This is a genomic window from Helicobacter ailurogastricus (genome assembly GCF_001282945.1).
Classification (GTDB): domain Bacteria; phylum Campylobacterota; class Campylobacteria; order Campylobacterales; family Helicobacteraceae; genus Helicobacter; species Helicobacter ailurogastricus.
The window spans coordinates 3,102-59,899 of the sequence record NZ_CDMG01000004.1 but is presented as its reverse complement, the minus strand read 5'-3'; the positions used below and the strand labels follow the sequence as shown (position 1 = coordinate 59,899).

Sequence of the window (56,798 nt, the reverse complement as noted above, 5' to 3'; positions counted from 1 at the left end):
AGGAGATTTTATGGCTTTGTTTGAAGATGTACAGGCGGTGATTGTAGAGCAGTTAAATGTGAGTGCATCGCAGGTTACTGAGGAGGCGGATTTTATCAAGGATTTAAACGCGGATTCGCTTGATGTGGTGGAGCTCATCATGGCTCTTGAGGAAAAATTTGGGATTGAGATCCCCGATGAGCAAGCTGAAAAGATTAAAACAGTGGGTGATGCGCTCCGCTTCATTCAAGACAATAAACTCGCTTAGTCCTTATTCCTTGTAAGTGAGGAGTTCTTTTGCGTAGGGTTGTGGTAACGGGCATGGGGATGGTCAATGCCCTAGGACTGAATAAAGAAGATGCTTTTAGTGCCATTGTGGGGGGCAAGTGTGGGGTGAAAAAGATCACCAGCTTTGACACCACCGGCTTTCCCGTGCAAATCGCTGCGGAAATCACGGATTTTGACCCCGCTTTGGTGATGAATCTAAAAGATGTCAAAAAGGCCGGGCGTTTCATACAGCTGGCCCTTTTAGCAGCCAAAGAGGCGATCTTTGAGAGCCAAATTTTGCAAGAGGGCAAGTGCCCGCAAGAGTTCGCAGAGCGCATGGGCATCAGCTCGGCTTCGGGCATCGGCGGGCTTGGCAACATCGAGGCGAACTCCATTTATTGCTTTGATAAGGGGCCACGCAAGGTCAATCCCTTTTTCATCACTTCCGCTTTGGTGAATATGATCGGGGGCTTTGTGTCGATTGAATACGGCATTAAAGGCCCCAACATCTCTAGTGTAACCGCCTGCGCTGCCGGCACGCATGCGATCATCGAGTCTTATAAGACAATCGTTTTAGAGGGGGCAGATCGCATGCTCGTGGTGGGGGCAGAATCGACCATTTGCCCCGTGGGCATCGGGGGCTTTGCGTCCATCCGCGCGCTCTCTAACCGCAATGATGAGCCTTTAAAAGCCTCTAGGCCCTTTGACAAAGAACGCAATGGCTTTGTGATGGGCGAGGGCGCTGGGGCGTTGGTTTTAGAGGAGTATGAGAGCGCTAAAAAGCGGGGCGCGCCCATTTTTGCCGAGCTTGTGGGCTATGGTGAAAGCGGAGATGCCAGCCACATCACCGCCCCCGCCCCCGATGGTGAAGGGGCTTACCGCGCGATGAAACAAGCCTTAAACATGGCCAGCAAAGTGGGGGCGAGAGTGGGCTATGTCAATGCGCACGGCACGAGCACCAGCTACAACGACCTTTATGAGACCATCGCGCTGAAAAATGTCTTTGGCGGGCGGGACGCAGTCCCACCCGTGAGCTCCACTAAGGGGCAGATTGGGCATTGTTTGGGCGCGGCCGGAGCGATCGAGGCGGTGGTGTCTATCATGGCGATGCAAGAGGGCGTGTTGCCTCCCACGATTAACCAAGAGAGCCCCGATCCGGGTTGCGATTTAGACTACATCCCCAATGAGGCCAGAAGCGCCAAACTAGAGGCGGTCATGAGCAATTCCTTTGGGTTTGGCGGGACTAATGGCGTGGTGATCTTCAAAGCTTTGTAGTTTTAGAGATCGCAGTGGCTGTCTATTTAGATTTTGAGAACCGCATTAAGGGGTTGCAAGAGGACATTGAGATGGCGACTATTCGGGGGGATTTAGACGCTAAAGAGATTTTAGAAAAACGCTTGGTTAAAGAAACCGATACGATTTACTCTAATCTGACCGACTACCAACGCCTGCAACTCGCGCGCCACCCTGATCGCCCCTACGCGATGGATTACATTGAGCTGATTTTAAAAGATAAATACGAGTTATTTGGCGACCGACATTTTAGCGATGACAAAGCCATTGTGTGTTTTGTGGGCAAAATCGAGGGCGTGAGCGTGGTTGTGATTGCAGAGGAAAAGGGGCGGGGCACAAAAAACAAACTCATGCGCAACTTTGGCATGCCAAACCCTGAGGGTTACCGCAAAGCCTTAAAGAGCGCAAAATTTGCCGAAAAATTTAATTTGCCTATCTTAATGTTGGTCGATACAGCCGGGGCTTATCCCGGGCTTGGAGCCGAAGAGCGCGGGCAAAGCGAGGCGATTGCCAAGAATTTACAGGAGTTTGCCACGCTCAAAGTCCCCACCATCTCTATCATCATCGGCGAGGGGGGCAGCGGCGGGGCGTTGGCCATTGCGGTGGCAGACAGATTGGCCATGCTAGAGTACGCCATTTTTAGCGTGATCTCACCTGAAGGCTGTGCGGCGATTTTATGGAATGACCCGAGCAAAATCGAAGTTGCGGTCAAGGCCATGAAAATCACCCCCTTTGATCTCAAAAAAGCCAATTTGATAGACGACATCATTTTAGAGCCTGAAAGGGGCGCACACCGCGACAAACTCCAAGCCAGCCAATCCATTAAAAACTACTTTCTACAACAGCTCCCCCTAATCCAGCAAACCGACTTCTTAAGCTTGCGTTACCAAAAACTCATGTCCTTTGGGGCTTTTGCTTAAAAACCCTTAGCCAAGATTATTGATGAGTGGGGTTGTTTTAGACAAGCGGTTTTTTCTGTGCTGGGGGGTGTTTGTTTCAGCCGCCTTTTTCTCTCCCGATGCACACATGGGCTATGTGGCTAAATTTGTCTTAAAAGTGTCCTTTTATAGCGCAGCATTTTTTTACGGGGTCTATGTCCTTTTAGCCCTTTTGCCCCCAAGAGTTGAGGAGTGGGTTAAAAATTTGTTATTAGCCTTGAGCCTTGCTTGTGCCTTTGTGCGCTTTTTTGTGGGCTATGCCTTTAACATGGATGTGAATCAAGTCCTTTTGCAAACCTTATACAACACCAACACCGCCGAAGCCCTAGCCTTTTTAAAAACCCAAACCTCCCACCTTGCGCTCATCTTAGCTCTTGTCTTGGGTTGTGTGCTATTTTTATGGGCGGGGAGGTTTAAGTGGGTGGTTTCTAGGCGTTTAAATTTAATCTTGCTTGGTTTGGTAGGGCTTGGAGTAGGAGTGCATGTGGGGCGCACAGCGTATTTGTCCGCCCAAATGGGAAGTCTTAGGCTAGCTCCGCCAGAAGTGCTAGACACCTTGCCCCTCATCAAAGAAGCGAGAGCAATTTATGGCAGCTTACAAGCGGGAGCCAGTGTGGCGCAAAACGCCCTAGGCAGACCCTACCACAAAGATTACTTGAGCGTGGATAAAAACAACGTGCCCAATGTGGTGCTGATTGTGGGGGAGAGCGCGTCTAGAGATTTTATGGGGGTTTATGGTTATGTTGTGCCTAATACCCCTAATTTAAATGCGCTAGTAAATGGGGGGGGGGGGGGGGGNNGGGGGGGGGGGGGGGGGGGGACTTGCCCAATCTCTTTGTCTTTGACAATGTGATCTCTTCCTTTGGCAACACGGAGGAAAATTTTGAAGTCTTGTTAAATTACGCGGACACAGAGACACAGCCCACCCCGTGGTATAACCAAAGAGATTTGGGCGATATTTTTAATCTAGCGGGCTATTCTACCTTTTGGCTAGACAATCAATACCCCGCAAGAGACAACAGTGCAACCGAGCTTTTGCCCCGCCGTTTTAAGGTAGTCTTACGCACTTCTTCTTTTAACACCGATGATTTGGACTTGGTGGATTTGTTTAATGCCAAAGTGCGTCCAAAAATGGGGAATAAAAATTTCATCGCCTTCCATTTAATAGGTAATCATTTAATCTACACAGAACGCTTCCCTAAGTCTTACACCAAATTCACCCCTAAAGACATTGACTATAAAAATCTCAAAGTCAAAAACGACAAGGATAAACAAATTGTGGCAGATTATGTCAATTCTCTTTACTACACCGACCATGTTTTAAGCGAAATTTTTAAGCTTTTTAAAGACAAGGACACCATCATCTTTTATTTGTCGGATCACGCCCAAGACATTTTTCAAAGTGGCAACACCTACGGGCATAAGTGTTCTCAATATGGGGTAGAGATTCCCTTTATGGTCTATGTTACCGACACCTTTAAACAAAAACACCCTGAAAAAGTAAAATTAATTGCTAAGGCCGTGCATAAACCCTTTATGAGCGATGATCTCATCCACACACTTTTACCTATCGTGGGGATACACACCAAAGACAATTTAGAGAGCAAGGATTTATTTAGCCCCAAGTTTGATACACATAGAAAAAGGGTTTATTGCGGCCATTTGGAGTACCACGCACCTTAAGCAATTTTGTGTAAAACTACCATCTTTGGTTAAAGGGGTAGCGTGCAAATTTTAGCTTTTATTTTGATGCTCTTTGGGGTTTTTATGCTTTTAAAGCCCACAACCCCTCCCATTAATTTTACAAAAACCCCCGCGCTCACGAAAACCCTCCCTTTTTTTAGCCCCTCCACTCTACTGCCCCCCCCGCCCGTTAAAAGCGTGCATGCAGCCAGCCTAACTGCCCTAAACGGCCATACAATGCTTGCTGCCTACTTTGGAGGGAGCAAGGAAGCGCAAAGTGATGTGAGTATTTGGGGCAATCTTTATACAGATCAAACCAAGCGGTGGGGAGAGGCTTTTAAACTCTTATCCGCGAGCGATTTGAGCCGCCAAGCCCACGAATTTGTAAAAATTCTAGGCAACCCTGTGCTCTACACACACAAAGACAAGCTGTATTTATTTGTGGTGGGGGCGAGCTTAGGCGGGTGGGCAACTTCTAAAATCTATGTGCTGCGCGCGCCCTTGACAAACCCTAAAGATTTGCACTTTGAACAAATTTTGCATTTGAGCCCCTTTTTAAACATCAGCCACTTGGTCCGCAACCCCCCAACTCCAACCACAGACGGGGGCTTTATTTTGCCCATTTACCACGAATTGGCCAAAAAATCCCCGGTGTTTTTGAAGTTTAGCCCACAAGTCAACTTGCAATTTTTGCTCAAACCAAATTCTTTAAAACAGCAATTGCAACCTAGCCTAGTCCCCTACCAAAATTGTGCCTTTGTGGTTTTTAGAAGCTACAAGACCGAGCGTTTTTACACCCAAAGCTGTTTAGACTTTTGGCACTGGCGCAAACCCGTTTTAAGCAATTTAAACAACTACGACAGCGCAAACGCCCTTTTTAACGCGGATGGGGTGTTGTATTTGATTTACAACCAAGCCCTGCCCCATAACCCGAGCGCAAGAAGCGCCTTGCGTTTAGCCCGCTTTAATCCTAAAAGCGGGGCTTTTGTACCCTTAAAAGTCTTAGACACCAGTCTTAAAGGTGAAGTGAGTTACCCCTGCGTTTTGATCTTTCACGACCAAGTCCATATCCTTTACACCAAAGAGCGCAAAGGCATAGCGCACATGGTTTTTAATCTCGCATATTTAAAGAGTCTATGATGGATGCGCTGTTTTTAGCCTTTTGTGCGGGGGTGTGGGTGTTTGTTCTCTCTAACGCCTCTTGGGGGATTTTGTGCTTTGGGCTTTTAAGCGCGCCTTTTTTAGGGCTCACCCTTAGTGGGGTGCTTGTGGGGTTGTTTGGGGGTGTGAGCACCTTTAGCTTGCTTTTAAGCGTGGGGGGGTTGCTTGCTAAAATCAGCCACAACCTTTTTTTATCCCCAAAGGCCTGTGGCTTTCTAGCCCTTTTTACTCTATTTGTTTTTAGCGACACTTTGGGGCTCTTGCCTTTTAGTTTTGTCTATAGTAGCTTGGCCTTGCCTAGTCTATGCGTCTTTGCTCTTGTGGCATTTTGGCTAGATAGGGTTTTGGGGTGGTTGTTTTTAAGTGCACTCGCTTTGCAAGCCCTCTTAAAAGAGCCCATTTTGTATGTAGGCATGGCAGACATTTATCTACTCTTGGGGGCCTGTGTGGGGCTTTTTAAAGGCTGTTTAGCACGGCAGACGCGCTCTTAAAGGGCAAGTTAAAGGCTTTAGAAATCCCCTCTTGGGCAAGATAGCCATCGTAGGCACTCAAAGCCCCTAGGGTGTTGGCCACTTCTTTTGTGTTTGCGCTTAAAAAGCCCTTGAGCCCGTGTTTTAAAAAATAGCGCAAATAGGGCAAACTCGCTTGGCTGTAAGCGATGGAGCTTGTTTTTGCCACCACCCCGGGCATGTTAGGCACGCCATAGTGTAAAAGCCCCTCTTGCAAATACACGGGGTGCGAGTGGCTTGTTTGCTTAATCGTTTCCACACACCCGCCCAAATCGCAAGCCACATCGACCACCACCCCGCCTCGTTGCATGAGGGCTAAATGGCGTTTTAAAATGACTTTGGGCGTGCTTGTGGCTGTCACCAAAACCGCTCCCACAAGCCCCACCGCCCCACTCAAAGCGCATTGAATGTTTTCCTCATGCACGGCTAGGATTTCTAAGTGATAAAGTTGCTTGTAGGGGTGCTCTTGTAGTTTCAAGGGGTCTAACTCTAAGACAACCACCCGCGCGCCCGCTAGGCTTAAAAATTTTGCCGCCTCTAGGCCCACCACGCCCCCGCCCACGACCACGACTTTAGCCTTCGCCTGTCCGCTCAAACCGCCTAAAAGCAACCCAAGTCCAAAGACATTGGGCAAATGCTCTAAACCCAGCAGATAATGCTGCATAAAGTGGGCGGCAAGTTGCCCCGCCACCACGCTCATGGGGGCGAGCACGGGGTAGTTGTTTTTAGGTCCGGCTAAAGTCTCGGTGCAAAGGGATAAAATCTTTTTATCTACAAACATCTGCGCTAGGGGTTTGTTGTAAGCCAAGTCCAAATAGCTAAAGAGTGTCGCCCCCTCTTGCAATAAAGCGTATTCGTGCTCTAAGGGCTCTTTGCACTTGATCACGACACTTTGCGCCCACGCCTCAGCCCGTCCCACAATTTTGGCCCCTGCTTGCGCGTAAGCCTCATCGCTATATCCGCTCATAAGCCCAGCCCCCTTCTCCACCACTACATGAAAATGTGGGGTGAGCTGCGCCACATCGTGGGGGACCAACCCCACTCTAAACTCAAAATCCATGCTCTCTTTGACAAGACCTAACATTTTTCCCTCATTTCTAAAACGACATCTTCTAAAAGCCCCCAAATGACTTCCTCATCGGGGTTAGTCCCATCCCACAGCTCAGGGTTATACTCGGTGAGCTCCACACCCACTAACCGCTCTTGAAACGCCCTTAAAAGCTTGTTAAAAAGCTCTTTTAATTCATCAGGGTGTAGGCCGTTGTTTTCTCTAACCCCCGTTGAGCTAAAAATCTTGCCATCCAAGACATCAATGTCTAGACTCAAATACACCAAATCCACACCCTCTAAGTATTTGACACTTTGTGCCACCACATTGGAGATATTTTCTCTAATCTCTTGCACGCTAAAAAGCGGGATGACACAATCTTTGATCATCTTGCGCTCGCTAGCCTCTGTGCTCCTCACTCCAAAATAGATTAAATGCTTGGGGTTAAACTCGAGCGCGTCTCTAGGTAAATCCAAAGCGCATAGCCTCTCCCAATATTCGATCTCTTGCGGATTTAGGGAGTTTTGCCCCGAGTGTACTCTGTTTAAAACCATGCCAAGGGGCATGCCGTGCAAATTGCCAGAGTCGCTGTCATAAGCGGTGTGTAAGTCGGCATGTGCGTCTATGTATAAAATGCCTATTTTTTTGTTTGGATGCACGGAGCGCAAGGCCTGCACGATGCCAAAAGCTCCCGAGTGCTCGGCACTCAAAACAATGGGAAACCCCCCCTTTTTAAACACCGCCCGCATGCTGGGGATCAAGCTGTCCTTGCAAAAGAAGTAATAATCTTCAAAGTTTTTGGCAAATCTAAAAAAATCCTCCAAAAAACATTGCTTTTGGCGGATTAAAACCATGTGTTCGCTGATCTCGGGGTGCTTTGCAACGAGTCTTTCTTTCAGTTTTTGCACCCCCACACTGCTCCCGTGTTTGCTCGCCCCAATTTCGGCGGTTAAGCTCACTAAAATCATAAAAACCTCCTTGTGTCCGCTAGGACTCAAAAACCCTCTATGTCCCTGGGTTTTATCGCATTTACAAATGACAAAGATTGGGGCAAAAGTCAAGGGTATAAAAAAATAGGGCGAGGCGCTTTAGATAAAAGAGCGTGCATATGCCCTAAATTGCCAACTATGAAATTGTGGTTAGAAATCCAACACACCACCTCCCACTGGGCGCAGGGCCACAAAAGCCCCAAATCCAGCGCTTGCCTTTTTACGCATTGCTCCTTTGTTATTTTAAGCATGTTAGCTAGATTAAAGGAGCGCAAACCCCAGCTGCGCCCCTTAAAGCTATTGGAGTTGCCGGGTTTGGGGGGTTTAGTAACGCTTGAAGGGCTTGGGGTTTATTTTAAATTCACAAACTTTGAGCGTTGATGTTTGCATGCCATACTTCTAGCATCTTGCAAAGGAGCCACATGAAAACAGAGATCGATTTAAACAGCGATATGGGCGAGTGTTTTGGGCCTTGGGTCATTGGCGATGGCGTGGATGATGCGATCATGAAACTGATCAGCAGTTGCAACATCGCAGCAGGCTTTCACGCCAGCGACCCAAATATCATGCGCCACTCTGTACAAAATGCCCTAGAGCAGGGCGTGCAAATCGGGGTACATCCGAGCTTTAGGGATTTGGTGGGCTTTGGCCGTAGGCACATTGTGGCTAATCCTGTGGAGCTTACCAATGATTGTCTCTATCAAATGGGGGCTTTGCAAGCCTTTTTACACCTGCTAGGCGGGCGCTTGCACCACTTTAAACCGCACGGGAGCTTGTATATACACGCGAGCAAAGATCGGGCGTTTTCTTATGAATTGATCAACACCTTGCATGCATACGATCCCAACCTGCCTATTTATTGCATGGAAAACACAGAAACACACGCTGTGGCTAAAGAGTTAAAACACCCCTTTGTGCGGGAGTTTTATGGGGATCGCGATTATGGCGATGATGGGCAACTTGTGATGGTGCGCCGTGCTAGAGCCTACACCCCTGAGGAGGTTGCCCAAAAAGTTTTGCAAGCGTGCCAACAAGGGAGCGTTGAGAGCGTGAGCGGCAAGGTGATACCTGTGGATTTTGACTCGGTTTGTATCCACAGCGACACGCCCGGAGCACTGGCTTTAATCCAAGCCACAAAAGAGCTTTTAGAGGAAAATGGCATAAAAATCCAAAAACCCAAAATCCACAAAGATTAAAGGAGAATCCATGCACGAAGTCATTAGCCCCATCCCCGGGACATTTTATCGAAAGCCTAACCCCGATGCCGCCCCCTTTGTAGAAGTGGGCCAAGAAGTTCAGCCCGACACCACCTTATGCCTTGTTGAGGTGATGAAAACCTTTAACGAGATCAAAGCCGGAGTGGCGGGCAAGATCGTAGAGATCAAGGCTGAGAACGAACAATTCGTCAACCCCGGCGATGTGCTCTTTGTGGTGGAATGAATGGCTTACACTCCACGCAAGATATTTAAGGTGTTGGTCGCCAATCGGGGCGAGATTGCAGTGCGCATCATCCAAGCCGCCCATGAGTTGAACATGCAAGCGGTGGCGATTTACACCGATGCTGACGCAGGCAACTTGGCATGCCAGCTAGCCGATGAGGCTTATAGAGTGGGGGAGAATTTAGCCTATAAAAGCTACTTAAATATAGAAAATGTGCTAAAGATTGCCAAAGAGGCGAAGGTCGATGCGATCCATCCGGGCTATGGGTTTTTGAGCGAAAACGCCCTTTTTGCGCAAAAAGTCGAGGAGGCAGGGATCATTTTTGTCGGTCCTTCCAGCGCGACCATCGCTACAATGGGGGATAAAGCCAAAGCCCTAGAGCAAGCCAAAAAAAGCCAAGTGCCTACCATGCCTAGCACGCCCGTTTTGCAAGATTTAAAACAAGCCTTGGAGCAGGCCCAACACATCGGCTATCCTCTACTCATTAAAGCCATAGCCGGAGGCGGGGGCAAGGGGATTCGCTTTGTCGAAAATGAAAAGGCGTTGAAAGAGCAATTTAGCGTGGCGGTGGCGGAGGCCACGAGTGCCTTTGGCAATGGAGGGGTGTATTTAGAAAAGTATTTAGACAACGCCAAGCATATAGAAGTACAGGTTTTAGGAGACGGGGAGAATGTGATCCACCTTTACGATCGCGAGTGCTCGATGCAAAGGCGTAGGCAAAAGGTGCTAGAAGAGGCCCCAAGCCCGAGTTTAGACGACCAAACAAGGGAGGCTTTATGTGCGTGCGCCGTGCGCATGGCTAAACAGGTGGGCTATAAGGGGGCAGGGACTTTAGAGTTTTTATACGACTCTAAAACTAAAGGCTTTTATTTCTTGGAGATGAACACCCGCATACAAGTCGAGCACGCCATTACAGAGATGGTTACGGGCGTGGATTTGGTGCGCCAAATGCTAAGGATTGCCGATGGTGAGCCTTTGGGTTATCAGCAAGAGGACATTTCTTTAAGGGGGCATTCTATTGAAGTGCGTATCAATGCCGAAGACCCACAAAATAACTTCTTCCCAAGCCCGGGGCAAATCAGTAAATTGCAATGCCCCACAGGCTCGGGCATCCGCTTAGATAGCATGCTCTTTAGTGGGCGCACCATCCCGCCCTTTTACGACTCGCTTGTGGCTAAACTCATTGTTTATGACCAAACCCGCCCCTTTGCGCTAAGTAAGCTCAAAAGGGCTTTGGGCGAATTTAAAATCGAGGGGGTGAAGACCACCATTGGGCTCTTTAAAGAGCTCATCAAGCACGAGCGGGTGCAAAAAGGCGATTACAGCATACATTTTTTAGAGGACTACATAGGAGGCAAGCATGGCGTTTAGATACAGCTTTGGCGGGGATACCTTTTTGTTTGTGGAGGTGAGCGAGGATGGCATGTCCTTAGAGGCGTTTTTTTTGGCGATGGCGATTTGTAAAAAACTAAGAGAAATGCAAGTTGAGGGGATCAGCGAGATTTGCCCGGCGAATGCGTCTTATATGATCGCCTTTAATCCAGACATTTTGCCACACGAGCAAGCCCTAGAGCTCTTAAAATCCCTAGAAAAAGAAGTTGTGGGGGCGCAAACCACGATCCAAACCCGCCTCATAGAAATGCCCGTTTTTTACAACGACCCTTACACCCACGAGTGTTTGATGGGGTTTCGTAATAACCACCAATGCAGAGAACCGGGCGCAAACCTAGACCCAAACATGACAGACATAGAATACGCTCGCCAAATGAATGGCTATGAGAGTGTAGAGGCGTTCATCAAAGCGCACGCTGAAAGCCCGTGGTTTGTGAGCATGATAGGCTTTGTGGCGGGCTTGCCTTGGCTTTACCAACTTGTGGAGCGCAAAAAGCAAATACAAGTGCCTAAATACCCCATCGCGCGCATCGACACCCCGGCTTTAACCATAGGGCATGGCGGGTGCTTTGGGTGCATTTATGCGGTTAGAGGCGGGGGGGGCTATCAAATGATGGGCATCACCCCAGCACCTGTGTGGGATCCGGCGCAAAGACTGCCCTATTTTAAAGAGGGCATGGTTTTTTTAAACCCGGGGGACATCATTAAATTCAGCCCTTGCACCCAAGAACAATACAATGCCCATGTTAAGCAAGTGGAGGCAGGGACTTTTGATTTAAAAATCTGCCCAACCTCCTTTTCCTTGCAAGAGTGGCAAGCCAACCCCACGGGCTATAACCAAAAGATCTTAAAGGCTTTGGCATGAATACTTTTAAAGTCATCAGTCCGGGGATTGCAACTTTCGTGGAAGATTTAGGGCGTTATGGCTACTACCATTTAGGAATCCCCCCGGGCGGGGCACTCGATCAAGCCTCTTTTATCGTGGCTAACGCTTTAGTAGGCAACGATCAAAACATGGCGGGGCTAGAAATGGCGCTGATGCCGGCAAAATTGGAGTTTGAAAAGGAAGCCATTGTTGCCGTGTGTGGGGCGCACACCACGCCCAAAATCAACGGGCAAGAAATGCCTAGCTACACGGCGTTAAAAGTGCCCGCTGGGGGTGTTTTGGAGTTTAGCTACTTTAAAAAGGGGGCTCGGGCGTATTTGGCAATTGCCGGGGGCGTGGATGTCCCCCTTGTGATGGGCTCTCGTTCCACCTATCCGCTAGGCGGCATTGGAGGCTTTAAGGGGCGAAAACTAGAGGCCGGCGACATTTTACCCATAGGCACGCCCACAGGCAAACCCAGCGCAAAAAGCCTAGATAGTGCCTACCATTTAAAGCTTGATGAGATCGAAGAGTTGCGGGTGGTGTTGGGCTTGCAAGATTACAAACTTACAGAGCAGAGTCTTAATAATCTTTTTAGCGATGTTTTTGTGGTATCGACTCAGGCAGATAGACTGGGTTATCGCTTTAAAAACGGGCAGAAATTCACCTATAAGGACTTGCCCCAACCCTTTGGAGCGGGGGCAAATCCTAGCAACATCACGGACGCGTGTTATCCCGTGGGCTCGATGCAAGCCCCCGGGGGCAATGAGCCCATCGTTTTACAAAGAGACGCGCCTAGTGGCGGGGGCTTTGCGATGTATTGCACCCTGATTAGTTGTGATTTAGACAGATTGGGGCAATTTGCGCCCAACCAAAAAGTGCGCTTTAAAGCCGTGAGCATGCAAGAGGCCCTAAAAGCTAGAAAAGCTTATCAAGAGCGCATTAGAGCAATGGTGGCAAGCTTGGTTTAATCGCCTTGCTTTTCTTGTTTTTCTTGCTTCTCTTGCACTTCTTGGACTTGTTTTTCCTGTACTTCTTGCTCTTGTTTCTCTTGCGCTTCTTTGAGCGCAGGACCTAAGAAAACATCGTGGGTTTTTAAGAAAGCTTGCACAATGGCAGTGGAGATGGTGGAGCGCAGAGTGAGCGTGGCATAAGCGTTGGTTAAATAGGACACATACAAGCGCATGCCCTCTTTCTCGGCCATGTAAAAGACTTTGGGGGCGGTTTCAATGGTGCGCAGGGCGTATTTTGTGCGCATTTTGGCAAGCTGTGTCGCGGTGGTTTGGCTGTAATCTTTAGAGCACTCGGTGGCGATTTGTGTAGCGATTTCTTTCGCCCTTTCGTGGTTAGAGTCGAAAGTTAAAAAAAAATCTAAGCTGTCCCAAACGGTCTTTAAGCCCAAATGGCTGTAATTGGTGAGCAACCCGTTAAAAATGCAGTTGTTGGGGATAAAAACAATGCGCCCCGCCCGCCCATTGTTTTTAAGGTAGGTGGTTAAGGTAACATCTTCAAACAGCGTGATGTAGAGCATAGAAATGTCGAGGACATCGCCCACATAGGTGTTGCCATCTTTAGACACCTTGATGCGATCGCCCACATGCACGCTCCCCTTTAAAATCATTGTCAGCCAGCCAAGCATGCTCATGAACAAGTCGCGCATGGCAATGGCAAAGCCTGCGCCCACGAAGCCTAGCATCGTAACAAGGTAGGACACATTTTCTAAGTAGGCAAAGAGAAAGATTAAAACCACAACGTTGGCGTTGATGAAATTGATCGCCTTGTTGATGGTGTAGGCGCGCTCGTCGTTGTAAAGGTATTTGTGGCTTAGATGTTTTAGCACCCACGCAAGCACGATGCTAGCGCACGCGATCAACAGCACATAAAGGAGTTTAAAAAGCTGGTCCTTGATTTGGGCCTTAATGTTTTGGGTGGTTTCCTCCATGTCTTTGACATAGGCATCTAGACTCGCATTAAGCAGGTTTTGCGCGCTTTTAAATTCGATTTTTTTAACTTTCTCTTGGTAAAGAGAGGTCTCCCATTTTTTGGAATCTAAGGCTCGCAACTCTTGCAAAATCTCCAACCTCTCATTAATGTTTGCAATGATTTGTTGCAAGACCTTTTGGTGTTGCTGCAAAGTCGTGAGCTTGGCACGCATGGCCTTAATGTAGGATAAGCCGGTAACGATGGCTAGGGGGTTGTTGATGTTGGGGACATTGGTGATGGCGGGCTTTTCCACAAGCCCCTTAAAGGGGTTGGTTTTGTAAGATTCGAGCAATTTTTCTTGGTGTTGCAAGGCTTGTAGGCTGTGCTTGAGCGTGTTGGCCTCTAGGCTATTGCCGTCTAATTTTTTGAGGTTATCTTGGATTTTGGCAATCTCTAAAGAGATCTTGCCATAGTCTTCAAAGTTTTTATATTTTTGCAGCCACACGCTGTCGTTTTTTTCTAGCTTTTTATTGAGGTTATCTAGCTTGCTTTGCAATTCCGACACGCTGTCGGCAAAAAGCAAGCCCAAAAGCAAAAATAATAAACTAAAGCCACGCATGCAACGCCTTTTTTAAAGTGTCTTTTTCTACGCTGTTTGTGGCGGCAAAAGCGCCCAAACCTTTAGGCAAAATAAAGCAAATCCCCGTGGTGTTTTTCTTATCCATTTGTAAATCCTTGTAAAAACTTTCAAAATCTGCGATTTTGTAGGGCAGATCTAGGCCATAGTGCCCAAGCAAAGCCTTGATGCGCTCTTGTGTCGGGCCATCCAGCAGCTTTAAATGGCATGCTAGAGCGTTAGCCATTTGCATGCCAATTGCCACCGCCTCGCCGTGTAAATGCGTTTTGTACGCGCCTGCCTTTTCAATGGCGTGGGCAAAGGTGTGGCCGTAATTTAGCCCCATGCGCAAGCCCTCTTCTTTTTCATCTTGCGCCACAACACTTGCCTTAATCGCCACGCTTTTATAAATGCCAAGTTCTAGGTGTTGCTCTAAGGGGTGTTGCTCTAACCACAAAAAATAATCTTGATCAAAGCACACGGCTTTTTTGATCATCTCGGCAATGCCCGCTTGAAACTCCCTTCTTGGCAGGGTTTTTAAAAATTTGGGGTCAATATGGACCGCCCTTGGGGGGTGAAACGCCCCGATTAAATTCTTGCCATGTCTGTTATTGATCCCCGTTTTGCCCCCCACGCTCGCATCCACTTGCGCTAAAAGCGTGGTCGCCACAATTTGAAACGCAATGCCCCTTTTATAAATGGCGCTTGCAAACCCCACCATATCGCTCACCATGCCCCCGCCTAAAGCCAGCATTAAATCTTTACGACTCAAATTCGCCTCAAAAGCGCGCTCTAAAATTTGTTCTACGCCCTCCCATGTCTTGTGCTCTTCGCCGCTCGCCATCTCGTGGGTAAAAATTTGGGGGGCTTGCAACTTGCTTAATAAAGTGTCTAGGTGCAAGGGGGCGACTTTAGAGTCGCTTATCACTAAAACCTTACCCGTGTGCGTGATTGTTTCTAAATTGCCGATACGCACGGGGTAGCTAAAATCTTTGGTTTGGATGTTTAGTTGCATCATTCCACCACCGGGATAAACATTTGCGGGTGTGTGTCGTTTAAAAACGCCACCCGCTCTAACTTGGCAAAAAACAGCCCCCAAAATGGGTTTTTAGTGATGCAAGACTCAAAGGGCAAGAATTGTAAAATCGGGCTTTCTAGGCTCTTTAAAAACAAAACGGGGTTTTTATTTTGCGTGCGAATCACTTTGATTGTCCTATTGTAGATGTGGGATAAATAGCGGTAGTTCTCAATAACAGCGGTGTTGTAGCGCTTGTCAGGGTCAAAGTCGTAGAGCAACATTTTTAAGTTCATCTGGGAACAGACATCAAACATGACCGATGAAATGTCCTCACTATGCTCCATGCTTTTATTCAACACCACAAGGCTTTTTTCAATCCCCTTTAAACCCGTGGCGTTGGTTTTAAAAATCGGGCTCACGCTCTCAAATAAAGCTTTGCGATTCTCTTGGCGTTTAAAAATCTCCTTGCCCACAATCACAAGCCCGATTTTCCTTTGGCTGTCTTGTTGCAATTTGGCCGCAAAGCTTAGGCCCTTGAAGTCTAAAACCACCCGAATGTTCTTGGCCTCAATTTCTCGTATCTGCTCGATGGTGGCAGTGTCTGTCGGGTTTAACACGTGGATAAAGAGCATGGCGCTTTTAAGCTGGCTGTGTAAGCTTAAGGCCTGCTCAATGTCTCGTTGCAAAGATTTTTTAGATTGTAAGCACATATCGATATATAAATAAAAATCCCGCCCAAAAGGCACGGGAAACTGCCCCACATTGCTTTTAACTTGTAAATAGACATTGTTTAAAGTTTCGGGATTACCCACAACCAAGAGCTGATCTCTGGGTTGTATCACCATAGAAGGGTGGCTTAAGTGAAACCCATTTTTACGATAAACCCCTACAATGCGGTAATCCTTTTGGCGCAGAGAGTCCATATGGCGATAGGCAAAGACACTCCCAAAGGGTACGCCTATTTCCATCACCTCGCCCTGTTCTAGTCCAAAGCCCTGTGGGACACTCGGCACATTGGGGATTTTGGCGATGAATTTATTGGCGATGATTTGAATCGGGTCCAGTAAAACCATGCGATCGTCTTTTGCCCCCTCCCACTTTTGCGCCAAACTCACAAGCCGCACTTCTTTATTTTTTTGTCTAATCAGCTCGCACACGGCTTGCTGTTCTTTGACATCCTCTAACAAGACGAAAGCATCGCTTACATGCGCATCGATTAGAGGGGCTAGGCGGTAGCTAGAAGTGGGATCGAAAATGTGCAACTCAAAGGTGCTAGGCAAACTAGGGGGCAAGCACTCGGAGTTTTTGGTGATGACTAAATAAAAATTATTGCTGAAGTACTTAGACACCACTAATTCCATGAACTTTTTGGCGACCACGCCCTCAACAATCAAGGCAACTTTTTTCAACCCGTATTTCCCGATATTTTCAGCTATTATAACTAAAAAGGTTAAGGTTTAAAATGGATTTTACCTTAGATGGCGTGGATAAAAAAGCGAGGGCGGGGACTTTAAAATTAGCACACGGCAAGGTAGCAACCCCGATTTTTATGCCCGTAGGCACGCAAGCGAGCGTGAAAAGTTTAGACGCTTTGGATTTGCAAGATCATTTAAAAGCCCCCATCATCTTAGGCAACACCTACCACCTCTATTTAAGACCGGGGGCAAATTTAATCCAAAAACTAGGCGGGTTGCACAAATTCACAAAGTTTCAGGGCAATTTTTTGACCGACAGCGGGGGGTTTCAGGCGTTTTCTTTAAAGCACAACACCAAAGCGCACACAGAGGGCATTGTGTTTAAATCCCACATTGACGGGAGCACCCATCTTTTCACCCCCTCTAAAGTGTTAGACATCCAATACGCCCTTAACAGCGATATTTGTATGGTGTTAGACGATTTAGTGGGCTTGCCCGCGCCTTTTACGCGTTTAAAATTAGCGGTGCAAAAAACCACAGAGTGGGCAAAAATAAGCCTAGATCACCACAAAGGCCACGCTAGCCGCACAAACCATATTTTTGCCATTGTGCAGGGGGGCATAGACTCTAATTTACGCCGCCAAAGTGCGCTAGAACTTAGCGCGCTTGGCTTTGATGGCTACGCTATTGGAGGGCTGGCTGTGGGCGAGAGTGCGCAGGAGATGTATGCCACAGTGGCGTACACACAGGAGTTTTTACCCAAAGACAAACCCCGCTATTTAATGGGGGTGGGCACGCCACAAGACATTTTAGAAGCCATAGATTTGGGCGTGGATATGTTTGATTGTGTGATGCCCACAAGAAACGCCCGCAATGGCACACTTTTTACAAGTCTTGGCAAGCTCTCCATTAAGGCGCAAGCGCACAAAGAGAGTCAAGAAGCCCTAGATCAAAATTGCGCGTGCTACACTTGCAAGCGTTATTCTAAAGCCTATTTACACCATCTTTTCAAGGCCAGAGAATTGCTCTACTTCCGCTTGGCGAGCTTGCATAATTTGCATTTTTATTTAGAGTTGGTGAGAGGCGCTAGGGAAGCGATTTTAAGGGGAGAGTATGCGGATTATAAATCCCGCATCCTATCGGTTTATTAGTCTTTCTGGTGGCGTAGATAGGCGGGGATGTCTAAATCCACGTTCTGGTAGGCATCGTCTCCGCTGGCTAAACGCAAACCACCCAAAGTGTTTTTAGACAAACTGGGGGTGCTTTCGGGTTTGGGCTCGGATTTTTGTTCCTCTTGTTTTTCAAAGCCCGTGGCGACAATCGTGACCTTAATTTGGTCTGTGGGCATGTTGGCTGAAGTGCATTTACCAAAAATGATGTCCGCATCGTCATCGGCCATGTCGCCTAAAATCCCCACAGCGGCAGTGATCTCGGCTAGGGGATAATCAGGGTGGCACTCGAAATTCACCAAAACCCCCATTGCCCCATTGATGGAAATGTTGTCAAATAAAGGCGAAGTGATGGCATTTTCCACTGCCACCGTGGCGGCATTGACCCCGGTGGCCTCGCCAATGCCCATTAAGGCCAAGCCCTTATGCCCCATGACAGTTTTAAGGTCGGCAAAATCGACATTGATGTCGTTTTCGCCGTAATTGATGATCACCCCTGAAATCCCATTAACGGCTTTGGCAAGGACATTATCCACCTCTTTAAAGCTGTCCTTCATGCCCATGTTTTTGTCAATGAAGCCCACCAATCTTTCATTAGGAATCACCACGATCGAATCGCTCACCGCCTTAAGCTCTTTTAAGCCCTCCTCGGCAATCTTTGCCCGCTTTTTGCCCTCAAAATTAAAGGGTTTGGTGACGACTGAAACGGTTAAAGCCCCCGCATCCTTAGCCACTTGGGCGATCACGGGAGCTGCGCCCGTGCCCGTGCCCCCACCAAGCCCGGCAGAGATGAAGACAATGTCCGCCCCGCTCACGACTTCTTTAATCGCCTCGATGCACTCTTGGGCGGCTTGTTTGCCGATCTCTGGCTTCATCCCAGCACCCCTGCCCCCCGTGAGCTTTTCGCCTAAGCGGATTTTATTTTTTGCACTTGAGGATTTGAGAGCCTGCCCGTCTGTGTTGGCTACGATTAAAGTGATGTCCTTAAAAGTACCTGTGGCGATCAAGTGGGCGATCATATTCGAGCCCCCACCTCCCACACCAATCACCACGATCTTCGCCCCATTCGTCTCAAAAATCTCTTCTACGCCTATGTCTTCATGCACCATCGCCACGACTCATCCTTTAAAATAACTTGGAGAACCAGTCCAAAAACCCACTCTTTTTCGGTATCTCAGGAGTGGGTATTATATCCTTTTTTCTCTCTTTTACACTTTCCGTTTCGCCCGTATGCTTAAGATTAGTTAAATCCGTTTCAATGTAATTGCGCTCTTGTGTGTAGGTAAAACCAGCGGGTAAAGCCTGTTTATTTTCTTTGTAGCGGATCACTTTTTCCGAGTCTTTTTCGTAATTCGTGTGCTTGCCCGCTCCGTATAAAATCAAGCCGATGGCGACCGAGCTTGTGGGGTCTTTAAGCTCTTCAGACAGCCCACTAAGCTCGGCAGGTTTAGCAATGCGCACGGGGATATTGCCAAAAATCACGGCCGCAACATTTCTAATCCCCTCGACATGCGTCATCCCCCCGGTCAGCACCACACCTCGGCGGATACTGTCCTTAAGATTGCTCTTAATCAAGCGGCGGTTAAGCACATCAAAGGTCTCGACCACCCTAGCCCGGATGATGTTATGCACCAACTGCAAAGAAAGGCGGTTTTTCTTGTTCTCTGTACCGATGTCGGGAACTTCAATCTCTTGCTCGCTCTCCTCTGCCATGAGATTGCCATACTGCCTTTTAATGTACTCGGCCGTGCCCAGGGGCACTTCTAGCACGCTGGCTAAATCGTCTCTGATGTGCTCCGAGCCCACATTTAGGTAGTTATTAAAACACATCGAGCCGCCCTCATAGACCATCATGTTGCAAGTCCCTCCACCAAGGTCAATGCACGCCACTCCCAAGGCTTTATCGTCCTCGTTTAACACGGCGATAGAAGCCGCGTAGGCACTCAAAACGACATTTTCAATCTTCACGCCGGCAATTTGGATGGTGCGCCTCAAGTTTTCTAGGCTGCTGCGTTGCACCGTTACAATGTGGGTTGAAACCTCTAAACGCGAGCCGCTCATTCCCATAGGGTCTTCGATGTTGTCTTGGCTGTCTAGCTTAAACTGGTAGGGCAAAATGTGGATCACTTCATAGCCCGTGGGGATGTGTGCGCTGTGTAGTGCCGTGTCCAAAACCCGGTTGATCTCTTTGAGCGTGATCTCGTTGTTGGGCACATTGATGAGTCCCGCGCTATTGACGCTTTGTGCGCAAGCCCCCGAGATCGACACGATCGCTTTTTCGATAAAGGCAAGACCTGCCATGCGCTTGGCATCTTCAATGGCTTTTTTGACAATCTCGCCGGCTTGACTGATGTTGCTGATATTGCCCTTTTTCACGCCCTCAGACTTATGCACGCTGACACCAATCACCTGTGGCGTGCCCTCTTTCAATTCGGCGATGATGGCGCAAATCTTGCTCGATCCAATATCCACGCCCAAAATGATGGGATTCAAGGGTGGCTCCTACTTGGCATATAACGAAACCTTGTAGCGTTGTTTAAGCATGGCCACTAAAGCCCCATCTAGGGCTTGGGCTTTTAAATTTTGCGCCATCTGTTTTAAATAATCCGCATTGCTGATGGCGTGCTTGAAGTCTTGGGCATAGACTTTATACAACACGGCTTTAGGCCCCTCTAATAAAGTAAAGCCCTCTTTGTAGGGGTGCTTAAAGATGTAGCTCACCAACTCTTTAGAGGGTTTTTCGCCCAAATCGTGGATATTGCCCTTAAAGTCTAAGTTTAAAAGCCCTATATCGCTCCCCTTAAAGTTGGGTAGTTTTTGCAAGGCTTCTTTCTTGAGCTCCTTAATTTGCGCCTCGGTTTGTAAGATTTGGGCGATTTTAGCCCGCGCCTCTTTAAAGCTCTCAAGGGCGTTTGTGTCCTCAGCCACAAGTTTTAAAACAACCCAGCCCTCGTTGTAGGGCAAGGGCTTAAGCACTTCACCCACCCGCATGGATTTTATTTTTTGGTTGATGTCCTCAGAGTAGGGCAAACTTGTAAAAGTTGCGCTCTCTGGCTTGATCTGCCCTTTTTTTAAAGCTAGGTATTTTTGCAAAGCCTGCTCTTTGGCTGTTTCTTGGTTGTAGTCTTGGCGCACCTGCTTTAAAACCTTGCTAAACTCTTGGGGTTTGCCCTGCAAGGTGTACTGATCTTTATGTTTGTTGTAATAGTCGTTTAAAACGCTCTCTTTGGGGTTGTCTTTGACACTAATTTGCAAACTCTCTAAGGTGTAGCTCGTGGGCTTTTTATAATCTTGTTTGTGCTGATCGTAGTAGGCTTTTAGGCTCTCCTCTTTTAAAGGGATTTCTTGGGGTTCTAAAACCTCTATACGCACCCTATCTTGCAATTTTAAGGGCCACATAAAAGCCTCTTGCTCTAAAGGGGTTAGGGCTTGGGGGAAAAGGGCAGAGATTTTTTTAAGCAATAAGGTGCTTTTCACGCTGTCTTCAAAGGCACTGGGGCGGTAGTGGTTCTCCTGCAAGAGTTTTTTATATAAACCCTCATCAAAATGCCCATCTTTTTGGAAAAGCTCGCTTTTTTGAATCTCGGCCACAACCTCAGAGTCGCTCACTCCAAGCCCCAAATCGAGGGCAAGATTTTTAAGCAAAGCTTGGTTAATGAGGATGTTTAACGCGCTGCGCTCAATCCCTAGAGCTTTGATCTCTTTCTCGCTCAAGTCTTTAAAGTTGGGGATGGACTGGCTGTAAATGTCTAAAAGCTGCTTGTGTTCTCTAGCCAATTCCTCTTGTGTAATGGAGATTTGCCCCACTTTGGCCACACCCCCGCTTGCAAGCGAAAAATTATACTGCCCCCACCCAATCATGCCCGCAGCCACAAAAGCGATGGTACTGATCCAAATAGTCACCACCAAGTACTTTTTGTGCTTTTGCATCCACGAGATCATAGACCCTTACCCTTTGTTACACAATTTCGCATAAGCCTTGATTTTATAAAAAATTCACTAAAATAATTCTAAATTTTTCACCCATAATTTGAAAATGCCGATTTAGAGGATTTGCATGACAAATGACGGCTGGCACGCCTTAGATGTGAAACACATTTGGCACCCGTGTAGCCAAATGCACGATTATATAGATTTACCCTTGTTGCCCATTAAGAGCGCTAAGGGTGTGTATCTCCACGATTTTGAGGGCAATCGTTACATCGATGCGATCAGCTCGTGGTGGGTGAATCTCTTTGGGCACAACCACCCCTACATCAACCAAAAACTTAAAGAGCAAATAGACACTCTAGAGCATGTTTTATTAGCGGGCTTAACCCACCCACAGGCCATTAATTTAGCTGCTCGATTGTGCGCTCTAAGCGGGTTTGAGAAGTGCTTTTTTGCCGACAATGGCTCGGCTTGCGTAGAAGTGGCGTTAAAAATGAGTTACCATAGCCACTTGCTTGAGGGCAAACAAAAGCCCAAATTCTTATCCCTAGAAAATGGCTACCACGGCGAGACTTTGGGGGCTTTGAGCGTGGGCGCGGTGGGGCTGTATAAGGACACTTACAAAGAGCTTTTTTGCCAGCATTTGCAAACCCCAGTGCCTAAAAACGAGGCCGATGTGCCCAGAGCCTTACAAGCCTTACAAGTCCTTTTGCAAAAAGAGCATAAAAACATCAGCGCCTTTATCTTAGAGCCTTTGATTCAGTGTGCGGGCAACATGCACTTTTACAGCGCAGATTTTGTCAAACAAGCCACCAAGATGTGCCAAGCTCTAGGAGTGCATGTCATTTTTGACGAGATCGCCGTGGGCTTTGGGCGCACGGGTTCGCTTTTTGCCTTTGAGCAATGCCAAGTCAAGCCCGATTTTTTGTGTTTGTCTAAGGGCATCACGGGGGGGTATTTGCCCCTAGCGGTGGTGCTCACCACAAACAGCATTTACGAACAATTTTACGCCCCTTATGAGCAAAATAAAAGTTTTTTGCACTCGCACAGCTACACGGGCAACGCTTTAGCCTGCGCTTGTGCCAACGCCACGCTAGATTTATTCGAGCAGGGCGTTGTTGAAAAGAATAAAAAACTAAGTGCAGACATCAGCGCACACTTGCAAGAGCGACTAGGGAGCTTAAAGGGGGTTAAAAATTTGCGCGCTTGTGGCATGGTCTTTGCCTTTGAGCTGACAGGCTACAAGGGCACAAAACGCCTAAGCCTTGCGGTCTTTCAAAAGGGTTTGGAGTTGGGAATCTTATTGCGCCCTCTTGCCGACACCATTTATTTTATGCCCGCCTACACCATTACCCCACAAGAAGTTTTAGAAAGCGTGGGAGCGATGGCGCAGGTGGTGCGTGCCTTGACTTAAGGCTATTTGCTGTAAAATGGTAGCTTTTGGCATTTATAGAATCGAAGGGAGTTTATGCAAAACAAAGAGCACTCTAAAAAGCGTGTGTTGGTAAAATTTTCTGGGGAGGCTTTAGCAGGTGAAACCCACTTTGGGATCGATATACAAATTTTAAGCTACATCGCCAAAGAGATTAAAATGCTCGCCGACAACGATATAGAAGTCGGCATTGTGATCGGGGGGGGCAATATCATTAGAGGGGTGAGTGCGGCTAAGGGGGGGATCATTCGGCGTACAAGCGGGGATTACATGGGTATGTTAGCCACGGTCATCAATGCCGTGGCGATGCAAGAAGCCCTAGAGCATATGGGGCTGGATGTGCGGGTGCAAAGTGCGGTGGAAATCAAGGAAGTGTGTGAAACTTATATTTATCGCAAAGCCATTAGACACCTAGAAAAGGGGCGGATTGTGATCTTTGCGGCGGGCACGGGCAACCCCTTTTTCACCACCGACACCGCCGCCACTTTAAGGGCCATTGAGATCGGGGCAGACCTCATCGTCAAAGCCACAAAGGTGGATGGGATTTACGACAAAGACCCACATAAGTTTGAAGATGCGCAAAAAATCGATGTCATGGGCTATAATGAAGCCTTGATCGGCAACATTGAAGTGATGGACGACACCGCCATTTCTTTAGCCAAGGACAATAAATTACCCATCGTGGTCTGCAACATGTTTAAAAAAGACAATCTTTTGCATGTGATTAGGGATCAACAGGGCGTGTTTTCTATGGTGAAATAAGCAAAAAGGATATAAATGCGGACAGAAGAAATTGTGGCTAAGGCTTTGGATAAAGTCAATGGAGACCGCTACATTCTCTCTAATTTGATCTTTTCACGGGTGAAACAACTAGGCGCGGGGGTGCAGCCCCTAGTGGCGATGGACATTAAAAGCCATAAGCCCACCGATATCGCCATTTGCGAAATTGCAGAGGGGAAGATCGGTCTTGACTACATTGATGAGAGATTCTAAACCGCCCCACTATGGCAGTTTAACCGAAATCTTAGAACTCGTTAAGGACATTGCGAGCCCTAAAGGGGCGATCAGTGTGTTAAAAAACACCACAACGATCACACCTAAAATCCAAGAAGCCCTAGATTTAGCCACCCACTACCACGCAGGGCAAAAGCGCAAAGGGGGCGCACCCTACATCACCCACCCCATTTGTGTGGCGAGCATCGTGGCTTTCTGTGGGGGCGATGAGGCGATGGTTTGCGCTTCTCTCTTGCACGATGTTGTGGAGGACACGCCCTGTGGTGTTGAGGAAATTGTGGAAAAATTTGGCGAAGATGTGGCAAATTTAGTCGATGCGCTCACCAAAATCACTGAAATTCGCAAAGAAGAGCTGGCCTTTGACCCGCAAAACCCCCGCCTCGTGATCTCGGCTTTAACCTTTAGAAAAATTTTAGTCAGTGCCATTAAAGACCCTAGGGCACTGGTCGTCAAAATCAGCGACCGCCTGCACAACATCTTAACCCTAGACGCTTTGCCTCGGGATAAACAAATCCGCATCTCTAAAGAAACTTTGGCCGTCTATGCCCCCATCGCTAGTCGTCTGGGCATGTCCTCGATTAAAAACGAGCTTGAGGACAAGTGTTTTTACTACATTTACCCCCATGAATACCAAAGCATTCAAACCTATCTAGAACAGAGCAAACAAGCCCTATCGCTCAAACTAAACCAGTTTGCGAGCAAATTAGAGAAAATGTTTTTTGAAGCGGGCCTTGTGGAAACGGAGTTTCAAATCGCCACCCGCATTAAACGCCCTTACTCCATTTATCTAAAAATGCAAAGAAAAGGGGCGGTGAATAAGGACGAGATTTTAGATTTAATGGCGGTGCGGGTGTTGGTGAAAACCCCCCTAGAGTGCTATAAAATCTTAGGCATCGTGCATTTGCGCTTTAAACCCATCGTGTCGCGCTTTAAAGACCACATTGCTTTGCCTAAAGAAAACGGCTACCAAACCATACACACCACGGTTTTTGACGAGTCTTCGATCTATGAGGTCCAAATCCGCACTTTTGACATGCACTTGGGCGCGGAGTATGGCAATTCGGCACACTGGAAGTATAAGGCAGGGGGTGTGGAGAGCGAACATTTAAAGTGGTTACACAACCTCAAATACCAAAATGAAGACTCTAAAGAAAACCCCAAAGAGTTTTACGAATTGGTGCAAAGCGATGTGCTTTACCGCGAGGACATCACGGTGTTTTCGCCCAGCGGGGATAGTTACACCTTGCCTGCCGAGTCTATCGTGTTGGACTTTGCCTACATGATTCATAGCGAACTAGGCGATAAGGCCGAAACCGCCTTTGTCAATAACAAAGAGGTTAAACTAAATGTGAAGCTTAGAAGCGGGGATGTGGTGAAGATCATTAAAGGTAAAGAGAGCGCGCCACGCTTTACATGGATTAACCAGTTGCGCACCACTAGGGCGAAAAACCATTTAAAGCTCCAACAAAAGAACCGCTTTAAAGAGATCGATGCTAAGAGCATGGTGAATATCCTAAACACCATCTTTGAAACCCCCATTTTTGGCGCAGAAATCGGGGCTAAACAACACCTCACCTTTGAGAAAAAGCTTGCTGAACACGGGGTGGAGGGTAGTTTGAGCGAGGCCATTAAAAGCATAGATGGGGTGAAAAAGCTTGTCGAGCAAATCCAAGAGAAAGTCCAAGAACACCCTCGCCCACACCACAGACAAGAGCAAAAGCAATTTGGCTTTTTAATGAAAAATCTCATGCAATTTAAATTTGGGCGCATTTTGGGCTTGCCCGCTCCGCACATCGGGCTAAAAAAATGCGATTTAGACCATTTTATCGTCTATGCCAACCCCCACATACAAATCAAACAAGTGTTGTTTAACGATTGTTGCCACCCCAAAAAAGGCGATGAGATCATGGCGATCATGCCTAGCGCAAAAGATCACAAGGTCGTTGTGCATACCAAAGTTTGCAAAATTGGGTGTGCAGACCTTGATTTGGGCTTGCCGATGGTCTTTGTCGCTTGGAGCAAGAAAGAAAGAGAAATTTATAAAATCAACATTTATATAGGCAGTGCCCAAGACAGCCTTTTACAAGTCTTGGTGTTTTTAACAAAAAATGGTTGCAGCATCGTGGGGGTAACCTACGCAAGCCACGGGCAATACTCCACGAGCTGTGAAATTTTGTTCGAATACACCGCAAAAAAAGAAATCGGGGAGTTTAAGGACATCCTCACCCGCAAATATAAAGACCGCTTGATCGAATTTACGAGTACCAAAGATGCCTATCAGAATTAAAGGATCGATATGAGCGTTAAAGAAGCAATGGCAGACATCACAAGGGGCATGGGCGAGTGCATTGGCTTAGAATATTTGCAAAGCCTAGTGGATAAATTTTACGCCACAGGGGAGCGTTTTAGTGCAAAGGCAGGCTTTGACCCCACCGCCCCCGATTTGCACTTAGGGCATGCCGTGCTTTTGAATAAATTAGCCACTTTGCAAAGACACGGGGCAAGGGTGCAGTTTGTCATTGGGGATTTCACCGCCACGATTGGCGATCCTAGTGGCAAGAGCGAAACGAGAAAAACCTTAAGCTTTGAAGAAGTTTTAATCAATGCCAAAACTTACGAGCAACAGGTGTTTAAAATCTTAGACCCTGCCCTAACCGATGTGTGCTTTAATTCAAAGTGGTTGCACCCGCTAGGGGCCGATGGATTATTGGTATTGACTTCTAAATTTTCAGTGGCTAGAATGCTCGAAAGGGATGATTTTGAGAAACGCCACCGGGAGAACAGACCCATCAGCATGGTTGAGTTTATGTACCCCCTTTTGCAGGGCTACGATTCAGTGGCTTTGCAGAGCGACATTGAATTGGGGGGCAACGATCAAAAATTCAATCTCTTGGTGGGGCGGTTTTTACAAAGGGCTTATGGTTTATCTAAAGAGCAAAGCGTGCTCACCATGCCCTTGCTTGAGGGCTTAGATGGGGTGGCTAAAATGAGTAAGAGTTTGGGCAATTACATCGGGGTGAGCGAAGAGCCCAAGAGCATGTACGCCAAACTTTTAAGCATCAGCGACACGCTCATGTGGCGTTACTATGAGCTTTTAAGCGCAAAAACGAGCGCGGAGATTACAGAGCTTAAAAATGGGGTAGAAAAGGGCAACTTACACCCAAAGGCGATCAAGGAGGGCTTGGCCCTAGAGATCACTGCCCGCTTGCACTCCCAGCAGCAGGCGCAAGAGGCCAAAGCCGCTTTCGATCAAGTCTTTAGCCAAAAGCAAATCCCTAGTGACTTGGCGCAAATGGAGTTTAGCGCGGGGGTTTGGATCGCCCAAGTGCTTAAAGAAGCCGGCTTAAGCCCCTCCACTTCGCAAGCAAGGCGCGACATCAAAGCCGGAGGGGTTAGAATCGATCAAGAAGTGCTTTTAGATGAGCAATTTTGTTTTTCCGCCGGCACCTATGTGGTGCAAGTGGGCAAGCGAAAGTTCATTAAAGCCATCATCCACTAAAGCAGGACACATGATTTCCACATTAAAACCGCTCAAAATTGGCAAACACACCATCCAATACCCCATTTTTCAAGGGGGTATGGGTGTGGGGATTAGTTGGGATGAATTGGCCGGCAGTGCCGCGAAAGAGGGGGTGCTTGGCGTGATTTCAGCGGTGGGCACGGGCTATTACAAAAACATGCGCTTTGTTGAAAAGATCGTGGCCAAAAAGCCCTTTGAAGCCTTGAATTTCTACTCCAAACAAGCCCTAATAGAGATTTTTAAAAACGCCCGTAAAATTTGCGGGTCTAAACCCTTGGGGGCAAATATTTTACACGCCATCAATGAGTACGGGCGAGTCGTTAGAGACGCTTGCGAGGCGGGGGCGAATGTCATCATCACGGGGGCGGGCTTGCCCACGAACATGCCCGAATTTACAAAGGACTTTCCCAATGTCGCGCTAATCCCTATCATCTCCTCAGTTAAAGCCTTGCACATCATTTGCAAGCGCTGGAGCGCGCGCTATCAAAAAATCCCGGATGCTGTGATTGTGGAGGGCCCTTTAAGCGGAGGGCATCAGGGCTTTAAATACGAGGATTGCTTTAAAGAAGAGTTTCAGCTGGAAAACTTGGTCCCGGGCATTGTAGAGGCCGCCAAAGAGTGGGGAGACATTCCCATCATCGCCGCCGGGGGCATTTGGGACAGGAAGGACATAGACACCATGCTAAGTTTGGGGGCTAGTGGTGTGCAAATGGCGACTCGATTTTTAGGCACAAAAGAGTGCGATGCGAAAGTCTATGCCGAGATTTTGCCCGCCCTTAAAAAAGAGGACATTTTGCTCATCAAATCCCCTGTGGGTTACCCGGCCCGCGCGATCAACACGGGGGTTTTAGAGCGCATCAAAGAGGGCAACGCCCCCAAGATCGCTTGTGTGAGTAATTGCGTGGGGCCTTGCAACCGGGGCGAGGAGGCCCGCAATGTGGGCTATTGCATCGCCGATGGGCTGGGACGCGCGCATCAGGGCAACCGTGCCGAAGGCTTGTACTTCACCGGAGCAAATGGATACCGCATTGATAAAATCATCAGTGTCCATGAACTTGTGCAAGAGCTGACCCAAGGCTAAGGGTGCGCTTCTTTTTCCTCTGTCTTTTCCTAGCTACGCTAGGCGCGCACCCTCTTAAAATTATCGATGTTGTCCCCTTTGGCGTGAGCTCTTTTCGCATCACTTTTAACAAGCCCATTAATCGCCATGTTTTTAAAGAGATCCGCATTTCTCACTTTAAAGCCTTGTTGCAGGTGAAGGCCCAGCTCGTCCCTGCGCCCAAAAACTACCGCTTTGCCAACAAAACCGCCATTAAAATCGCCCAGCACAAGCACACGCAAATTTGGATCAGCTGGAATAAGAACACCACCTTCAACTATAAAATCTCGCATAACTATTTATATATTTTCATCCAAACCCACCCCCTCGTGCGCCAAAATGTGCGGGCTTTAGAGTCCAACCCCAAGGAATTGAAACAATTTAAAATCGTGATCGATCCCGGGCATGGCGGGCATGATTGCGGGGCACTTGGGGCAAATCAGGTGTGTGAAAAGCGCATAGTGCTAGCCGTGGCTAAAGACCTGCAACAAGAATTGCAAAAGCGCGGCTACAAAGTCTTTATGACTCGCAACCACGATGTCTATATCAGTTTAAAAGCCCGCACGGAATTTGCCAACGACAAAAACGCCGATTTGTTCCTCTCCATCCACGCCAATTCCATCCCCAAAAACGCCACCACAAACCCCGAGGGCATAGAAACTTATTTTCTCTCCACCGCCAGAAGTGAGCGGGCGCGCAAAGTCGCCGAGCAAGAAAACCAAGACGATGTCAAGGTCATGGATTACTTTTCTAAGCTCTCGTTTTTAAACTCTCTCAACTCCCAAAGACTCATCATCTCTAATAAGCTCGCCATTGATGTGCAATTTGGGATTTTAAGCAAGTTGCGCCAGCACTATAAAGGCGTGGTCGATGGGGGAGTGAGAGAAGGTCCGTTTTGGGTGCTTGTGGGGGCTTTAATGCCCTCAATCCTCATTGAGATCGGCTACAACTCCAATCCCAAAGAGTCTAAGCGCATCCAAGACAAACGCTACGAGCAGTGGCTGGCTAAAGGGATTGCCGATGGCGTGCAAAGTTTCATTAGCAAAAACTATTGATGAAAAAAATCAACCCCTACCAAATGGCGCTTTCGTCTCTTTTCTTTGTACTCTTTGTCATCACGGCTTTAGCCCTGCTGTGCGCCACTTTTAGCAGCAGCTTTGCGCAATTCTTTAGCATCTTAAATCAGGGCTTTTATCAACCCTTGGTCTTTGTGTTTTGCCTGTGTGGGGCGGTTGTGTCTTTAATGTCTTTAATCCGCTCTGTGTGGCGTAAAGAGCGGGCCTTAGTCGCTAAAATTGTGGCTTTAATAAGCTGTGGGTTTTTTTCTTATCTGTGCTTGCACCCCCTAACACCAAGCCCCCTAGAGGGGTTTTTACTTTCCTTATTCTTTTTTATTGCCTTTGTGGTTTTGGGGCTGGGGCGCTTTTTACTCAAATGGCAGGAAACCCCCTTAGCGCAAGCTCTGCTCTTTTTTGCTCCATCGCTCAACACTTGCTTGTTTTTCCTCTTCGCTTTAGGGCTACAAAGCTACCTTTTAGACTCTAGCTGGCTGGCTTTGGGGGATTTTTCTCTCTTTTGTTTGGGGCTGGTGTGGTTGCTCTACTTGCTTGCCAAACGCCCTCATTGCTTTGGGCTTTACGAATACACGAATTTATGGGTCTTGGGGGTGGGGATTTTGGTTTTTCTTTTGAGCGCGCACACCCTCTTTCAAGCCGAGCGGTGCAGCCAAGCCCGATTAGCCTTTTATGTGCTCGGGGTCTTAAGCTGGCTTATGGAATTGATGTTTCGCCCTAAAAACGCTTAGGCCTAGCGGCCCTTTTTAGGCGCACTTGGCGGTAAAAACAGCGCAAAGAAAACTCTTCTTTGGCCCTGATGCGATAAAGGATGTGCTTTAAATAGTGCAAAATTTGCACCCGCGTAAGTTGGCTCTTTTGCGCCCTTTGCTTTAAGATGTAATGCGGGATTTTCATAGGTCTTTTGTAAAAGGCTTTTGCCATTTTTTGGTAAAACGCCCCATGCGCTTGGTAGCAAAAACGCCCAAAGACAAAGGGCAAGCCGGTTTTAGCGTGCCACAGCGCAGCTAAATCCACAAAGCCGCTCTTGGGCTGTGGTTTATAATAAAAACGCAAAGCCTTATCCCCGATTAAAACTTGCCCTTTTAGCCCTAAAACTTCACAAAGGGCGTTAGAGGTCGCCGATTGCGTGTCCATCCCCTCACCTTGCAACGCCACGAGCACGCTCAACACTTGCTTATTGCCGATGATGCCACATGGAGTGGCCTGTTTTTTGCGCCATGCTGTGTAGCCGGCAATGGAAGAGATGAAGCCCGCATCGATGCGGCGCAAGAGAAAGTCTTTATTCAATTTAGAGGGGTAGGTCTTTCTGTGGTTTAAGAATTGTTTAAAGCTAGAGGGGGTGGGATAGCCTTTAATGAAAACATCAAAGGGGAGCAAATTTAAATAATCAATCTTACCAAAACGCATGCTAAACCTTTTTATCCCATTCTACCCAAAAGCCCACGCTTAAACCCTTCAATCCTCTTTGTATTCATAGACGATGGGCAGGGGATGCCAATCTTTCACGCCATCCCCACAAGCCCCCTGCCCAAAAAAGATCTCTAGCCATTCTTGCTGTTCTCCATAATCTTTTAAAGCGGGGCAACTGGGTGCAATGCTACAAAACTTGTCTCCAAGATAAGTTGCTCCGTCCCAACAACCCCCGTATTCACCGCTACGGGTCAAGGCGTTATAAACCTCTTGAATCCACGCGATTTTTGCGCGGTTGTCCTTGAGACAATGGGCTTTCGGATCAGAGGCTCTATGTAATAATTATCGTAAGTCCATTTGCTCTGTGTGGGCACTAGGTGGAGGGTCGCGTTTTTGAGCATTTGGGGCAAGTTTTTCACGATCTCTAGGCTGTGCTTGTAGGCGCGCATTTCGCTGCTAAGACTCTTGCCATTATCAGTGGCTAAAAGGATGTAGAGTTGCTTAGCATGGGGGTTTTTGGAGCGCAAAGTGATGATACTAGACTTGGGGATGCGATCAAAGAGGGTGTTAAAATCATGGGTGTAATAGCGATCACTGGCTTCTTTTGCCCATTGGATACTTTTTGTCATCTCTTGAAGAGCTTGCTTGGGTCCAAAAGCGCGCTCAAGGCGGATGGCAAAACTCAAGTTTTGATCTAAAAGCCATGTGCTGTAGGTGGGGGTTTGTTGCCCATAAAATTCAGCGTCATGCGCTAGTGCATAATCCTTGATGGTGGCGATCTGAAAATTGGTCCCGGGTAGGGGCTTTAAGGATAAAAGAGCCACATGCATAGGAATGAACGCATCATCTTCATCGTTATATTGACTCTCACTCATTCTTTCGTTGAAGAGGTGTTTGATTTTAGGGGGCGTAGCAGCTAGAGCGCGCGCCTCTTGCATACGCGCTTGGATCAAGGCTTTTTGTTTGGGTGTGGCGCGCTTTAAAAAATCCTCAACAGCATAAACTTTGTCGCTCTTGCTATTAGCTACAACGGTGAAAATTTTCTCTTTGTTTTGCAAAATACGCACATTAAACGTGCTGTCTAAACGGGTCATCTCTAAGAGGTCTGCATCGCTTAAATCCGCACTTCTTAAGAGAGCAAAAGCGCATACGCATAACCAGACAAGACGCATCAGACTCCTTTAGTGGATTTCATAAAATAAAGGCAAATAGGGACCAATGCCCTCTAACAAGCCCAGTTCGGACGCTACACCTACATTCTCTTGGATGCGATCCAAAAAGGGCTCTTTTAGAGGGTCTATACTCACATTTTGCAGACCTAACTTCAAGAGCGCGAGTTTTTTTAGCGTGCTAGCAGTGATGTGCAAGCCTTTGAGGTAGGCGGCTGCATCAAAGGAGTCGTCCTCCTGCCCCTCCTCGTCTGCAAATGCGCCCAACAACACCAGATACACCCGCGCGTTTTTAAGCCTATCTGCTAGCTTAGAAACCAACTTTTCATTTAACCCTCCCTTCACAATCAAGACAAACTCCTTAGAGGCATGTTCGGATAGAGGCTCTAGGGTGATGACATTGTTATAGGGTAATGTCTTGATCAAGGTCTTAAAATCTTTGCTGTGTTTGGTGAAAAAATTATGTTTGATGGCTAGGCGGCGCATGCTGGATTTTCGTGTGGCGATCTTGCACCAAGAGAGCTTGAAAGGGGAGGGGGGCGTGCAAGCGCACTTGTTTTAGAATTTCAAATTGGGTGTTAAAATCTAGGGGGTCAGCCAAGAGGATTTGGTAAGCTAGACAGGCTAGAGGAAGCGTTTTAACTAGATTAGACATCAGACCATCCTTAAGGCCATGCACTCTACAAGTGTTTCAAATTATTATATACTATGACCGACATTATTTTATCAAGGAGTTGTATGCAAACATTCATCCAAGAATACCAAGTCGCCCTGCAAGAAAGGGCAAAAGAAAATATTCCCCCTCTGCCCTTAAGCGCGAAGCAGGTTAAAAGTGTGGTGGAGATTTTAATGCACTCTCAAAGCAACGAGGAATGCGCTTTTGTCAAGGATTTATTGATTCAGCGCGTGAGCCCGGGCGTGGATGAGGGCGCGCAGGTCAAGGCTGAGTTTCTAGGCAAAGTGGCATTGAAAAAATGCGCGTGTCCGCACTTTAGCCCCCTTGAGGCGGTGCGCTATTTGGGCACGATGCTAGGCGGTTATAATGTCAGCCCGTTGATCGAGGCACTGCAAAGCACAGATACAGAGGTCGCCAAAGAGGCGTGCAAGGCGTTAAAATCCACGCTCTTGGTCTATAACTCTTTTGAAACCATCGCTAACTTAAGTAAGAGCAATGCCCTAGCCAAAGAGGTTTTAGAGTCGTGGGCTAATGCCGAGTGGTTTTTGAATAAACCCGCCCTGCCCGAAAAGCTGGAGTTGTGCGTACTCAAAATTGATGGGGAGACCAATACGGACGATTTGAGTCCGGCTAGTGATGCCTTTACCCGTAGCGACATCCCCCTACACGCCAACGCGATGCTCAAAAACCGCATTGAAAACACTGCTGAAAGGCTAGAAAAAGCCAAATCTAAGGGCGTGCCGGTGGTGTATGTGGGCGATGTTGTGGGCACGGGCAGTTCGCGTAAGAGCGCGACTAACTCCATCATGTGGCATTTTGGACAAGATATTCCCTATGTGCCCAATAAGCGCACGGGGAGCGTGGTGATCGGAGGGGTCATTGCCCCGATTTTCTTTGCCACTTGTGAAGATAGCGGCGCGTTGCCCCTAGTTGCCGATGTAAAAGACTTGCACGAGGGCGACATTATCCAGGTCTATCCTTACAAGGGTGAGATTCACAAGCAGGGACAGGTGGTGAGTCGCTTTAATTTAGAGCCCACCACCCTAGCTGATGAGTTTAGGGCAGGGGGGCGTATTGCGCTGATTATCGGGCGGGGCTTAACCAACAAAGCCCGTAAGTTTTTGGGCTTAGGGGCTTCTAGCGTCTTTGCTAGCCCAAAGCAACCCCTTGATAGCAACAAAGGCTACACCCTAGCGCAAAAAATGGTTGGCAGGGCTTGTGGCGTGGCGGGTGTGCGCCCCGGGGCTTATTGCGAACCCATCACCACTACTGTGGGCAGTCAAGACACCACGGGGGCGATGACCAGAGATGAGGTCAAAGAACTTGCCAGTCTTAGTTTTGAAGCCGATTTTGTCTTGCAATCTTTCTGCCACACAGCCGCCTACCCTAAACCCGCCGATGTGCGTTTGCAAGCCACTTTACCCCAGTTTTTCACCAGCCGGGGGGGCGTGGCACTCAAACCTAAAGATGGCATCATCCACTCTTGGCTTAATCGCATGGGCTTGCCCGATACACTAGGCACGGGGGGGGATAGCCATACGCGTTTCCCCATTGGGATTAGTTTCCCTGCTGGGAGTGGTTTAGTGGCTTTTGCTGCGGTTACAGGCACCATGCCCTTAAACATGCCCGAGTCTGTGTTGGTGCGTTTTAAGGGGCAAATGCAACCGGGGATCACTTTAAGAGACTTAGTCAATGCCATCCCCTACTACGCCATTAAGCAGGGCTTGCTCACTGTGGAGAAAAAAGGCAAGAAAAATATCTTCAATGGCAAGATTTTAGAGATCGAGGGCTTGGGCAACATTAAAATTGAGCAGGCTTTTGAGTTTAGCGATGCGAGCGCGGAGAGGAGTGCCGCCGCTTGCACCGTGCGACTCAATAAAGAGCCCATCATTGAATATTTGAGCTCAAACATTCAACTCATCGAGCAAATGATAGAAAGTGGCTACGAGCACAAAGAAACCCTCAAAAGGCGGGCGCAAAAAATGCAAGAGTGGATTGATAACCCCGTGCTATTAGAGCCCGATCCAGATGCGGAGTACGCCGCGGTGATTGAGATTGATTTAAACGAGATTAAAGAGCCTATTCTGGCATGCCCTAATGACCCTGACGATGTGGCGACTTTAAGCGAGGTGCTCAATAACCCCAAACGCCCTCAAAAGATTGATGAGGTCTTCATCGGCAGTTGTATGACAAATATCGGGCACTTTAGAGCCTTTGGCGAGATTGTCAAGGGGGCAGGGGCGACACCGATCCGCCTTTGGGTGGTGCCACCCACAAAAATGGACGAGCAACAGCTGGTGAAAGAAGGTTACTTTGCGATTTTTGGGGCAGCAGGGGCGCGCACCGAAGTGCCCGGCTGTAGCTTGTGCATGGGCAATCAGGCAAGGGTGCGGGACAATGCTGTGGTGTTTTCCACTTCCACGCGTAATTTTGACAACCGCATGGGCAAGGGGGCACAGGTGTATTTAGGCAGTGCCGAGCTTGGGGCGGTGTGTGCGCTCCTTGGCAAAATCCCCACACCCAAAGAGTATTTAGACCTCGTGGCGGATAAACTAAACGCCCGCAAGGACGAGATTTATCGCTACATGAATTTCCACTTAATGGAGAAAATGGCGCTCTAGGCTTTAAGCCTAGCCTTAGCTTATTTCTCTAAGATAGGGGCTTTTAGCAGACTTTAAGTTTGCGGAAGGTTAAGGCTTGGATTTGGATTGGCAGTTTATGCGCCACGCTTTGCCCCTATTTGGGCGTGGGCTTGCTCTCACTTTAGAGATTTCCTTTTTTGGCATTTTAGGGGCAACTCTTTTAGGCTTTGGCGTGGCTTTGTGTCTGTTCTTTAAGCCTAAAGTTTTATGTGGGCTAGCAAAGGGCTACACCGAGTTGGCTAGAAACACCCCCCTACTCATCCAGCTTTTCTTTTTATACTACGGCTTGCACGAGGTGGGGTTCTCTTTTAGCGCGTTGGTCTGTGCTGTGCTAGGCGTGGTCTTTCTAGGGGGGGCTTACATGGCTGAGAGTTTTTTACTAGGCTTCAAGGCTTTAAATAGGGTGCAACTGGAAAGTTCTTTAAGTTTGGGGCTTAGTAAATGGCAAAGTTTGCTGTTTGTGCTCTTGCCCCAAAGTTTGGCAATTTCTCTGCCCTCACTAGGGGCGAATGTGATTTTCTTACTCAAGGAAACTTCTGTGGTGAGTGCCATCGCTCTAGCGGATTTAATGTTTGTAGCGAAGGATTTGATCGGCATTTACTACAAGACTAATGAGGCATTGGTTTTATTGGTGCTCTCTTACTTGGTGGTGCTCTTGCCCTTAAGTGGTCTGTTTGTTTTTTTAGAAAAACACTACAAGAAGAAGACATGCTAGAGGTTTTAAATCTTTTTAATGCCGATAACTTAGCTCGCCTGAGCGAGGGGCTAGCCACGACTTTAAGCCTAGCCTTGATTTCTATTGCTTTATCCATAGTAGGGGGGGTGATTTTAGGGGTTTGCATGGCTTTTGGGGGGCGCGTTATAAGACTCTTGTGTCGGCTGTATTTGGAGGCAGTGCGGATTGTCCCGCTCTTGGTGTGGCTGTTTATTGTGTATTTTGGGTTTGCATCCGTGCTGGATTTACATATAGAGGCGTTTATGGCAGGGGTCGTGGTCTTTAGCTTGTGGGGCGTGGCGGAGATGATGGATTTAACAAGAGGGGCTTTAACTTCCATCCCTAAACACCAAAGCCAAAGCGCCACCGCCCTAGGGCTAAAACCCTTGCAGACGACTTTATATATTTTATTCCCCCAAGCCTTTTTAGCCCTATTGCCTGCAAGCGTGAATTTATTCACTCGCATGATCAAAACCACCGCTTTGATCTCATTAATCGGGGCGATCGACTTACTCAAGGTAGGGCAACAAATTATAGAGGTGCATTTAATCAACATGCCCCATGCCAGCTTTTTTGTCTATGGGCTGATTTTTATCCTTTACTTTGCGCTGTGCTACCCCCTATCTTACCTAAGCCAATACTTAGAGAAAAAATACCAACACAATAGAGGCTAAATGGCAATTTTGCAAACCATGAACTTACAAAAACGCTATGGCGATCATATGGTGTTAAAAGGCATTGATTTTAGCTTAGAAAAAGGGGAGGCGGTGGTGATCTTGGGGGCTAGTGGGTGTGGCAAGAGTACATTTTTGAGGTGCTTGAATGGACTAGAAGAGATTCAAGAGGGGCAAATCCTCTTTAATGGGGAGCAGATAGAGCACAGCAAGGATTGGACGCAAGTGCGCCAAAAGATTGGCATGGTCTTTCAAAATTACGAACTCTTTCCCCATTTAAGCGTGTTGCAAAATATCTTATTAGCCCCCATGAAGGTGCAAAAGCGCGCTAAAAGCGAGGTTACCGAGCAAGCGCACACACTTTTAAAGCGGGTGGGTTTGGCGCATAAAATGCAAGCCTACCCTAGAGAGCTTAGTGGGGGGCAAAAGCAAAGGGTCGCCATTGTTAGGGCCTTGTGCATGCAACCTGAAGTGATGCTTTTTGACGAGGTTACCGCTTCGCTAGACCCTGAAATGGTTAAAGAGGTGCTAGAAGTCATTTTAGAGCTAGCAGACGAGGGCATGAGCATGGTGGTGGTCACGCACGAAATGAAGTTTGCTAGAAAAGTGGCGCATCGGGTGGTGTTTTTTGATGAAGGCTTGCTCGTAGAGCAAGCTAACCCCCAAGAGTTTTTTGAAAATCCACAATCGCAGCGCGCCCGTAAATTCCTAGATGTTTTCCACTTTTTAGGGGGCTGTTAATTTTTTGTTGCTATGCTGTGGGTTTTGGGGGATTTTATTTAAAGGAGGTTTTGTGCGTCTATTCAAAGTTTTTGGCCTAGTTTTTGCGGCGATCTTGGGCTTTGCGGGTTGCTCAGATCACAAGGCAAAAGCCGATGAGGGCAGTTTAGCCAGCATTAAAGAGCGGGGGGTGTTAAAAGTGGGGGTGTTTAGCGACAAGCCCCCCTTTGGGTATATGGACAGCAAGGGGCAGTTTCAAGGCTTTGATGTTTATATCGCTAGGCGGTTGGCAAAGGATTTATTAGGCGATGCTAAGAAAATCCAGTTCATCCCCGTAGAGGCGGCCGCACGGGTGGAGTTTTTAAAGGCAAATAAAGTGGATGTCATCATGGCAAACTTCACCAAAACCAAAGAGCGGGCCGAAGTGGTGGATTTTGCCAAACCTTACATGAAAGTCGCTTTGGGCGTGGTGTCTAAAGATGGGGTCGTTAAGAGCGTTGAGGATTTAAAGGGCAAACCCTTGATCGTGAATAAAGGCACAACGGCGGATTTTTACTTTTCTAAACACTATCCTAATATTTCCCTGCTCAAATACGACCAAAACACCGAGACCTTTTTAGCCCTAAAAGACGATCGAGGGCCTGCGCTAGCCCACGACAACACTTTACTATTCGCATGGGTGAAAAAGAACCCCGAGTTTAAGGTGGGCATTCCAAGTCTTGGCGATCAGGATGTGATTGCCCCGGCGGTCAAAAAGGGGCATAAGGAGCTCTTAGAGTGGCTCAACAACGAGATAGACAAACTCACCAAAGAGGGCTTTATGAAGGAGGCTTACAACGCCACCTTAAAACCTGTGTATGGAGACAGCATCGATCCTAGCATGGTGATTTTCCAATGAAGCCCCTAGCCGTTTTTTTAGAAGCGCACTCTTTGGGGCGCAAAAATAAGTTAGACGCTTTGGGTGAATTTGTGGAGTTGGTGTCCTACCCGGGCACACCGCAGGATTTGGTGCTTGAGAGGTGCAAAGATGCCGAGATTGTGATTTTAAACAAGGTGCAGATGAGCGGGGACACTTTAAGAAAATTGCCTAAGCTTAAATGCATTTGCATCACGGCTACGGGCATGAACATGATTGATTTAGAAGTGGCAAAAGAACTTGGCATTGCCATTAAAAATGTGGTGGGCTACTCCACGCACAGCGTCACCATGCACACTTTCGCTCTGGCTTTTACCCTGCTTTCCAACATGCCCTATTACGATCGCTACTGCAAGAGCGGGGAGTATTGCAAGAGTGAGATTTTCACCCATTTTAATAAGGATCTAATGTCCTTAGAAAATAAAGAGTGGGGGATCATTGGGCTTGGCAACATTGGTAAAAATGTGGCCAGGATTGCTGTAAGCTTTGGCGCGCATGTGAGCTACACTTCCACGAGCGGGCGCAACAACGACAGTACCTACCCGCAAAAACCCCTAGAAGCTTTGCTAAAAGAAAGCGATGTGATCTCTATCCACGCTCCCCTCAATGCCCAAACGCACAATCTCATAGACAGCCAAGAGTTAAAGCTTTTAAAAGAAAAGGCCATTTTAATCAATGTCGGGCGGGGGGGAATAGTGAATGAAGAGGCGGTGGCAAAAGAGCTAGAGGTACAGGATTTTTACTACGCCACCGATGTGTTGGAGCAAGAGCCCATGCGTGCCAACCACCCCTTTTTAAACCCCGCAATCCAAAATAAGCTGTTGATCACCCCCCACATTGCGTGGGGCTATGGCGACACCATTAAAAAGCTCATCATTGCCACCATTGACAATGTCAAGGATTACTTAAAAACTAGGGGTTGAGGCGGATACCCACCCCAAAGCGGTTAGAGAAGACATCGTACTCGTAGAGTCCATCGCCGTAGCCATTGAAATACTGCATATAAAACCCCACGAAACGATTGATCCTAAAGGTGTAGCCCAAGCGGATCGCCCCATGCCAATCCTTAAACTCCCAATAGCGCGTGAAAAGGTCGTAAATACGCATTTCAAAGTGGTGGCGGCCCCGGCGGTATTCAAGCCAAGCGTTTCCATAGCCCATATAATCGATGAGATTGGGGTTGGATTGGTTGTAGGGGATGTAGGGCCAGTAAGCAACATTGAGTTTAAGCCCGCCTTTTTGCCACACCAAGTGAAACACAGGGCGCTGCCCGGCGCTCACTGAGCGGCACCCTCCATCAAGCCCCCCCGCCTGAACAATGACTTGCTTATTCTCTTCTGTAATATGAACGGGTGTTCCAGGAAAGGGCCCAAGGGCATTGCCGTCGCGATAGGGCTGGAAGCACTGCCTACCCCCGATGCCATTAGAAATGTGTTGCCAACCGATCCAAAACTCCGTAAAATTCCCCAACTTCTCTGTAAAAAAGGGGATTTTGAGCGGATATATATAGATGAGCTCGGGCATGTAATTGACCATGCGCATGGGCGCGCTTTGGGGGTTGTTGTAAATTTGAAACCAGTTGGTTTGGGTGTAGGCTAAATAGAGTGTCCCCCTTGTGTAAAGAAAATTGCGAATCACGGGGACTTTAAAGCTGATTTGGAATTTAAAATCCACGGGTTGGTAGCGGTTAATGTCGGGGTGGTACCACTGGTAAATGGGGGTGAAGCTGTAATACATGGGCAAAAAATAAGTCCCCCGATATTCCATGATGTCTAAATATTTTTTAGCAAAGTCTATAAAGACATTGTGTTTTTTGGGCTTTCTAGGGGCAACCTCCCAGCTGTTTTTAAAGCCGTAATACCAAGGTTTATAAAAATCTTGATAGGTGGTGGTGGCGATGCCCTTGTTGTTGATCTGTGCGGGGCTTAGGCGGTTATCGGCCTTGAGCGTGCCTAGCAAGCCGAGCAATAAAAAGATTTTACGCATTTTTCTTAAACTGCAAGATGAGGATTAAAAGTACCGCTACGGGCGCGACAAAGCGCACACTGAAAAACCACAACAAAAACCAAAACCGACTTAAAAAGCGCTTGCTTGACTTGTAGATACGCTTTTTATCCATGAAATAGCCCAAAAATATGAGAGAAAACAAGCCCCCCAGTGGCATTAAAAACACCGAAGTGCTCCAATTTGCCCAATCAAAGACATTCTTACCCCAAAAGGTTAAAGCCCGGCTAAAGTCCTTATGCATGGATAAAATCACCAACAAGCCTAAAAGATAGGTGAAAAACCCCACAAGGTAACAAGCCTTAACGCGGCTATGTTTGAAGTGGTTTGTGAGATAAAGCACAGTGGGCTCTAAGAGCGAAACCGTGGAGGTGATGCCCGCAAAAATCAAGGCTAGAAAAAAGAAAACAGCCACGACAGAGCCGGCTAAACCCATTTGGTGGAAAACCAAGGGCAAGGAGATCAACACCAGCCCTACACCCTGAGAGGGTTCGCCATGGAATTTAAAAATGAAGGTAAAGATCATCAGCCCGGCGATTAAAGAAATGGCAATTCCGGGCAACACGACCCATAAAGAGCTGCCTAAAAGGTTTTCATTAGACTTTGTGAAAGCGGCGTAAGTGGTGATGGTACCCACGCCCAAACTCAAAGAAAAAAACATTTGCCCCAAAGCGTCCATCAAGACCCCAAGGGTGATTTTAGAGCTGTCAAAAGCAAACATATAATGCCAAGCCTTAGAAAAACTAGGCATGCTCATGGCATAAAAAAGCAAACCAATGAATACAAGAAACAACAAGGGCATCAGCCACAGGCTCAGGCGCTCAATCCCCTCTTTAATTCCCCGCGATACAATCCACACCGTGAGCCACAACCACACACTAAAGCCCACAATCTGCCAAAATAAATCCTCTGAGCTTAAATGTGTAAAAAGGGCTTGGGAAGCTTTCAGCGAAGGGGGCAGAGCAAAACTCACCTTGATCAAATAGAACAACACCCAACCCAAAACCACGGTGTAAAAAGACAAAATGATGGGACCGCCCAGCAAGAAAAGCGCGCTCAAATTCCAAAGCTTTTTATGCCGCGTGTTTAGGTGTTGGTAGCAAGAAACCATGTCTTTACGCCCCAAATTGCCAATGAGCATGTCTGTCAAGAGCATCGCCACACCAAGTGTTAGAGTTAAACCCAAATAGAGCAAAACAAACGCCCCACCGCCGTGCTCGCCAGCCATATAGGGGAAACGCCAAATGTGGCCTAAGCCTATTGAGCTGCCCAGAGTGGCTAGGATAAAGCCAAGTTTAGAAAATCCCATCTCTACCCTTGCATGATCTTCACCGCCCAAATCACTAAAATCACTAAGGGGGCGATGAACCTTACTAAAAAGAGCCAAAAGGCAAAAAGGCCATCGCTTAAGAAGTGGGAGGTGATTTGGTGCAACTTTTCCCTGTCAATGACCCAACCCACAAAGAGCACAGACACCAACCCACCCAGAGGCATTAAAACCGATGTGGTGAAAAAATCTGCCAAATCAAACAAGTTCCTATGGAAGATACTTAAATGGGGCTTGTAGATTTTATTCAGAGAAAAAACAAGAATCACGCCCAAAATGTAGATGGCTAAAGTCGTGAGCCAAGTCGCCTTAGGGCGGGAGTAGTCGTGATCGATGAGATACTGCACGGGCGGCTCTAAGAGCGCGATGGTGGAGGTGATCCCTGCAAAGGCCAAAGCGCACAAGAATAGAATAAAAACCACACTCCCTATCCAGCCCATTTTATAAAAGACCACGGGCAAGGACACAAAGATGAGCCCTGCCCCTTCAGTGGGGCTATCGCCATACTCAAACACAAAAGTAAAAATCATCAAGCCCGCCACAAGGGAGATTACAATCCCGGGCACGACCACCCAAAATGCGCTCTGCAAGAGATTTTGCTTAGGATCAGTCGAAGAGGCATAGGAGATGTTGATGCCAATGCCAATGCTTAAGGCAAAGAAAACCTGCCCTAAGGCATTCATAAGAACCTTGTGGTTGATGTCAGCCAAGCGCACCCCAAACATAAAATTAACGGCTTGCTTAAAAGAGGGTTGTGTGCTCGCATAAAAAAGCAGGCCAAAAAAGATGATGAAAAGCAAGGGCATTAAAACGAAGTTTAATTTTTCAATCCCATCTCTAACCCCCCTTGAGACAATCCAAGCGGTGAGAAAGAGCGTCACACTCAAACCCGCAATTTGTTTGCCTAAAGAGTTTTCTAAATCCAATAAAATTTGCTTAGAGGCGTGTATGTCAGCGGGCAGGCTAAAACTCACTCCCACCAAATAGCAAAACACCCAGCCTAAGACAATCGCATAAAAAGACAAAATGAGAGGACCCGTAAAGAGTACAAGTCCTGCACATTTCCATTTTTTGGATCTTTGGGGGCTAAGTTGCTCAAAAGCCGAGGCGACATCGGTTTGCGTACTTTGGCCAATCACCATTTCGGCGATGAGCATGGCCAGCCCCACAGTGAGAGCAAGCACCAAGAACAAGAGTACAAACCCGCCCCCTCCACTTGTACCAGCCATATAGGGGAAACGCCAAATATGCCCTAAACCTATCGAGCTGCCCAAAGCTGCTAGGATAAAGCCTAACTTTGAAAAGTTATTCACCGTTTTCTCCTTGGCTAAAATTGGAAAAGAAAAATCGATATAATAGCATGAATAGGGTAAAGGTTTGCCATAGCGTTACAAATGCATGGCCTGGTTTAGGTTTTTAAAAGGGAGAATATGCAATTTCGGGTTTATTATGAAGACACAGACAGCACAGGGTTGGTCTATCACAGCAACTACTTAAAGTTTTGCGAGCGGGCTAGAAGTGAAGTGTTTTTTAAGGCTGGGACAACCCCACAAAATGGCCTAGGCCGTTTTGTGATTAAAAACTTACAAGCCGAGTTCATCGCCCCCGCGTTTTTGGGCGATTGTTTGCAAGTGAAAACCCAAATTTTAGAGCTTAAAAAAGTGAGTTTAGATTTAAAGCAAGAGATTTTTAGACAAGAGCAACTTCTCTTTCGCATGTACATTAAATTGGCTTTCATCGATTTAGTGAAAAATAAGCCCTCCCCAATCCCCCAAAATTTTTTGGAGATTTTGCATGGATTCTAAAAACACAATCAGCTACCCATGTTTGTGGGAGTACCGCTTAATCACAGACAAACCCCAAGAACTCCTAGAGCAACTGCCTAGCCTGCTTGTGCCCTTGAAATACCAAGTGTGCGTGAAAAACAAGAGTGCGCAGGGCAAATACACGAGCCTGCAACTCTCGCTAGTGGTGGCTAGTGAGCAAGAGAGGTATGCACTCTTTGAGAAACTTAGCAACCATGCGTTTGTAAAATGGGTGCTTTGAGGGTGGGCTTTTCAGCCGGGGGCAATTCTAACGACAGATTAGAAATGTCGAGCGTGTAAAAAATGTCGTGCTTGTCGGCGTAACCGCTTACAATCAAGGCGTTGTTGATAAAGGTTAAGGCGGTCGGGTTTTTCACGCTAGGGGGTAAGCCGTAGGCATCAATGATGGTCGCATCGTAGGGGTTGATGACTAAAAGGGCGTTGTAGGCCTTGCTTAGAGCAAAGAGCCGCCCTTGATAAAAGGCCAGCCCCGTGATATAAAACTCGCCTAAAGAGCGCCCTTTTTTAAGGGGGTTGTTTTTTAAGGGGCGCAACACTGCCTCAGAGCTCAAGCCCAAATCTTGATCGAGCATGCCCACTAAGATGAGTTGTTTATGGTACTTATTAGGCACCGTGAGCATGTAAGTGTGCGTGCCATCGCTTCTTGCGCTCAGGACATAGTAGGTTGAAGCCCGGCTGGTGCGCAGGCGGCTACGTCCAATCTCGTCAAAGTGGTGCGCCCCTTCTAGGAAGTTGGCAAAGTTGTTGTGGGCTTTGGGGTTGTAAGCCACATCTACACTGCTTTTATTTGTCCCCATGAGACGAATCGTGTTGCCGACCATGTTGGCCCCCACGAAATGTTCCACGGTTACCGAGTAGTGCTTGTCTAGCACCAAGTGGGCTAGGATTTTTTGCAACTTTTCATCGACCACATACAGCCCCTCTTTTTGCGTGGCGATCAAAAAGGTGTTCTTTAAAAGGGCATTGTTGCCCGCAAAAGTTTCGGGCGAAAAGGTGTAGGGCGGGGGTTTTAGTGCAGGGGCGCACCCATCGGTGTATTTGCCAAAAATGTCGGCATCGATGGTTTGCAGCAAGCTAAGTTTGGGGGTTTTAGGGGTTTCTTTAAAGGCCAAAAAGTTTAAATCGCTGATGGGGGCGTTTAATTTTAGCGGGCTTACTTGGGTTTGTAGCAGCGTTAGGCTTTTGTGGATGTCAAGGGGGGCTTTGCGATAATCGCTCTCCCACTGATAAGAGCTATCAGCTAAAATAGGCCCATCAACTACACGCTTGCCTAGCCTTCTAGGAAAGCCCATATGCCCCCAATTGCTTGTGCTCCAAATATTTTCTGCCATGCGCCATGAAAAGCGGATCGGGTCGCCATGCCCTAAATAGGGAAAGGGCCCTGTGGAGATAAAGGCCTGCACCATGTTTGAAGCCACGAGAGCGCTAAAAATCCCAAAAGCCCAAAGATTAGAGCGGGTGAGTTTGCGTAGATTCTGAGACTCAAAGCCGGGGGCTTTAAACAGCAAAAGCCCTAGCACCAACAAAGTTGCCCAAAACACAAGCTCCGCCCAAAATTGCGTGTGTAGGCCAAAAATCGCTAGAGCAAAGCCCTGCCCAACATCTTCTAGGGCGTGGTTGCCTAAGTGATAAAAACTCTGATAAAGCCCCCCACACACCACCAGCACCAACATGGCGATGTATTTGGGCTTTAATCCGTAGCGCACGATAAATAGCCCCCCCAAAGCGATATAGACCATGCTTTGGCGTTCGCCCCAGCATTGAATGCAAGGCGAGTCGTGGTAAATGAAGCCCAAAATGAGATTAGCAATCCCCACAGGCAACGCAATGATGGCGATGATTGCAAGAGAAAAAAGGAAGTAAAACCGCTGTGCCTGCATGCAAACCCTCAAATTAAAGGCCGAATTTTAACACATAAAAGCTAATCGAGCTTTTAAGAAAGCTAGCCAATCCTTTACAGCCCGCATCTTTTAGCCCTTTACTTTAGATTATGTTAGAATAGGGCTTAACCTTAACAAGCTAGGGTAGAAGATGAGATTAAAAGCTAACCATGTCCGCTATATCGTGAGTAAAATCACCCAAGATTTGGTCCGATCCCCTCTTTTGGAGTTGAAGGGGTCTTTAGAAACACTCACCCAAATCGCGCAAGCCGTGTTGCAAGAGCATGTCAGCCAAGAAAGCTCTATTGACAACCGCGTGCGCGATTTACTTGAGGAAAACCTAGATCAGATAGAATTTATGCGCATGGATGAAAGGCAACTCTTTTGGAACATCAAAAAACAGATCGCCCTTGAAAGGGGGTTTGTCTTGGGTTGGGAAGACCGCTGTAATGTGCTCTCCCATAAGATTTTAGAGAAAATCTTAGACGAGGATTTGATCATGTTTTCCGTGTCTGAGAATCGAATCCGCAATGTGATTTTTAAGTCCATCGACACCTACGCCAAACTCTATGAGAGCGTGGAAACAGAGGTGAGCGAAAAGATCAAACACTACAAACGCCGCTTGCCCGTAGGCAGTGATGAATACGAGCTAGTCTTTGAGCGCATGTATGAAGATGAGTTAAGACGCAAGGGCTTCTTATGAGAGCTACGCTCAATAAAGCCACGCTTTATTTTGAAAACGGCTTGTTCCTAGAAGCGCAGAGTTTTGGAGCTAGGGGGGTTGTCATCGGCGAGGCGGTGTTTAACACGGCGATGAGTGGGTATGAAGAGGTCATCAGCGACCCGAGCTATCGGGGGCAATTTGTGGTCTTTAGCGCGCCAGAGGTCGGCGTCGTGGGCGTGAATGAGCAAGATAGGGAGTCACCAAGTAGCTTTTGTGCGGGCATTCTAGTGCGCCACACCCCCAGCCGCTACTCTAATTTTAGAGCCAAACAGCCTTTAAGCGCGTTTTTGCAACAACACGGAGTTTTGGGGGTGAGTGGCTTGGACACGAGGGCTTTAGTGGGGATGTTAAGAGATGAGGGGGCGATGGGCGTGGTGGTCTCCACCGATGGGCTAGACAAGCAAGAGTTGCAAAAATTATTGCAGGTCTCTAGCGGCATTTCAGAGCAGTATCTCATCCCGCCCTTTAACCGCGCTGCTACCCACGCGCATGGCGTGTTCGACTTTAACGCCTTAAACTACCAAACCCCCACGCTCACAAGCACCATTGGGGTCTTAGATTTGGGCGTGAAAAATAACATTTTAAACAACTTAGCCCAAGTGGGCTTAAGGCCCCTTTGTTTTGCCCACGACACCAAGGCGCAAACTTTGATTGAAAGCTATAAAAAGGGTGAAATCGCTGGCGTGCTCCTCTCCAATGGTCCGGGCGATCCCCTCCGCTTAAAAAGCGTGATCCACGAAATCGGCCTTTTAATCCAAGAACAAATCCCCATGCTTGGCATTTGTCTAGGGCATCAGCTCTTAAGCATCGCGCACGGCTACCCCACTTATAAACTCAAATTTGGGCACCACGGGAGCAACCACCCAGTGTTAAATCTGCAAACTAGGCGGATCGAAGTGAGCGCACAAAACCACAATTATTGCGTGCCTGAGAGCATCGCCAAAGTGGCGACGATCACGCATAAGAATTTATTCGATCACACAATCGAGGGCGTGCGCTACAAAAACGCCCCCATTCTCTCTGTCCAACACCATCCTGAGGCCAGCCCCGGCCCTCACGATGGGTTGTATATCTTCGAAGAATTTAAAAGGTTGGTGTGCCATGGATAATTACAGCAATGTTGGTGATCTCGTTGATGAAGTGGAAAACGGGTTGTCTAAAGTGGAGCAAAAGTTGGAGGAAATCACCGAAGAATTGCAACAACTCGGTAGCCACATAGACAGGCTTAACGACTTGCTTAGGGGTAACAACTCTTAACCCCAACAAACCTATACTCTAGGTTTTGACATAGGTGGTCTTTTATTTGGCAAATAGACTAAATTTGACTAGGTTTTTTGCTTAATTCTCTTTAACCCCCCAATCTTTCAGCTCCCCTTAAGCTCAANAAAGGAGCTTGCGACTGATACCCTTTAGGATTGGTTAGTTTGTAAACTAGCCATTACTACGCAAACACTTCGCAAGCTCGTTTGATAGTTTGCCCTGCGGGGCTTCTAAGTGATAGGTGGCAATGCTAAATAGTGTTTTCTGTCTTCCGCACTTGGATAGTCTAAGCACTGATCTGCTACCCTGATGTAGTTGTATTCAAACCTAACAAATCCCACTCCATAATGCGCTTTGAGCGTGCGTTCTACTTCTTGTCGGCTATGCGCTCTAGCCATCGCGTTTCTAAGCACGACACAAAAGGCTGGATCAGGCACAAGAAACTCACAGCCCATTAGCTTTCCTAATTTGCGGGCAATGTTGTTCCATACGGGTGTGTCAAATTTCTCTGCAAGATAGGCATACACGCCATACTTCTTACCGCTCTTAAAGTCGTAAGCGATGTTATCATCTGTGATAGAATACTTAGCCGTGGCGGTTTTAATCATGCGATAAGTCCCCTCTTTGTATTCTCGCACTATTCCCTCTAGCGTGTTGATGAGATCAGCGATGTGAATAGCGTTAATTCTGTCCTTATCGGCGATAACGATGTGTCCGTGGCTACTAGATGTAGTTTGCGATGATTTAGGCGGTATAAAGGGTTTGTGTTCTGCTCGGCGTGTCTCTTGCTCTTGGCGTTCTTGGATGAGCTCTTGTGTTGCCATTTGAAAAATCTTATCCACGCGTGTTAAACGCCCTTGCACGACAATAGAGTCTATTAGTGGTGGTGTTGTGTGTCTAGCGTAGTAGCGTGCCATATCTCTCAAAGGTGCGTCATCCACATAGGCAATTAGCCCTAGCTTCTGCGCAAATATCTCTTGGAATTTGCGAAACAACTCTTTGTCCTTAATAAGCTCAATGGGTGGTGGGTTCTCAAGAGGGATGATAATCCTAAAGCGTTCTACATCAGGGCGTGAATCATTCTCTTTGAGTTTCTTGTAGTTGCGTGAGGGCACAATACCAAAGGCAATGCCATAACGCTCCAACAGATCACGCGCGCCCTTAATACTTAGTGGTTGCTTCTTGCCATCCTTGTCGTTATCTACATCGTAAAAGAGAAACGGGTGCAAGGCTAACACATTCTCGCCACTGCGCTGGTGCTTAGTAGAGTAGTCTAGGCTAAAGTGTGCCACAGAAACATCGTAGCTGATTGCATGCAACAACACATCTTGCCACTTCTCAAGCCCTATGACTTGCCAATGATCCAACGCATGGTAGTTGCTCGGGTTTGATAGACTAATAGCGAATTTACTCATGTGTGCTCCTTGACTTTCATCTTGTGCGGTCTTATCACCCAATCCCGTCTATCTGTGGTAGGCACAACCTCAATACGCAAGTGCTCCATCAATACATCTAGGAAAAGCTGGTTTTTGAAGTTGCTTTTGATCTCAACGGCTTGTCTAGGGGTGTAAAACTCAGGGATGTCAAGCTCTTGCATTACTCCCTCTAAGCTCCGTCCAAACCAGCCGTATTTTCCATATCGTGGCTTGTCTTTGAGCACAGATTGCAAAATCGCAACCACAGCCGCGCGGTGTTTTAGTTTGACTTGTTTGAGAGTGGCAAAGCCGTTGTGATAGTGTCGCCTGTCAATGGGAGTGCCCTTTTGCACGAAGTCCAAATACTCCTTAGATAGCCAAACTTCTAGCTGTGTGTCTTTGCTGATGACATCGCTCACAATCGCCCAACCATCAATCCGCGCGTGTTGTAAGTCCTCTAGCCCCCGTTCTAAAGATTTGTAGTAATGATGTGAGCACCCTCCAAAGACTAATTGCGTCAGGGCATACCGCGTTGTGGTGATTTTGAGTTTCCCGCTCTTTGGCTCAAAGCCCTTGAATTTCTCCTCACAGCTCAAGGCTAATAGGCATTCTAAGATTGTCTTGTGCGACATCCTCAAAAGCGTTTGTGTGAGCTTATAGTTGCGCTTGTTCCATTGAATCACCCTTGGCAACTTGTGATCTAAATCGCTTTGCTTGCCTTTTTTTCGCTCGTCAATGGGCGCGAATAAGGATGTCCCACACTCCGCCACGCTAGTGGTAAAAAACTCTTTGGGGGGTTTAAACTTGACTCTCTTTTGCGTTCGTCCCTCTTGCGATGCTTCCAATGCTCTTGCTATGTTTGTTGCCATTTTCACACACTCCTCAACATTCCTGTGCTATAATCTCGTGCTTTTGGTTCTTAAAAAGGAAGGTCATCTTCGGGGGTGGCCTCCTCCTTAACGACATCTAAAACTCCATGTCTAAAACGGGCAAAATACAAAGGCATAGCACTTTTTCCTAAGTTCTGTTTGCTGAGATTCAAACGCACTAAATCTTTATTTTGCGCGATTGCTTGTAGCCTCTCTATCTCCTCATCCCTGTTTGGCTCATTTTGCAAAATGGCTTCTAGGTTTTGCTTATCCTCCTCCTCAAAAGTCGCCATTTCCTCTTTGTCCTTAGAGAGATTGCTTTTCTTTTGGAGCGTTACAGAGCTCATCGTCAAGTGGTAGCGGACATTATCTACTAGAGCACTCGCCCCTCTTGCACTCACACTCTCATTCTTGTAGTTTAGTGCGCCCGCCTTTGAGCTGTGGTGTATCATCAAAATGCCGACATTAGCCGAGCGCGCTAAATCTCCCAAAAGACCTACTAAAAGCGTCATCTCTTTGTTGGAGTTTTCATCAAGGGCGTGGAAGCGGCTAAGGGTGTCTAAGATGACAAGCTTGATGTCTAAGTCATACTTATGGCGTTTCTCCTTAATCAATGTTTCTAGGGCGCGTGCTAGTCCCGTGTTCTTAACGCGGTTGCCCTCTGCGATGAGAAACTTTGCCTCTCTCCTAAACCCCGCCACAACATCAATGGGAACAAAGTTATGATCTAGACTCTTTGCCACAGGGTTGGGGTTGGTGATGAAGCCCTGATCTATCCTATGCTGTAAAATGCGCCACACCCGATAATCAATCACATCCTTATCATCCTCGTTACTCAAGTAGAGCACACCCCCGCGTGATTGCACCAAACCATTGAGACTAGGGAGCGTGTGCGTGGTGTCTGCCATACTCATCGCTATTGTTAGAGCCAAAAAGCTTTTACCGCTCCCCCCGCTTGAGCTGAGTAGCCCACAAGTGCCTCTTTTGAAACCTTGTAACAAGAACTCAGGATCAGGGAGCTCATCCATTGCACAAAGCTTAGAAGCCAGCATGCCACGCACCCTAAACGCGTTTTCCCACGCACTAAACGAAACTTCCTCCTCAAACTGACCTAGCGGTGTGCCAATAGGCGTGTTGAAAACTATCTCTTGGACTTCCTCCCATGTTTTGCCGTCAAACCTAGCCTCGTCCTCTTTGGGCGCGATGGGCTCAATGCGATTAAGATGTTTCAGACAATGCCATTCCTTTAAATCCTCCTCACTCAAGGGGACGCGTTTTACTTCATCTCTCCAGTTATTTTTTCTCATCTTAAGAAACTCCTTTCATTTCGTTCGATTTCGCTCAAAAGACTACTGCAAAAAATCTAAAAAAATACTGAATATTTGCGTTAAAAATTTTCTAATTTCAGCCCTAAAAAGCCCTAAAAAGCGCAAAATCGTATTTTTAAAAACGGGATTTATCAGGTGCAACTTTTAAAACTTCAGCACACACGCGGTAAATTTCAGCCCATAAATAGGGCACTCCGTGAATTTTCAAAATCGCATTATAGATACGCGCGCGCGTAATTACACTAAGCACTACGTGCTACACCATGCGCGTGTAGCTACACGCACTTTCAGTGTTATGCACCTAATCGCTGACGCTAGGCGCAGTCTGAGTGCTAGCACACGCTCAGTGCTCCGCGCGCGGAATTAAAGAAAATACCCCCTAAACCCCCAAACCTCAAACAAAAAAAACCTCCACTCCACATAGATACACCTAGGCTAAGTGAAACTAAGTGGAATGGAGGTTTTTTTTACAAGACAACAAGGCTAAAAGCCATACAGAGACTCCGTAATATCCAAAGACTCTCGAGTCTTGCAAGGCACATGGATTCTCAACCAACCAGCGTTTTCTTGCCAAAAGACGCTAGAAGCTTTTAGCCCTTGTTGTTTCTCCTCAAAACTTGATTTCTGCTATGTCAATCGTTGCTTGAGAGAAACAATGGCGTTTTTAGCCTCGTAGAAGCCTCGTTAAACGAAAAGATGAGGGGGGGGTGCTTGTCGGTATTCTTTTGGGGGTCAAAGCGATTGTAGGGCATTTTAGAGGGGTTTAAGCGATATGTGCCCTATTTTAGGCGGTTGGCAAGGGTTAGGGACGGGGGAGAAAATGCCTAGAAATGCCCTTATCGTGGGGTTTCGTGGGGTGCGGTTTAAAAACGGCACTTTTAAGCTTAAGGTTTGGCAATTTCCTATTTTTTTTGCGGGTTTATCTGTTTAAGCTTTTTCTTAAGGTTAGGGGGCTAAATCCCGTGAGTGCAACCCTAGCTATTAGCCTTTGCTCTTAAGTCGCTATTTAAATTCACACATTCCATGTTAGAATTATATTATAAAACATACTATAAAACCGGTTAAGACCCGGTTTGTTTCTAAGACATGGGTGTGATACACCAAGTGGAGATGGTACATGAAGAGATTTGTTTTGCCTTTATTGTTTGTTTGTGCCCAAGCCCATGCCCAGCAAGACTACTTTTTTAAGGATTTTAAAGCGATAAACTTGCCAGAGAAACTCCATCTTGCTACAAGGCTCACCAAAGAAATCCGACCCTGTGCGCACCTTAATGCCCAGCGCCACTACACGCCCACAGGGGTGCGCCAACCAGATCAATGCACTAAGAGTTTTAAAAAATCTGCCACCATGGCCTATGATTTTGCCCTGGGTTTTCATGTTAGCAAGAATCAACAATATGGCTTGAGAGCTAGATATATCTTGAATGCCTGGGCTAAAACACTGCAAAGTGCAGACACACACCAAAGCCAAGACAATGTGAATTTCTACTTGCCCTACATGAACATGGCATATGTATTTATCAAAAAAGATTTCCCCATTCTGGAGTATGAGAAGTTTGTCAAAGCAATGTTGGGCTATTCGCAATCTCATCTTAATACCAATCATGGGGCGTGGGGTATACTCTTTGATATTACTTCTGCGCTCGTGCTAGGTGACAACGCGCTCTTGCAAAAAAGTGCCAAGAGATGGCAAGAGTGGATATTTGTAGCCATAGATAGCGATGGGGTCATAGGCAATGCGATCACTAGGAGCAACACGAGCAATTACCATGGCGGTCCCACAAAGGGTATCAAGGGCATAGCCTACACAAATTTTGCCCTTCTTGCGCTCACGATCTCGGGGGAGTTGCTTTTTGAGAATGGCTATGATTTATGGCATAGCAAAGCTGGAGAGAGGCTTGCCATGGCATACAACAAAGTGACAGCATGGATTCTAAACCCCCAAACATTCCCCTATTTTCAGCCCAATCTCATCGGTGTGCACAACAATGCTTATTTTATTATCCTAGCTAAGCACTATACCAATCCGGGTGCAGACCAGTTAATCGCCCAGGGTGATTTGCACGAAGATGGCTTTAGACTCAAGCTTAGATCACCATAGATATCCCACCAAACAGCATGGATCGCCAGTTGGGTTGGCATCTGGCGCGCTCTAGGATCGCTTTAAAATTCCTTTTTTAACCAGCATTGTCATCTATATTTGCGCGTGTGTGAGATCAAACTCCTCGCCGTTTGCACCACTTGAGAAAACCGCCATACACGCCTTTGGTAGGCACATCCAACATCTTGTAGATAGCCATGTAGCCTAATCCTTTAGCGCGTAACACGCGGATGTAGTCTAGGTGTGGGTCGTATTGGGGGTGTTTGCGTAGCCGTCCTTTTTGCCATCCTAGCTTTTTTCCCTTAGCTTTGAGTGCTTGTAGTCCTGCCTTAGTGCGTTCGCTGATGAGCTCTCTTTCTGCTTCTGCTAGATAGGCGTAAATGGCTAGCAAGAGTTTAGAAGTGGCGTTGTTGCAATTTGAGAGTTCGGGTTGACGTATGAATACAAACTTAACGCCCCGCTTATCCAGTTCTAGCAACAAGTTGATGATCTCGTGCATGGTGCGCCCTAATCGGCTGATCTCAGTGGCAATGAGTAAATCCCCCTTTTGGAGCTTGGCTTTCAGTTCCTCAATGCGTCTTTTAGCCTGTGTCTTGGTCGCGCTGATCTCAATGGCGATTTTCTCATCTATGCTAAGTCTGTGTTGTTGGGCGTAACACTCTATGGCGTGGTCTTGGCTATGCATGTCTTGCTTTTCTGTGGATACACGGATGTAGGCAAACACCCGACTAGCTGTCTTTTCTACTTTTCTACGCATTGCACTTTAACCCTTGTTTTAAGATATTTCTATGGTTGAAGTTAGGCAACCCTTTAAGTGTAATTTATAAGAAACATAAAACGGGCGTTAAAGGGGAGCTAATCCCTAAAGAGTGGTATGGCTATGGATACAAGCATATCTATATGAACCCCAAGTACAAACACCACGCCGCCCAAAAGCCTGTAGAAATATTAGAGCATTGCTTAGCCATTGTGCCTAGTGAGGCGTGGTGTTAGATTGTTTTTTGTGGGAGTGGGAGCACAGGGGTGGCGTGTGCACATTTGGGTTTAGATTTTATCAGCGTGCCAGAAGTCTAAAGAATATTATGAGATCGTTAAAAAGCAATTGAGCGAAGCTAAAGCCCAAGGGTGCTTAAGCTTTGCGCCCCCAAGAGGGGGGCAGGGGGGCAAACTTACAAGGATCAGGGCGCGCTTAGGCTCATATCACCACGGAAGACAACACGCTCTAGAAGCGCACACGCTTTAAAGAGCGCAAGAGCCATACAAGGGCACACACAACGCATTTGAGAGATAGTAGCGGGTGCACAGGGAGCACGGATACAACACCTATGGGCTTAAATGCCATTCAAGTTTATTTTAGACTAGAATCTGTTGCAACATCTGCCCCCTCTGTAATAAGTCTATAGCCTCACCAATACTCCTTAAAAGATCAATTTTTCATAGGTCATGAAAATCCCGATGTCTTTGGCATTTTGATCGAATTGCAGATGAGTAGAATCTACCTGCCAGTTGAGTTCATGGGGGATCAAAGGGATGTCAACTCCCCATTTGATGATATTTGTTGAAAACTGAAACCTAAAACCTAAGTCCACATCTAAATTGTAAGAGGCGCGCCATAGACTTTTATCCCCAGCACCTAACACAAAGTTGGTGCTACCTCCCTGCACACCTGCAAACATTCCATAAAACAAGGGAGATTGGTAGTTTTTAGGCACATTGAAGTCATAGATCAAATTCCCCCCGACATCTATTTGGATGTCTTGGAGGTTTTTGAAGAATGAGAGGCGGCTATAAATAGGGCTGCGTATATAGCCATAACCTAGGAAAGCATCTAAGGAAAACCCTAGATGTTGGCTAAAAAAGTGCTGGTAGCTAGCCACCAGACTACCATTGATGCCCATGTCATGGTAAAAGGCATTGCTAAAGGCATGCACCATGCCTGATAAATTGGGACGGGTGGCAAATTGAGGAACATTTAAACTTGCAATCTTGGCAAAACTAAATTTGTAACTAAATTTTGGGTTGGGGAGTGGACTAATAGGGGGAGGAGGTTTGCCCGGGGGTGTGGGGGTTGGATAAGGGTTGTGTGCTCGCCCAGGAGTGGGAAAACTAGAGGTGTTAAGAGCATTTAAGTAAGATTGGTATGCATTGATTAGTCCCTCTTCAGCATTCTGAATGGTGTTTTCACTATAGCCCCCGATCTTTTTCAAATCAGAGATCAACACCGCTTTTTGGTAGAACCATGACTGGACTTCTATGAGCTGGTATGGATTGGTGGGCAGTATTCCTTGATTTAGTTTGGGCACCATGTTTTGTATGCAATTTATAAAATACTGCCCCCACCCACCAGCAGCTTGAGCAGCACTTTGATCCACCCTGCACGCGCTACCTTGAGCTTCGTGGTAACCATCTTGCTGGTATTGGCTAAATTCTTGGGGGTTCCAGGGCATTGTCAGTATCGCTTTATTGGCGCTAATCATTGCATTGATCGCATCAAGATTGCCACTAATGGATTTAAGATTATTCAAGAAAGCCTGCCATGAAGGGGGATTGCTTATCTGGTTTCCTTGATTGTTATATTGGGGCACATACTCGCGGATGTTTTGAATCAGGTTGTCTAGCGTTTGGTTGTAATCATTGACAACTCCTGAAGCTTTACTGTATTGCTGCTTTTGTTGATCATAAGCCCGTTCTTTTTGCTGATACTGGGTGTTTTCTTGTGCGGTTTGTTGGTGTTTTTCAAGAGCGCTCTTGTAGGCAGCTTTGGCTGCATCTAATGCCTTATTATAGGCATCGATCGCATCATTGATCTCATGGATTAAATTTTTAGATCCCTCTTGCAGGGCTTTTAGAATGTTGGCATACTCGGTGCTGGCTTGCTGGATTTCTGGAGTATCTGGAATCTGTTTGTTAGCTATCATCGCATCCAGTGCTCCAATCTTTTGTGCAATGGTCTGCTCCAAAGCGTTGTCCTGGCTTTCAAGCCCATTTAAAAGCGGAGTGGATAACGGATCGAGGTTGTTTACATCCCCTGTAGTAGAAACCTGATTGTTTTGTGCCCTATAGGTCTCCTTATTGTTCTTCAAGGCATTCTCTATGGCTTTGATCGCTATGCTATTGAGATTGGCAACAAGCTTGTCAATATCGGCGTTGAGTTGCTGTTGCAAGGCAAAAGCTTGGGTATCAGAGGGATTAGAGGCATTGTGCTGTGGCGCTTCATAAGAAGGGCTCACATTTGTCAAACCTAGCCGCCCCCCTACAAAAAACCCATCGCGCACATCAGCAAACACCACACCCAAAACAAGGGGTATGGATAAAAATCTTTTAAGAGAGCACACACGCCACAACCTACCCCCCCCCCCCCCCCCC

The 56,798-nt window shown here is 47.2% G+C and carries 55 protein-coding genes; 33 read left to right on the top strand and 22 right to left on the bottom strand.

The window, feature by feature from the left end; translation table 11 throughout:
* Window positions 1-10: 10 nt before the first annotated feature.
* The 7 genes from acpP (at window position 11) to HAL07_RS03275 (ending at window position 5,812) form a co-directional block, all read left to right on the top strand.
* Window positions 11-247: an acyl carrier protein gene (acpP, locus tag HAL07_RS03305; RefSeq protein WP_015106458.1), complete on the top strand. Its 237-nt coding sequence runs from the start codon at window positions 11-13 to the stop codon at window positions 245-247.
* Window positions 248-276: 29 nt separating this feature from the next.
* Entirely contained in the window at window positions 277-1,521 is a 1,245-nt protein-coding gene (locus HAL07_RS03300; RefSeq protein WP_053940782.1) for a beta-ketoacyl-ACP synthase II, read from the top strand.
* A gap of 14 nt (window positions 1,522-1,535) precedes the next feature.
* Window positions 1,536-2,459, top strand: coding sequence for an acetyl-CoA carboxylase carboxyl transferase subunit alpha (accA, locus tag HAL07_RS03295; RefSeq protein WP_053945111.1), 924 nt, complete (start codon window positions 1,536-1,538; stop codon window positions 2,457-2,459).
* Window positions 2,460-2,481: 22 nt separating this feature from the next.
* Window positions 2,482-3,330, top strand: a complete 849-nt coding sequence (locus HAL07_RS08290; RefSeq protein ID WP_053945110.1) for a sulfatase-like hydrolase/transferase — start codon at window positions 2,482-2,484, stop codon at window positions 3,328-3,330.
* Window positions 3,300-4,160: a phosphoethanolamine transferase gene (locus tag HAL07_RS03285; protein WP_264828383.1), complete on the top strand. Its 861-nt coding sequence runs from the start codon at window positions 3,300-3,302 to the stop codon at window positions 4,158-4,160. Before HAL07_RS08290 ends, HAL07_RS03285 begins: the two co-directional genes overlap by 31 nt.
* Window positions 4,161-4,202: 42 nt before the next feature.
* Window positions 4,203-5,300 (top strand): sialidase family protein, encoded by a 1,098-nt coding sequence (locus HAL07_RS03280; RefSeq protein ID WP_238374479.1) that lies wholly within the window; start codon window positions 4,203-4,205, stop codon window positions 5,298-5,300.
* A complete protein-coding gene (locus HAL07_RS03275; protein ID WP_053945109.1) occupies window positions 5,300-5,812 on the top strand; it encodes a hypothetical protein in 513 nt (170 codons plus the stop codon). Before HAL07_RS03280 ends, HAL07_RS03275 begins: the two co-directional genes overlap by 1 nt.
* Here HAL07_RS03275 and HAL07_RS03270 read toward each other — a convergent pair.
* Together HAL07_RS03270 and rocF are read right to left on the bottom strand one after the other, a co-directional pair.
* Complete coding sequence (locus HAL07_RS03270) at window positions 5,778-6,914, bottom strand: FAD-dependent oxidoreductase (protein WP_053945108.1); 1,137 nt, start codon at window positions 6,912-6,914, stop codon at window positions 5,778-5,780. The two genes, HAL07_RS03275 and HAL07_RS03270, sit on opposite strands and share 35 nt — an antisense overlap.
* Window positions 6,908-7,846, bottom strand: a complete 939-nt coding sequence (rocF, locus tag HAL07_RS03265; protein ID WP_202903472.1) for an arginase — start codon at window positions 7,844-7,846, stop codon at window positions 6,908-6,910. The genes HAL07_RS03270 and rocF overlap by 7 nt, the downstream gene beginning before the upstream one ends.
* A gap of 443 nt (window positions 7,847-8,289) precedes the next feature.
* Here rocF and pxpA point away from each other — a divergent pair, with 443 nt between their 5' ends.
* Genes pxpA through HAL07_RS03235 form a run of 5 tightly spaced genes read left to right on the top strand, consistent with a single transcriptional unit; the run spans window position 8,290 to window position 12,535 of the window.
* Complete coding sequence (gene pxpA, locus HAL07_RS03255) at window positions 8,290-9,063, top strand: 5-oxoprolinase subunit PxpA (RefSeq protein WP_053945106.1); 774 nt, start codon at window positions 8,290-8,292, stop codon at window positions 9,061-9,063.
* Window positions 9,064-9,073: 10 nt separating this feature from the next.
* The gene (locus HAL07_RS03250) at window positions 9,074-9,307 is read left to right on the top strand and encodes an acetyl-CoA carboxylase (protein WP_053941507.1); all 234 of its coding nucleotides are present in this window, start codon (window positions 9,074-9,076) and stop codon (window positions 9,305-9,307) included.
* Window positions 9,308-10,678, top strand: a complete 1,371-nt coding sequence (locus HAL07_RS03245) for an acetyl-CoA carboxylase biotin carboxylase subunit (RefSeq protein ID WP_053945105.1) — start codon at window positions 9,308-9,310, stop codon at window positions 10,676-10,678. It abuts the gene before it with no gap.
* Window positions 10,668-11,564 (top strand): 5-oxoprolinase subunit B family protein, encoded by an 897-nt coding sequence (locus tag HAL07_RS03240; RefSeq protein ID WP_053945104.1) that lies wholly within the window; start codon window positions 10,668-10,670, stop codon window positions 11,562-11,564. Before HAL07_RS03245 ends, HAL07_RS03240 begins: the two co-directional genes overlap by 11 nt.
* Window positions 11,561-12,535 (top strand): 5-oxoprolinase subunit C family protein, encoded by a 975-nt coding sequence (locus HAL07_RS03235; protein ID WP_053945103.1) that lies wholly within the window; start codon window positions 11,561-11,563, stop codon window positions 12,533-12,535. The genes HAL07_RS03240 and HAL07_RS03235 overlap by 4 nt, the downstream gene beginning before the upstream one ends.
* On the opposite strand, the gene HAL07_RS03230 is transcribed toward HAL07_RS03235, so the two are convergent.
* The 3 genes from HAL07_RS03230 to HAL07_RS03220 are packed head-to-tail and all read right to left on the bottom strand — an operon-like array spanning window position 12,532 to window position 16,530.
* Window positions 12,532-14,106 carry a mechanosensitive ion channel domain-containing protein gene (locus tag HAL07_RS03230; protein ID WP_053945102.1) on the bottom strand — a complete coding sequence of 525 codons (1,575 nt, stop codon included), beginning with the start codon at window positions 14,104-14,106 and terminating at the stop codon, window positions 12,532-12,534. The genes HAL07_RS03235 and HAL07_RS03230 overlap by 4 nt on opposite strands.
* The gene (gene aroB / locus HAL07_RS03225) at window positions 14,093-15,121 is read right to left on the bottom strand and encodes a 3-dehydroquinate synthase (protein ID WP_053945101.1); all 1,029 of its coding nucleotides are present in this window, start codon (window positions 15,119-15,121) and stop codon (window positions 14,093-14,095) included. Before aroB ends, HAL07_RS03230 begins: the two co-directional genes overlap by 14 nt.
* Complete coding sequence (locus HAL07_RS03220) at window positions 15,118-16,530, bottom strand: COG3400 family protein (RefSeq protein WP_053941501.1); 1,413 nt, start codon at window positions 16,528-16,530, stop codon at window positions 15,118-15,120. Before HAL07_RS03220 ends, aroB begins: the two co-directional genes overlap by 4 nt.
* A 53-nt stretch (window positions 16,531-16,583) precedes the next feature.
* Between HAL07_RS03220 and tgt the strand changes: the two genes are divergently transcribed.
* Window positions 16,584-17,687: a tRNA guanosine(34) transglycosylase Tgt gene (tgt, locus tag HAL07_RS03215; RefSeq protein ID WP_053945100.1), complete on the top strand. Its 1,104-nt coding sequence runs from the start codon at window positions 16,584-16,586 to the stop codon at window positions 17,685-17,687.
* Here tgt and ftsZ read toward each other — a convergent pair.
* Genes ftsZ through HAL07_RS03200 form a run of 3 tightly spaced genes read right to left on the bottom strand, consistent with a single transcriptional unit; the run spans window position 17,684 to window position 21,647 of the window.
* Window positions 17,684-18,814, bottom strand: coding sequence for a cell division protein FtsZ (gene ftsZ, locus HAL07_RS03210; RefSeq protein ID WP_053941513.1), 1,131 nt, complete (start codon window positions 18,812-18,814; stop codon window positions 17,684-17,686). The two genes, tgt and ftsZ, sit on opposite strands and share 4 nt — an antisense overlap.
* Window positions 18,815-18,830: 16 nt before the next feature.
* Window positions 18,831-20,198, bottom strand: a complete 1,368-nt coding sequence (gene ftsA, locus HAL07_RS03205) for a cell division protein FtsA (RefSeq protein ID WP_053945099.1) — start codon at window positions 20,196-20,198, stop codon at window positions 18,831-18,833.
* A gap of 9 nt (window positions 20,199-20,207) precedes the next feature.
* A complete protein-coding gene (locus HAL07_RS03200; RefSeq protein WP_053945098.1) occupies window positions 20,208-21,647 on the bottom strand; it encodes a peptidylprolyl isomerase in 1,440 nt (479 codons plus the stop codon).
* 115 nt (window positions 21,648-21,762) lie between these two features.
* Here HAL07_RS03200 and HAL07_RS03195 point away from each other — a divergent pair, with 115 nt between their 5' ends.
* The 8 genes from HAL07_RS03195 to HAL07_RS03160 are packed head-to-tail and all read left to right on the top strand — an operon-like array spanning window position 21,763 to window position 30,504.
* Window positions 21,763-23,049 (top strand): adenosylmethionine--8-amino-7-oxononanoate transaminase, encoded by a 1,287-nt coding sequence (locus tag HAL07_RS03195; protein ID WP_053945097.1) that lies wholly within the window; start codon window positions 21,763-21,765, stop codon window positions 23,047-23,049.
* A gap of 54 nt (window positions 23,050-23,103) precedes the next feature.
* Window positions 23,104-23,829 (top strand): UMP kinase, encoded by a 726-nt coding sequence (pyrH, locus tag HAL07_RS03190; RefSeq protein ID WP_053941496.1) that lies wholly within the window; start codon window positions 23,104-23,106, stop codon window positions 23,827-23,829.
* 15 nt (window positions 23,830-23,844) lie between these two features.
* A complete protein-coding gene (locus tag HAL07_RS03185; protein WP_053941495.1) occupies window positions 23,845-24,060 on the top strand; it encodes a DNA-directed RNA polymerase subunit omega in 216 nt (71 codons plus the stop codon).
* Window positions 24,047-26,368: a RelA/SpoT family protein gene (locus tag HAL07_RS03180; protein WP_053945096.1), complete on the top strand. Its 2,322-nt coding sequence runs from the start codon at window positions 24,047-24,049 to the stop codon at window positions 26,366-26,368. The genes HAL07_RS03185 and HAL07_RS03180 overlap by 14 nt, the downstream gene beginning before the upstream one ends.
* A gap of 9 nt (window positions 26,369-26,377) precedes the next feature.
* Window positions 26,378-27,580, top strand: coding sequence for a tyrosine--tRNA ligase (tyrS, locus tag HAL07_RS03175; RefSeq protein WP_082346420.1), 1,203 nt, complete (start codon window positions 26,378-26,380; stop codon window positions 27,578-27,580).
* Window positions 27,581-27,590: 10 nt separating this feature from the next.
* Entirely contained in the window at window positions 27,591-28,682 is a 1,092-nt protein-coding gene (locus HAL07_RS03170) for a nitronate monooxygenase (RefSeq protein ID WP_053941492.1), read from the top strand.
* A gap of 2 nt (window positions 28,683-28,684) precedes the next feature.
* The gene (locus tag HAL07_RS03165; protein ID WP_053941491.1) at window positions 28,685-29,755 is read left to right on the top strand and encodes an N-acetylmuramoyl-L-alanine amidase family protein; all 1,071 of its coding nucleotides are present in this window, start codon (window positions 28,685-28,687) and stop codon (window positions 29,753-29,755) included.
* A complete protein-coding gene (locus tag HAL07_RS03160; protein ID WP_053945095.1) occupies window positions 29,755-30,504 on the top strand; it encodes a hypothetical protein in 750 nt (249 codons plus the stop codon). The genes HAL07_RS03165 and HAL07_RS03160 overlap by 1 nt, the downstream gene beginning before the upstream one ends.
* Here the strand turns inward: HAL07_RS03160 and HAL07_RS03155 are convergent.
* The 5 genes from HAL07_RS03155 to HAL07_RS03135 are packed head-to-tail and all read right to left on the bottom strand — an operon-like array spanning window position 30,491 to window position 33,010.
* A complete protein-coding gene (locus HAL07_RS03155) occupies window positions 30,491-31,183 on the bottom strand; it encodes an MqnA/MqnD/SBP family protein (RefSeq protein ID WP_053945094.1) in 693 nt (230 codons plus the stop codon). The genes HAL07_RS03160 and HAL07_RS03155 overlap by 14 nt on opposite strands.
* A 48-nt stretch (window positions 31,184-31,231) precedes the next feature.
* Window positions 31,232-31,441, bottom strand: a complete 210-nt coding sequence (locus HAL07_RS03150) for a hypothetical protein (RefSeq protein ID WP_053945093.1) — start codon at window positions 31,439-31,441, stop codon at window positions 31,232-31,234.
* Entirely contained in the window at window positions 31,438-32,358 is a 921-nt protein-coding gene (locus HAL07_RS03145; RefSeq protein WP_053945092.1) for a hypothetical protein, read from the bottom strand. Before HAL07_RS03145 ends, HAL07_RS03150 begins: the two co-directional genes overlap by 4 nt.
* 9 nt (window positions 32,359-32,367) lie before the next feature.
* Window positions 32,368-32,781 (bottom strand): hypothetical protein, encoded by a 414-nt coding sequence (locus HAL07_RS03140; RefSeq protein WP_156295930.1) that lies wholly within the window; start codon window positions 32,779-32,781, stop codon window positions 32,368-32,370.
* A 34-nt stretch (window positions 32,782-32,815) separates the two neighbouring features.
* A complete protein-coding gene (locus HAL07_RS03135) occupies window positions 32,816-33,010 on the bottom strand; it encodes a hypothetical protein (protein WP_053945090.1) in 195 nt (64 codons plus the stop codon).
* 83 nt (window positions 33,011-33,093) lie between these two features.
* Here HAL07_RS03135 and acnB point away from each other — a divergent pair, with 83 nt between their 5' ends.
* The 6 genes from acnB to HAL07_RS03105 all read left to right on the top strand — a co-directional run bounded on the left by acnB (window position 33,094) and on the right by HAL07_RS03105 (window position 39,621).
* Entirely contained in the window at window positions 33,094-35,652 is a 2,559-nt protein-coding gene (acnB, locus tag HAL07_RS03130; protein WP_053945089.1) for a bifunctional aconitate hydratase 2/2-methylisocitrate dehydratase, read from the top strand.
* A gap of 76 nt (window positions 35,653-35,728) precedes the next feature.
* The gene (locus HAL07_RS03125; RefSeq protein WP_199766978.1) at window positions 35,729-36,388 is read left to right on the top strand and encodes an amino acid ABC transporter permease; all 660 of its coding nucleotides are present in this window, start codon (window positions 35,729-35,731) and stop codon (window positions 36,386-36,388) included.
* Window positions 36,382-37,062 carry an amino acid ABC transporter permease gene (locus HAL07_RS03120; RefSeq protein ID WP_053945088.1) on the top strand — a complete coding sequence of 227 codons (681 nt, stop codon included), beginning with the start codon at window positions 36,382-36,384 and terminating at the stop codon, window positions 37,060-37,062. Before HAL07_RS03125 ends, HAL07_RS03120 begins: the two co-directional genes overlap by 7 nt.
* Window positions 37,063-37,803, top strand: coding sequence for an amino acid ABC transporter ATP-binding protein (locus HAL07_RS03115; protein WP_053941484.1), 741 nt, complete (start codon window positions 37,063-37,065; stop codon window positions 37,801-37,803).
* A gap of 52 nt (window positions 37,804-37,855) precedes the next feature.
* On the top strand, window positions 37,856-38,680 hold the full coding sequence (locus HAL07_RS03110) for a cysteine ABC transporter substrate-binding protein (protein WP_053941483.1): 825 nt from the start codon (window positions 37,856-37,858) through the stop codon (window positions 38,678-38,680).
* The gene (locus tag HAL07_RS03105) at window positions 38,677-39,621 is read left to right on the top strand and encodes a D-2-hydroxyacid dehydrogenase (protein WP_053941482.1); all 945 of its coding nucleotides are present in this window, start codon (window positions 38,677-38,679) and stop codon (window positions 39,619-39,621) included. The genes HAL07_RS03110 and HAL07_RS03105 overlap by 4 nt, the downstream gene beginning before the upstream one ends.
* Here HAL07_RS03105 and HAL07_RS03100 read toward each other — a convergent pair.
* Genes HAL07_RS03100 through HAL07_RS03090 form a run of 3 tightly spaced genes read right to left on the bottom strand, consistent with a single transcriptional unit; the run spans window position 39,611 to window position 43,342 of the window.
* On the bottom strand, window positions 39,611-40,684 hold the full coding sequence (locus HAL07_RS03100) for a phospholipase A (RefSeq protein WP_053945087.1): 1,074 nt from the start codon (window positions 40,682-40,684) through the stop codon (window positions 39,611-39,613). The genes HAL07_RS03105 and HAL07_RS03100 overlap by 11 nt on opposite strands.
* Window positions 40,677-42,011 (bottom strand): sodium-dependent transporter, encoded by a 1,335-nt coding sequence (locus tag HAL07_RS03095; protein ID WP_053945086.1) that lies wholly within the window; start codon window positions 42,009-42,011, stop codon window positions 40,677-40,679. The genes HAL07_RS03100 and HAL07_RS03095 overlap by 8 nt, the downstream gene beginning before the upstream one ends.
* Window positions 42,012-42,013: 2 nt before the next feature.
* A complete protein-coding gene (locus HAL07_RS03090; RefSeq protein ID WP_053945085.1) occupies window positions 42,014-43,342 on the bottom strand; it encodes a sodium-dependent transporter in 1,329 nt (442 codons plus the stop codon).
* 117 nt (window positions 43,343-43,459) lie between these two features.
* Between HAL07_RS03090 and HAL07_RS03085 the strand changes: the two genes are divergently transcribed.
* Window positions 43,460-43,834 carry a YbgC/FadM family acyl-CoA thioesterase gene (locus HAL07_RS03085; protein ID WP_053945084.1) on the top strand — a complete coding sequence of 125 codons (375 nt, stop codon included), beginning with the start codon at window positions 43,460-43,462 and terminating at the stop codon, window positions 43,832-43,834.
* Window positions 43,824-44,075 (top strand): HP0495 family protein, encoded by a 252-nt coding sequence (locus HAL07_RS03080; protein ID WP_053941477.1) that lies wholly within the window; start codon window positions 43,824-43,826, stop codon window positions 44,073-44,075. Before HAL07_RS03085 ends, HAL07_RS03080 begins: the two co-directional genes overlap by 11 nt.
* Here HAL07_RS03080 and HAL07_RS03075 read toward each other — a convergent pair.
* On the bottom strand, window positions 44,041-45,735 hold the full coding sequence (locus HAL07_RS03075; protein WP_053941476.1) for a disulfide bond formation protein B: 1,695 nt from the start codon (window positions 45,733-45,735) through the stop codon (window positions 44,041-44,043). The two genes, HAL07_RS03080 and HAL07_RS03075, sit on opposite strands and share 35 nt — an antisense overlap.
* 151 nt (window positions 45,736-45,886) lie before the next feature.
* On the opposite strand from HAL07_RS03075, the gene HAL07_RS03070 reads away from it, so the two are divergent.
* Genes HAL07_RS03070 through HAL07_RS07915 form a run of 3 tightly spaced genes read left to right on the top strand, consistent with a single transcriptional unit; the run spans window position 45,887 to window position 47,716 of the window.
* Window positions 45,887-46,438 (top strand): DUF507 family protein, encoded by a 552-nt coding sequence (locus tag HAL07_RS03070; RefSeq protein WP_053945083.1) that lies wholly within the window; start codon window positions 45,887-45,889, stop codon window positions 46,436-46,438.
* A complete protein-coding gene (gene carA / locus HAL07_RS03065) occupies window positions 46,435-47,568 on the top strand; it encodes a glutamine-hydrolyzing carbamoyl-phosphate synthase small subunit (protein ID WP_053941474.1) in 1,134 nt (377 codons plus the stop codon). Before HAL07_RS03070 ends, carA begins: the two co-directional genes overlap by 4 nt.
* Window positions 47,561-47,716, top strand: coding sequence for a hypothetical protein (locus tag HAL07_RS07915; RefSeq protein ID WP_156295929.1), 156 nt, complete (start codon window positions 47,561-47,563; stop codon window positions 47,714-47,716). The genes carA and HAL07_RS07915 overlap by 8 nt, the downstream gene beginning before the upstream one ends.
* Window positions 47,717-47,949: 233 nt before the next feature.
* On the opposite strand, the gene HAL07_RS03060 is transcribed toward HAL07_RS07915, so the two are convergent.
* The 3 genes from HAL07_RS03060 to HAL07_RS03050 are packed head-to-tail and all read right to left on the bottom strand — an operon-like array spanning window position 47,950 to window position 51,310.
* Window positions 47,950-49,134 (bottom strand): hypothetical protein, encoded by a 1,185-nt coding sequence (locus HAL07_RS03060; protein WP_053945082.1) that lies wholly within the window; start codon window positions 49,132-49,134, stop codon window positions 47,950-47,952.
* On the bottom strand, window positions 49,131-50,003 hold the full coding sequence (locus HAL07_RS03055; protein ID WP_156295928.1) for a hypothetical protein: 873 nt from the start codon (window positions 50,001-50,003) through the stop codon (window positions 49,131-49,133). The genes HAL07_RS03060 and HAL07_RS03055 overlap by 4 nt, the downstream gene beginning before the upstream one ends.
* A 50-nt stretch (window positions 50,004-50,053) precedes the next feature.
* Window positions 50,054-51,310, bottom strand: a complete 1,257-nt coding sequence (locus HAL07_RS03050; protein ID WP_053945080.1) for an AAA family ATPase — start codon at window positions 51,308-51,310, stop codon at window positions 50,054-50,056.
* Between the two features lie 1,138 nt (window positions 51,311-52,448).
* On the opposite strand from HAL07_RS03050, the gene HAL07_RS03045 reads away from it, so the two are divergent.
* Window positions 52,449-53,432 (top strand): alginate lyase family protein, encoded by a 984-nt coding sequence (locus HAL07_RS03045; protein ID WP_053945079.1) that lies wholly within the window; start codon window positions 52,449-52,451, stop codon window positions 53,430-53,432.
* Between the two features lie 115 nt (window positions 53,433-53,547).
* On the opposite strand, the gene HAL07_RS03040 is transcribed toward HAL07_RS03045, so the two are convergent.
* Together HAL07_RS03040 and HAL07_RS03030 are read right to left on the bottom strand one after the other, a co-directional pair.
* Entirely contained in the window at window positions 53,548-54,189 is a 642-nt protein-coding gene (locus HAL07_RS03040) for a recombinase family protein (RefSeq protein ID WP_015106117.1), read from the bottom strand.
* A 661-nt stretch (window positions 54,190-54,850) separates the two neighbouring features.
* The coding region (locus HAL07_RS03030) for a hypothetical protein (protein ID WP_238374478.1) at window positions 54,851-56,798 on the bottom strand (1,948 nt) is incomplete at its 5' end.

Excerpts from the sequence above, each read along its gene's own strand:
- tyrS (WP_082346420.1), top strand. The coding sequence starts at position 26,378 with ATGAGCGTTAAAGAAGCAATGGCAGACATCACAAGGGGCATGGGCGAG.
- HAL07_RS03275 (WP_053945109.1), top strand. The coding sequence starts at position 5,300 with ATGGATGCGCTGTTTTTAGCCTTTTGTGCGGGGGTGTGGGTGTTTGTT.
- HAL07_RS03045 (WP_053945079.1), top strand. The coding sequence starts at position 52,449 with ATGAAGAGATTTGTTTTGCCTTTATTGTTTGTTTGTGCCCAAGCCCAT.
- ftsZ (WP_053941513.1), bottom strand. The coding sequence starts at position 18,814 with ATGGTGCATGAAGACATAGGCGTAGAAGAGATTTTTGAGACGAATGGG.
- HAL07_RS03230 (WP_053945102.1), bottom strand. The coding sequence starts at position 14,106 with ATGCGTGGCTTTAGTTTATTATTTTTGCTTTTGGGCTTGCTTTTTGCC.
- HAL07_RS03040 (WP_015106117.1), bottom strand. The coding sequence starts at position 54,189 with ATGCGTAGAAAAGTAGAAAAGACAGCTAGTCGGGTGTTTGCCTACATC.
- HAL07_RS03170 (WP_053941492.1), top strand. The coding sequence starts at position 27,591 with ATGATTTCCACATTAAAACCGCTCAAAATTGGCAAACACACCATCCAA.
- aroB (WP_053945101.1), bottom strand. The coding sequence starts at position 15,121 with ATGATGCAACTAAACATCCAAACCAAAGATTTTAGCTACCCCGTGCGT.
- HAL07_RS03055 (WP_156295928.1), bottom strand. The coding sequence starts at position 50,003 with ATGGCAACAAACATAGCAAGAGCATTGGAAGCATCGCAAGAGGGACGA.
- HAL07_RS03160 (WP_053945095.1), top strand. The coding sequence starts at position 29,755 with ATGAAAAAAATCAACCCCTACCAAATGGCGCTTTCGTCTCTTTTCTTT.
- rocF (WP_202903472.1), bottom strand. The coding sequence starts at position 7,846 with ATGATTTTAGTGAGCTTAACCGCCGAAATTGGGGCGAGCAAACACGGG.
- HAL07_RS03070 (WP_053945083.1), top strand. The coding sequence starts at position 45,887 with ATGAGATTAAAAGCTAACCATGTCCGCTATATCGTGAGTAAAATCACC.
- tgt (WP_053945100.1), top strand. The coding sequence starts at position 16,584 with ATGGATTTTACCTTAGATGGCGTGGATAAAAAAGCGAGGGCGGGGACT.
- HAL07_RS03185 (WP_053941495.1), top strand. The coding sequence starts at position 23,845 with ATGCGGACAGAAGAAATTGTGGCTAAGGCTTTGGATAAAGTCAATGGA.
- acnB (WP_053945089.1), top strand. The coding sequence starts at position 33,094 with ATGCAAACATTCATCCAAGAATACCAAGTCGCCCTGCAAGAAAGGGCA.
- HAL07_RS03240 (WP_053945104.1), top strand. The coding sequence starts at position 10,668 with ATGGCGTTTAGATACAGCTTTGGCGGGGATACCTTTTTGTTTGTGGAG.
- pyrH (WP_053941496.1), top strand. The coding sequence starts at position 23,104 with ATGCAAAACAAAGAGCACTCTAAAAAGCGTGTGTTGGTAAAATTTTCT.
- HAL07_RS07915 (WP_156295929.1), top strand. The coding sequence starts at position 47,561 with ATGGATAATTACAGCAATGTTGGTGATCTCGTTGATGAAGTGGAAAAC.
- HAL07_RS03075 (WP_053941476.1), bottom strand. The coding sequence starts at position 45,735 with ATGCAGGCACAGCGGTTTTACTTCCTTTTTTCTCTTGCAATCATCGCC.
- carA (WP_053941474.1), top strand. The coding sequence starts at position 46,435 with ATGAGAGCTACGCTCAATAAAGCCACGCTTTATTTTGAAAACGGCTTG.
- acpP (WP_015106458.1), top strand. The coding sequence starts at position 11 with ATGGCTTTGTTTGAAGATGTACAGGCGGTGATTGTAGAGCAGTTAAAT.
- HAL07_RS03050 (WP_053945080.1), bottom strand. The coding sequence starts at position 51,310 with ATGAGAAAAAATAACTGGAGAGATGAAGTAAAACGCGTCCCCTTGAGT.
- HAL07_RS03135 (WP_053945090.1), bottom strand. The coding sequence starts at position 33,010 with ATGTCTAATCTAGTTAAAACGCTTCCTCTAGCCTGTCTAGCTTACCAA.
- HAL07_RS03060 (WP_053945082.1), bottom strand. The coding sequence starts at position 49,134 with ATGAGTAAATTCGCTATTAGTCTATCAAACCCGAGCAACTACCATGCG.
- HAL07_RS03250 (WP_053941507.1), top strand. The coding sequence starts at position 9,074 with ATGCACGAAGTCATTAGCCCCATCCCCGGGACATTTTATCGAAAGCCT.
- HAL07_RS03085 (WP_053945084.1), top strand. The coding sequence starts at position 43,460 with ATGCAATTTCGGGTTTATTATGAAGACACAGACAGCACAGGGTTGGTC.
- HAL07_RS03105 (WP_053941482.1), top strand. The coding sequence starts at position 38,677 with ATGAAGCCCCTAGCCGTTTTTTTAGAAGCGCACTCTTTGGGGCGCAAA.
- HAL07_RS03100 (WP_053945087.1), bottom strand. The coding sequence starts at position 40,684 with ATGCGTAAAATCTTTTTATTGCTCGGCTTGCTAGGCACGCTCAAGGCC.
- HAL07_RS03245 (WP_053945105.1), top strand. The coding sequence starts at position 9,308 with ATGGCTTACACTCCACGCAAGATATTTAAGGTGTTGGTCGCCAATCGG.
- HAL07_RS03080 (WP_053941477.1), top strand. The coding sequence starts at position 43,824 with ATGGATTCTAAAAACACAATCAGCTACCCATGTTTGTGGGAGTACCGC.
- HAL07_RS03270 (WP_053945108.1), bottom strand. The coding sequence starts at position 6,914 with ATGTTAGGTCTTGTCAAAGAGAGCATGGATTTTGAGTTTAGAGTGGGG.
- HAL07_RS03095 (WP_053945086.1), bottom strand. The coding sequence starts at position 42,011 with ATGGGATTTTCTAAACTTGGCTTTATCCTAGCCACTCTGGGCAGCTCA.
- HAL07_RS03200 (WP_053945098.1), bottom strand. The coding sequence starts at position 21,647 with ATGATCTCGTGGATGCAAAAGCACAAAAAGTACTTGGTGGTGACTATT.
- HAL07_RS03120 (WP_053945088.1), top strand. The coding sequence starts at position 36,382 with ATGCTAGAGGTTTTAAATCTTTTTAATGCCGATAACTTAGCTCGCCTG.
- HAL07_RS03195 (WP_053945097.1), top strand. The coding sequence starts at position 21,763 with ATGACAAATGACGGCTGGCACGCCTTAGATGTGAAACACATTTGGCAC.
- HAL07_RS03115 (WP_053941484.1), top strand. The coding sequence starts at position 37,063 with ATGGCAATTTTGCAAACCATGAACTTACAAAAACGCTATGGCGATCAT.
- HAL07_RS03235 (WP_053945103.1), top strand. The coding sequence starts at position 11,561 with ATGAATACTTTTAAAGTCATCAGTCCGGGGATTGCAACTTTCGTGGAA.
- HAL07_RS03180 (WP_053945096.1), top strand. The coding sequence starts at position 24,047 with ATGAGAGATTCTAAACCGCCCCACTATGGCAGTTTAACCGAAATCTTA.
- HAL07_RS03155 (WP_053945094.1), bottom strand. The coding sequence starts at position 31,183 with ATGCGTTTTGGTAAGATTGATTATTTAAATTTGCTCCCCTTTGATGTT.
- pxpA (WP_053945106.1), top strand. The coding sequence starts at position 8,290 with ATGAAAACAGAGATCGATTTAAACAGCGATATGGGCGAGTGTTTTGGG.
- HAL07_RS03145 (WP_053945092.1), bottom strand. The coding sequence starts at position 32,358 with ATGCGTCTTGTCTGGTTATGCGTATGCGCTTTTGCTCTCTTAAGAAGT.